This is a genomic window from Acinetobacter sp. YH12112 (assembly GCF_013418945.1).
Lineage (GTDB): Bacteria > Pseudomonadota > Gammaproteobacteria > Pseudomonadales > Moraxellaceae > Acinetobacter > Acinetobacter indicus.
This window is the reverse complement of the sequence record NZ_VPBA01000027.1, coordinates 1-50,551: the sequence shown is the minus strand read 5'-3', so window position 1 is coordinate 50,551 and position 50,551 is coordinate 1. Positions and strand designations below refer to the sequence as shown.

General features: G+C 47.0%; 49 protein-coding genes and 1 rRNA gene. 7 read left to right on the top strand and 43 right to left on the bottom strand.

Going from position 1 to position 50,551, the window contains the following annotated elements:
* From FTU50_RS10890 to FTU50_RS10870, 5 genes are all read right to left on the bottom strand, one after another.
* On the bottom strand, positions 1-376 hold a 376-nt coding region (locus FTU50_RS10890; protein WP_257223328.1), incomplete at its 3' end, for a GTP-binding protein.
* Positions 377-470: 94 nt separating this feature from the next.
* Entirely contained in the window at positions 471-2,606 is a 2,136-nt protein-coding gene (gene fusA / locus FTU50_RS10885) for an elongation factor G (protein ID WP_104490194.1), read from the bottom strand.
* Between the two features lie 132 nt (positions 2,607-2,738).
* On the bottom strand, positions 2,739-3,209 hold the full coding sequence (gene rpsG, locus FTU50_RS10880; protein ID WP_005179845.1) for a 30S ribosomal protein S7: 471 nt from the start codon (positions 3,207-3,209) through the stop codon (positions 2,739-2,741).
* Between the two features lie 179 nt (positions 3,210-3,388).
* Positions 3,389-3,763: a 30S ribosomal protein S12 gene (gene rpsL, locus FTU50_RS10875; protein WP_002050319.1), complete on the bottom strand. Its 375-nt coding sequence runs from the start codon at positions 3,761-3,763 to the stop codon at positions 3,389-3,391.
* A 163-nt stretch (positions 3,764-3,926) separates the two neighbouring features.
* A complete protein-coding gene (locus tag FTU50_RS10870) occupies positions 3,927-5,375 on the bottom strand; it encodes an EcsC family protein (RefSeq protein ID WP_180046955.1) in 1,449 nt (482 codons plus the stop codon).
* Between the two features lie 276 nt (positions 5,376-5,651).
* Here FTU50_RS10870 and FTU50_RS10865 point away from each other — a divergent pair, with 276 nt between their 5' ends.
* Positions 5,652-6,881 carry a beta-ketoacyl synthase N-terminal-like domain-containing protein gene (locus FTU50_RS10865; RefSeq protein ID WP_005179853.1) on the top strand — a complete coding sequence of 410 codons (1,230 nt, stop codon included), beginning with the start codon at positions 5,652-5,654 and terminating at the stop codon, positions 6,879-6,881.
* A gap of 19 nt (positions 6,882-6,900) precedes the next feature.
* Positions 6,901-7,353, top strand: a complete 453-nt coding sequence (locus tag FTU50_RS10860) for a CopD family protein (RefSeq protein WP_005179856.1) — start codon at positions 6,901-6,903, stop codon at positions 7,351-7,353.
* Between the two features lie 55 nt (positions 7,354-7,408).
* Here FTU50_RS10860 and FTU50_RS10855 read toward each other — a convergent pair whose 3' ends face one another.
* The 4 genes from FTU50_RS10855 to FTU50_RS10840 all read right to left on the bottom strand — a co-directional run bounded on the left by FTU50_RS10855 (position 7,409) and on the right by FTU50_RS10840 (position 11,796).
* On the bottom strand, positions 7,409-8,872 hold the full coding sequence (locus tag FTU50_RS10855; protein ID WP_045795523.1) for an amino acid permease: 1,464 nt from the start codon (positions 8,870-8,872) through the stop codon (positions 7,409-7,411).
* A gap of 148 nt (positions 8,873-9,020) precedes the next feature.
* Entirely contained in the window at positions 9,021-9,383 is a 363-nt protein-coding gene (locus FTU50_RS10850) for a RidA family protein (RefSeq protein ID WP_005179861.1), read from the bottom strand.
* Positions 9,384-9,407: 24 nt separating this feature from the next.
* A complete protein-coding gene (gene alr / locus FTU50_RS10845) occupies positions 9,408-10,520 on the bottom strand; it encodes an alanine racemase (RefSeq protein WP_180046953.1) in 1,113 nt (370 codons plus the stop codon).
* Between the two features lie 22 nt (positions 10,521-10,542).
* Positions 10,543-11,796 carry a D-amino acid dehydrogenase gene (locus FTU50_RS10840; protein ID WP_180046951.1) on the bottom strand — a complete coding sequence of 418 codons (1,254 nt, stop codon included), beginning with the start codon at positions 11,794-11,796 and terminating at the stop codon, positions 10,543-10,545.
* Positions 11,797-11,935: 139 nt separating this feature from the next.
* On the opposite strand from FTU50_RS10840, the gene FTU50_RS10835 reads away from it, so the two are divergent.
* The gene (locus FTU50_RS10835) at positions 11,936-12,403 is read left to right on the top strand and encodes an Lrp/AsnC ligand binding domain-containing protein (protein ID WP_005179867.1); all 468 of its coding nucleotides are present in this window, start codon (positions 11,936-11,938) and stop codon (positions 12,401-12,403) included.
* Between the two features lie 99 nt (positions 12,404-12,502).
* Here the strand turns inward: FTU50_RS10835 and FTU50_RS10830 are convergent, their stop codons facing one another.
* The gene (locus tag FTU50_RS10830; protein ID WP_045795528.1) at positions 12,503-13,183 is read right to left on the bottom strand and encodes an HAD-IA family hydrolase; all 681 of its coding nucleotides are present in this window, start codon (positions 13,181-13,183) and stop codon (positions 12,503-12,505) included.
* A gap of 92 nt (positions 13,184-13,275) precedes the next feature.
* On the opposite strand from FTU50_RS10830, the gene FTU50_RS10825 reads away from it, so the two are divergent.
* Positions 13,276-14,043: a hydroxymethylpyrimidine/phosphomethylpyrimidine kinase gene (locus FTU50_RS10825; RefSeq protein WP_016659477.1), complete on the top strand. Its 768-nt coding sequence runs from the start codon at positions 13,276-13,278 to the stop codon at positions 14,041-14,043.
* A 62-nt stretch (positions 14,044-14,105) separates the two neighbouring features.
* On the opposite strand, the gene FTU50_RS10820 is transcribed toward FTU50_RS10825, so the two are convergent.
* The 8 genes from FTU50_RS10820 to rpe form a co-directional block, all read right to left on the bottom strand.
* The gene (locus FTU50_RS10820; RefSeq protein ID WP_005179873.1) at positions 14,106-15,200 is read right to left on the bottom strand and encodes a catalase family protein; all 1,095 of its coding nucleotides are present in this window, start codon (positions 15,198-15,200) and stop codon (positions 14,106-14,108) included.
* 153 nt (positions 15,201-15,353) lie between these two features.
* A complete protein-coding gene (locus FTU50_RS10815; RefSeq protein WP_180046949.1) occupies positions 15,354-16,010 on the bottom strand; it encodes a nuclease-related domain-containing protein in 657 nt (218 codons plus the stop codon).
* A 229-nt stretch (positions 16,011-16,239) separates the two neighbouring features.
* The gene (locus FTU50_RS10810; RefSeq protein ID WP_168383797.1) at positions 16,240-16,725 is read right to left on the bottom strand and encodes a methylated-DNA--[protein]-cysteine S-methyltransferase; all 486 of its coding nucleotides are present in this window, start codon (positions 16,723-16,725) and stop codon (positions 16,240-16,242) included.
* A 33-nt stretch (positions 16,726-16,758) separates the two neighbouring features.
* Entirely contained in the window at positions 16,759-17,076 is a 318-nt protein-coding gene (gene sugE, locus FTU50_RS10805) for a quaternary ammonium compound efflux SMR transporter SugE (protein ID WP_005179881.1), read from the bottom strand.
* A 303-nt stretch (positions 17,077-17,379) separates the two neighbouring features.
* Positions 17,380-18,084 (bottom strand): copper resistance protein B, encoded by a 705-nt coding sequence (locus FTU50_RS10800; RefSeq protein WP_168384745.1) that lies wholly within the window; start codon positions 18,082-18,084, stop codon positions 17,380-17,382.
* A gap of 247 nt (positions 18,085-18,331) precedes the next feature.
* Complete coding sequence (locus FTU50_RS10795; protein WP_180046945.1) at positions 18,332-20,146, bottom strand: copper resistance system multicopper oxidase; 1,815 nt, start codon at positions 20,144-20,146, stop codon at positions 18,332-18,334.
* Between the two features lie 41 nt (positions 20,147-20,187).
* Positions 20,188-20,583 (bottom strand): hypothetical protein, encoded by a 396-nt coding sequence (locus FTU50_RS10790; protein ID WP_160241790.1) that lies wholly within the window; start codon positions 20,581-20,583, stop codon positions 20,188-20,190.
* Between the two features lie 479 nt (positions 20,584-21,062).
* Positions 21,063-21,749, bottom strand: a complete 687-nt coding sequence (rpe, locus tag FTU50_RS10785; protein ID WP_075175405.1) for a ribulose-phosphate 3-epimerase — start codon at positions 21,747-21,749, stop codon at positions 21,063-21,065.
* A 178-nt stretch (positions 21,750-21,927) separates the two neighbouring features.
* Between rpe and FTU50_RS10780 the strand changes: the two genes are divergently transcribed.
* Positions 21,928-22,212 (top strand): DUF2218 domain-containing protein, encoded by a 285-nt coding sequence (locus tag FTU50_RS10780; protein WP_104472524.1) that lies wholly within the window; start codon positions 21,928-21,930, stop codon positions 22,210-22,212.
* Between the two features lie 16 nt (positions 22,213-22,228).
* Here FTU50_RS10780 and FTU50_RS10775 read toward each other — a convergent pair whose 3' ends face one another.
* The 9 genes from FTU50_RS10775 to FTU50_RS10735 all read right to left on the bottom strand — a co-directional run bounded on the left by FTU50_RS10775 (position 22,229) and on the right by FTU50_RS10735 (position 30,468).
* Positions 22,229-23,266 carry a M48 family metallopeptidase gene (locus FTU50_RS10775; protein ID WP_104503993.1) on the bottom strand — a complete coding sequence of 346 codons (1,038 nt, stop codon included), beginning with the start codon at positions 23,264-23,266 and terminating at the stop codon, positions 22,229-22,231.
* An 11-nt stretch (positions 23,267-23,277) separates the two neighbouring features.
* Positions 23,278-24,381, bottom strand: coding sequence for a YjgN family protein (locus tag FTU50_RS10770; protein ID WP_180046943.1), 1,104 nt, complete (start codon positions 24,379-24,381; stop codon positions 23,278-23,280).
* A gap of 119 nt (positions 24,382-24,500) precedes the next feature.
* On the bottom strand, positions 24,501-25,337 hold the full coding sequence (gene fghA, locus FTU50_RS10765; RefSeq protein WP_005179891.1) for an S-formylglutathione hydrolase: 837 nt from the start codon (positions 25,335-25,337) through the stop codon (positions 24,501-24,503).
* A 14-nt stretch (positions 25,338-25,351) separates the two neighbouring features.
* Positions 25,352-26,758, bottom strand: a complete 1,407-nt coding sequence (locus tag FTU50_RS10760) for a C13 family peptidase (RefSeq protein WP_180006995.1) — start codon at positions 26,756-26,758, stop codon at positions 25,352-25,354.
* Positions 26,759-26,871: 113 nt separating this feature from the next.
* A complete protein-coding gene (locus tag FTU50_RS10755) occupies positions 26,872-27,699 on the bottom strand; it encodes a class I SAM-dependent methyltransferase (RefSeq protein WP_180046941.1) in 828 nt (275 codons plus the stop codon).
* Positions 27,693-28,517: an undecaprenyl-diphosphate phosphatase gene (locus FTU50_RS10750; RefSeq protein WP_163141281.1), complete on the bottom strand. Its 825-nt coding sequence runs from the start codon at positions 28,515-28,517 to the stop codon at positions 27,693-27,695. The genes FTU50_RS10755 and FTU50_RS10750 overlap by 7 nt, the downstream gene beginning before the upstream one ends.
* 12 nt (positions 28,518-28,529) lie before the next feature.
* Positions 28,530-29,195, bottom strand: a complete 666-nt coding sequence (gene tsaB, locus FTU50_RS10745; protein ID WP_127801888.1) for a tRNA (adenosine(37)-N6)-threonylcarbamoyltransferase complex dimerization subunit type 1 TsaB — start codon at positions 29,193-29,195, stop codon at positions 28,530-28,532.
* Between the two features lie 124 nt (positions 29,196-29,319).
* A complete protein-coding gene (locus FTU50_RS10740) occupies positions 29,320-29,847 on the bottom strand; it encodes a gamma carbonic anhydrase family protein (protein ID WP_163143421.1) in 528 nt (175 codons plus the stop codon).
* Between the two features lie 12 nt (positions 29,848-29,859).
* Positions 29,860-30,468 (bottom strand): CoA pyrophosphatase, encoded by a 609-nt coding sequence (locus FTU50_RS10735; RefSeq protein WP_005179902.1) that lies wholly within the window; start codon positions 30,466-30,468, stop codon positions 29,860-29,862.
* A gap of 122 nt (positions 30,469-30,590) precedes the next feature.
* On the opposite strand from FTU50_RS10735, the gene FTU50_RS10730 reads away from it, so the two are divergent.
* Positions 30,591-31,139: an NUDIX hydrolase gene (locus FTU50_RS10730; RefSeq protein WP_104470910.1), complete on the top strand. Its 549-nt coding sequence runs from the start codon at positions 30,591-30,593 to the stop codon at positions 31,137-31,139.
* A gap of 70 nt (positions 31,140-31,209) precedes the next feature.
* Here FTU50_RS10730 and FTU50_RS10725 read toward each other — a convergent pair whose 3' ends face one another.
* The 6 genes from FTU50_RS10725 to FTU50_RS10700 all read right to left on the bottom strand — a co-directional run bounded on the left by FTU50_RS10725 (position 31,210) and on the right by FTU50_RS10700 (position 39,290).
* Positions 31,210-33,138 carry a flagellar protein FilF gene (locus FTU50_RS10725; RefSeq protein WP_180046940.1) on the bottom strand — a complete coding sequence of 643 codons (1,929 nt, stop codon included), beginning with the start codon at positions 33,136-33,138 and terminating at the stop codon, positions 31,210-31,212.
* Between the two features lie 18 nt (positions 33,139-33,156).
* Positions 33,157-34,404, bottom strand: coding sequence for a putative pilus assembly protein FilE (gene filE, locus FTU50_RS10720; RefSeq protein WP_180046938.1), 1,248 nt, complete (start codon positions 34,402-34,404; stop codon positions 33,157-33,159).
* Entirely contained in the window at positions 34,398-36,062 is a 1,665-nt protein-coding gene (locus FTU50_RS10715; protein ID WP_016659496.1) for an OmpP1/FadL family transporter, read from the bottom strand. The genes filE and FTU50_RS10715 overlap by 7 nt, the downstream gene beginning before the upstream one ends.
* Before the next feature lie 12 nt (positions 36,063-36,074).
* Entirely contained in the window at positions 36,075-37,244 is a 1,170-nt protein-coding gene (locus FTU50_RS10710; protein ID WP_180046936.1) for a hypothetical protein, read from the bottom strand.
* Positions 37,245-37,292: 48 nt separating this feature from the next.
* Positions 37,293-38,126: a C39 family peptidase gene (locus tag FTU50_RS10705; protein WP_180046935.1), complete on the bottom strand. Its 834-nt coding sequence runs from the start codon at positions 38,124-38,126 to the stop codon at positions 37,293-37,295.
* Positions 38,127-38,321: 195 nt separating this feature from the next.
* Positions 38,322-39,290 (bottom strand): DUF6160 family protein, encoded by a 969-nt coding sequence (locus FTU50_RS10700; protein WP_180046933.1) that lies wholly within the window; start codon positions 39,288-39,290, stop codon positions 38,322-38,324.
* Positions 39,291-39,539: 249 nt separating this feature from the next.
* Between FTU50_RS10700 and FTU50_RS10695 the strand changes: the two genes are divergently transcribed.
* On the top strand, positions 39,540-40,877 hold the full coding sequence (locus tag FTU50_RS10695; RefSeq protein WP_180062697.1) for an anthranilate synthase component I family protein: 1,338 nt from the start codon (positions 39,540-39,542) through the stop codon (positions 40,875-40,877).
* A 123-nt stretch (positions 40,878-41,000) separates the two neighbouring features.
* Here the strand turns inward: FTU50_RS10695 and hisC are convergent, their stop codons facing one another.
* The 10 genes from hisC to rrf form a co-directional block, all read right to left on the bottom strand.
* Entirely contained in the window at positions 41,001-42,089 is a 1,089-nt protein-coding gene (gene hisC / locus FTU50_RS10690; RefSeq protein WP_005179917.1) for a histidinol-phosphate transaminase, read from the bottom strand.
* 99 nt (positions 42,090-42,188) lie between these two features.
* Positions 42,189-43,490: a histidinol dehydrogenase gene (gene hisD, locus FTU50_RS10685; protein WP_168370025.1), complete on the bottom strand. Its 1,302-nt coding sequence runs from the start codon at positions 43,488-43,490 to the stop codon at positions 42,189-42,191.
* Positions 43,491-43,674: 184 nt separating this feature from the next.
* Positions 43,675-44,376 carry an ATP phosphoribosyltransferase gene (gene hisG / locus FTU50_RS10680; protein ID WP_005179926.1) on the bottom strand — a complete coding sequence of 234 codons (702 nt, stop codon included), beginning with the start codon at positions 44,374-44,376 and terminating at the stop codon, positions 43,675-43,677.
* Positions 44,376-45,632 (bottom strand): UDP-N-acetylglucosamine 1-carboxyvinyltransferase, encoded by a 1,257-nt coding sequence (gene murA / locus FTU50_RS10675; RefSeq protein WP_005179929.1) that lies wholly within the window; start codon positions 45,630-45,632, stop codon positions 44,376-44,378. Before murA ends, hisG begins: the two co-directional genes overlap by 1 nt.
* Before the next feature lie 7 nt (positions 45,633-45,639).
* A complete protein-coding gene (gene ibaG, locus FTU50_RS10670) occupies positions 45,640-45,891 on the bottom strand; it encodes a BolA family iron metabolism protein IbaG (protein ID WP_005179933.1) in 252 nt (83 codons plus the stop codon).
* 134 nt (positions 45,892-46,025) lie between these two features.
* Entirely contained in the window at positions 46,026-46,358 is a 333-nt protein-coding gene (hpf, locus tag FTU50_RS10665) for a ribosome hibernation-promoting factor, HPF/YfiA family (protein ID WP_005179935.1), read from the bottom strand.
* 175 nt (positions 46,359-46,533) lie between these two features.
* Positions 46,534-47,985: an RNA polymerase factor sigma-54 gene (locus FTU50_RS10660; protein WP_016659503.1), complete on the bottom strand. Its 1,452-nt coding sequence runs from the start codon at positions 47,983-47,985 to the stop codon at positions 46,534-46,536.
* 145 nt (positions 47,986-48,130) lie between these two features.
* The gene (locus FTU50_RS10655) at positions 48,131-49,381 is read right to left on the bottom strand and encodes an esterase-like activity of phytase family protein (RefSeq protein ID WP_257222831.1); all 1,251 of its coding nucleotides are present in this window, start codon (positions 49,379-49,381) and stop codon (positions 48,131-48,133) included.
* A 150-nt stretch (positions 49,382-49,531) separates the two neighbouring features.
* Positions 49,532-50,278 (bottom strand): IS5 family transposase, encoded by a 747-nt coding sequence (locus tag FTU50_RS10650; protein ID WP_180062695.1) that lies wholly within the window; start codon positions 50,276-50,278, stop codon positions 49,532-49,534.
* A 169-nt stretch (positions 50,279-50,447) separates the two neighbouring features.
* A 5S ribosomal RNA gene (rrf, locus tag FTU50_RS10645) occupies positions 50,448-50,551 on the bottom strand; the annotation flags it as partial.

Below are 50,551 nucleotides of genomic sequence, written 5' to 3'. Positions count from 1 at the left end.
CCTGACGAGAAAGAAGGATGTGTTCACGAGTTTGTGGCATTGGACCATCAGTCGCTGAACAAACAAGGATCGCACCGTCCATCTGAGCAGCACCAGTGATCATGTTTTTAACATAGTCGGCGTGACCTGGGCAGTCAACGTGAGCGTAGTGACGAGTTGGAGAATCGTATTCTACGTGAGAAGTGTTAATTGTAATACCACGTGCTTTTTCTTCTGGAGCAGAGTCGATTGCAGCGTAATCTTTCGCTTCACCACCGAATTTCTTCGCACATACAGTTGCAATTGCAGCTGTTAAAGTTGTTTTACCATGGTCAACGTGACCGATTGTGCCCACGTTAACGTGTGGCTTATTACGTTCAAACTTAGCCTTAGCCATGTTCATCTTCCTTTGTAGATTACTCATGCAGGATCACTGCATGAGCATTAGATTTTAACTATAAAATTAGTTAGGCAATATAGTAATCGAAAGATTACTCGTCGTCACCTTTTTTACCGCCAGACTGGAATTTAGCGATGATGCCTTCCGCCACGTTACGTGGAGTTTCAGCGTATTTAGCAAATTCCATAGAGTAAGTCGCACGACCTTGAGACATAGAACGCATTTGAGTCGCGTAACCGAACATCTCAGCCAGTGGAACTTCAGCACGGATTGCTTTAGTACCGCCAGGTAAATCGTCCATACCTTGAACCATACCACGACGACGGTTTAAGTCACCCATGATATCGCCCATGTAGTCTTCTGGAGTTTCTACTTCAACTTTCATGATTGGTTCAAGAAGAACAGGATCTGCTTTCATGAAACCGTCACGGAATGCGTAAGAACCCGCCATTTTGAACGATAATTCGTCAGAGTCGACATCGTGGTAAGAACCGTCGAACAATGTCGCTTTGATGCCAACGACTGGATAACCAGCAAGGACACCATTCTTCATACGTTCTTGGATACCTTTGTCAACCGCACCGAAGAATTCTTTAGGTACTACACCACCAACAACTTCTTCAGCGAACTCGTAGTCTTTACCAGTTTCAGGATCAAGCGGTTCTAAACGTACGTATACGTGACCGAATTTACCTTTACCACCAGTTTGACGAACGAATTTACCTTCTTGTTCGATTGATTTCTTGATCGTTTCACGGTAAGCAACCATTGGTTTACCAATGTTCGCTTCAACGTTGAATTCACGCTTCATACGGTCAACGATGATGTCAAGGTGAAGCTCACCCATACCAGCGATGATAGTCTGACCAGATTCTTCGTCTGTGAATACGCGGAACGATGGATCTTCTTTCGCTAAACGGCCAAGCGCAACTGACATTTTTTCTTGGTCAGCTTTGGTCTTAGGTTCAACAGCCAATTGAATTACTGGCTCTGGGAATTCCATACGCTCAAGTGTGATTACGTTGTTTTCGTCACACAGTGTATCACCCGTAGTCGTGTCTTTAAGACCTACACACGCCGCGATGTCACCCGCACGAATTTCTTCGATGTCGTGACGGTCGTTTGCGTGCATCTGTACGATACGGCCAATACGTTCACGTTTCATTTTCACTGGGTTGTAAACAGGGCTACCTGCTTTCAGAACACCTGAGTAAACACGTACGAACGTTAAGTTACCTACGAATTTGTCGTTCATGATTTTGAACGCAAGCGCAGAGAACGGAGCATCGTCAGACGCTTCACGAGAACCTTCGGTTTCGTCTTTGTCGTCTAGGATACCTTTGATCGCTTCTACGTCTGTAGGCGCTGGAAGGAATTCAATCACTGCGTCCAACATACGTTGAACACCTTTGTTTTTGAATGCAGAACCACACATTGCAGGTTGAATTTCACCCGCTAATGTACGTTGACGTAAACCAGCTACGATTTCTTCTTTAGAAAGGTCGCCTTCTTCCAGGTATTTGTCCATGAGTTCTTCTGATGCTTCAGCAGCAGCTTCAACCATGTTTGTACGCCATTCTTCAGCTGTATCTTGCAGATCAGCAGGAATGTCGCCGTATTCAAACTTCATACCTTGAGACGCTTCGTCCCAGATGATTGACTTCATTTCGATTAAGTCAACAACACCTGTGAATGTGTCTTCTGCGCCCACTGGAACAACGATAGGCACTGGGTTAGCACCCAAACGTGTCTTCATTTGTTCAACTACGCGGAAGAAGTTTGCACCAGTACGGTCCATTTTGTTAACGAACGCTAAACGAGGTACTTTATATTTGTTTGCTTGACGCCATACAGTTTCAGACTGAGGTTGTACACCACCTACAGCACAGTAAACCATACATGCACCGTCAAGAACACGCATAGAACGCTCAACTTCAATTGTGAAGTCAACGTGTCCTGGGGTGTCAATTACGTTAATACGGTGTTGGTCGAACTGGTTAGCCATACCTTTCCAGAAGCATGTTACAGCTGCTGAAGTAATGGTAATACCACGTTCCTGCTCTTGTTCCATCCAGTCAGTTGTTGCTGAACCTTCGTGAGTTTCACCTAGTTTGTGGCTCTCACCTGTGTAGAACAAAATACGTTCAGAAGTGGTTGTTTTACCTGCGTCAATGTGCGCAGAGATACCAATGTTACGGTAACGAGAAATTGGGGTTTGACGTGCCATGATTTCTAGCATTCCTAAATTTTGTTGTTTAAAACAGGACGCTTTAAGCTGCATAGCAACTTAAAGCGCTTTGATGACAAACTAGTGACAACTAAATTCATCACCCTCCTGATTAGGTCCTGTTTTATCCGCTTAGAAACGGTAGTGAGAGAAGGCTTTGTTGGCTTCAGCCATACGGTGCACATCTTCACGTTTTTTAACCGCTGCGCCTTTACCTTCAGCTGCATCAAGCAACTCACCAGCAAGACGTAAAGCCATAGTTTTTTCAGAACGCTTAGCAGCAGCATCTACTAACCAACGCATCGCTAGAGCAGTACGACGGGATGGGCGCACTTCCATAGGAACTTGATAAGTAGCACCACCAACACGGCGTGCTTTTACTTCAACCATAGGACGAACTTTTTCAAGCGTAGCTTCAAAAAATTCAACTGGGTCTACTTTGTTTTTTTCTTGAACGCGGTCTAAAGCACCGTAAACGATACTTTCAGCAATAGATTTTTTACCATCTTGCATTACGTGGTTCATGAATTTAGCGATTGTTTGGCTGCTGAACTTAGGATCCGGAAGGATTTCACGAGCAGCGACTACGCGACGTCTTGGCATTTTAAAACTACCTATAAATATGACACTTCAGGTTAATCCAGCAGTAGCATAAAGTGTCGTATGCATTCGCTGGCCTTACTATACGTCGCTTGAATATTCACAAAATAAATGCAGAAATCAGACAAGCGAGACGATAAAGGATTGCAGTTCTAACGAACTAAGAGCTTAATCTCGAAAGATTATTTCTTAGGACGTTTAGTACCGTATTTAGAACGTGACTGGTTACGATCTTTCACGCCAGCACAGTCTAAAGAACCACGAACGGTATGGTAACGTACACCTGGTAAGTCTTTAACACGACCACCACGGATCAGAACAACACTGTGCTCTTGCAGGTTATGGCCTTCACCACCGATATAGCTAGAAACTTCGAAACCTGAAGTTAAGCGAACACGGCAAACTTTACGCATTGCTGAGTTAGGTTTTTTAGGTGTAGTTGTGTAAACACGTGTACAAACACCACGACGTTGTGGACAAGCCTTCAACGCAGGAACTTTAGATTTTTCAACTAAAGTCGTACGACCCTTACGGATCAACTGATTTGTTGTTGCCATGTGGCAATTCTCCCGTTAATAAAAAGCCCCAAAAACATACTACTTTTTGAGGGCATGCAATTGTAAGTCAAGATACTAAAATGGTCAATATTCGACAGACCGGCAAATATTGACCATTCCCGCATTAAAGGCTAATTTTACTGCTTTTTAAGGTATTAGGACCTTATTGCGCTTTTTGCTTTTTTGTAACCTTCTTCACTACCGGCTTCTCAGCGTCTGCTTTTTGCGGTTCTGCATCTGTTTCTGGCGGCTCTTCCACTACCGGTGGTGTGTCGTCAAAGTCTTCATTCTCTTCAGGTTCCGGCTCAATCGATTCCGGTGGAATTGCCGGTTTTTGCGGCTCTACCGCAGCATTCGGCTCAACCATTTTATCGGCCAGCTGCTCTAGGCCCTGCTGGATATCCTGATCGATCTGTTCCGGCTCCGGCTTTTCCTCTGCCGATTTTTTCTGGATTTTCACCTTGGAGATGGTGCTGTTTTGCTGCAGCTCAATATCCTGATCCAGCTTCAGCTCATCGACGGCCGGTGTAGCCGCAGCTGGCTGTTCCAGTAATTTTGGTGCGGCCTGTGCCAGTAAGGCTGCGGCTTTTTCATAGGCATCGACCGGGGACAGCTGACTGCCCTTATGCTGGATGAGATATTCACGGGCATGCGAGAACACTTCCTGCGCTTTCTGGTGCACATGCTCGACCAGCTTCCAGCTGTAGGCGGCACTGACCGAGGCTGTCGCTACCGGGGTTAATTTGCTTAACAGCGAGAACTTCGGCATTGAGTTCATCCATTGCCACTTCATTTCGCCCTGCTCATTGACCAGATATTTGCGTAGCGCTTCCATGTCATTGCTGGAACCAACCAGCTGCTGCAGCTGATGCACATCATGGGTTTGCAGCATGTTCAGCACGCTTTTAATGCCCAGCAAGACCGCCTGCTTTTCGGCAATCAGGCCCAGATCGACCTGTTTGAAAATATATTGCACAATGGCCTGGCCTTCTTCTTTATTCAGCTCAAAGCCATACGAACGCCCAACCTGATAGATGGTACGTAACGACATGATCATCGAAACCGGCACATCTACCGCGGTTCCAATCACGCCGGTAGCCCCGGTGATCGCGCCCTGAATCGAGGCCAGCCATTTATTCTGCTCTGCCAGCGCCTGGCTGATGCGTTTGGAACGGTTCACATCCTGGGTCAGTTCCTCTAAGTCACGTACTCCGGCTTCATCTAAAACTGCATCGACCGAACTGATATTGGAGGTGAAGGTATTTAGCTGGTGAAAGAAGTAATCCGACACCTTGTCAGAAAACTGAGGCGCCACAAAATGGGCAAGATTATTGACCTTATTATAATGACGACCTAGCAATTGACGTGAGACCTGCGGCAAATGTGCCTTCAGTACCTGCTGCGGATTGTCATAACGCGATGAATGGCGGCCGAATACCGGGCTGGCACTGCCTTCCACCACCCGCCCCTGACTGCTACCCGCCTCTTCTTTACTGGTCGAACCGGGCGCCACATGCTGAACCAGGTCAATGCCGGTATGACTGAGCTTTTTAGCCACTCCAAACGCACTCGAGAGGAATCCGCCTGATTGCTTATTATTAGAATCTGTCATTCTTGCTCCTCATTTTCTTTCTTAAGATTTATTGCTAAATACTAGGTATAGTCTGCGTTTATCTCAACCTTATTGTGTTTCTTTTGGTTATGTTCACGTAGTCTGCTCCCCAAATCTGGTCATTCCCAAAGAGGCATAGGATTTGCCATAAGAATTCAAAATTCTTTCTGTTATTATGAATCCAATTGAAAAACTTGGGAAATGCACTGGACACCGGCATTTGCGCCGACAGTCTCCAGGGTTGGACCCGATAATATCACCATAAGGGAACTGTAGATGAAACGTGTTGTAATCACTGGCATGGGCATTAATTCGTGCATTGGTAATACATTAGAAGATGTAACCCACTCTTTGCAAAATGGTATTTCAGGCACACGTTTTAACCAGACTTATGCTGAACTGAATTTTAAGAGCCATGTCAGTGCAGCTGCAGAACAGAATTTTGACAATATCGACCGTCGTTTAAAACGCTTCATGGGCGTGTGTGCAATGTATGCCTATAACGCAGCGGCAGCAGCCATTGAACATGCCGGCCTGAAAGTTGAAGATTTAGCTGGTAACCCGCGTTACGGTATTGCCGGTGGTTCAGGCGGCAACTCGACTGCATCTGTGGTTGAAATGGTGGAATTACTGGAAGAAAAAGGCGCGCGTAAAATTGGCCCATTCTTTGTACCACGTAACATGTCAAACACCATTACGGCCAACCTGGGCGTTGCCTTTAAACTGCAAGGCGTTGCGCACTCGATTACCAGCGCATGTGCAACTTCTGCCGATGCGATTGGTTATGCCTACAACCTGATTCAACTGGGTAAACAGGATCTTATGCTGGCTGGCGGTGGTGAAGAAGATCACTGGTCACAAAGCCTGCTGTTTGATGCGATGGGTGCGCTGTGTGCCAAATACAATGACACCCCAGAAACTGCTTCTCGTCCATATTCAGCAGACCGTGATGGTTTCGTGATTGCCGGCGGCGGTGGCTTCCTGGTACTGGAATCGCTGGAACATGCACAAGCACGTGGTGCCAACATTCTGGCAGAAGTGGTCGCGTATGCAGCCAACTCGGATGGTGCTGACATGGTTGCGCCAAGCGGTGAAGGTGCAACACGCTGTATCCTGATGGCGCTGGATGAAGCCAAACAGCATGGTGTTGAATCGATTGACTATGTGAACACACACGGTACATCTACCCCTGCAGGTGACGTGACTGAACTGAAAGCCATGGAACGTGCCTTTGGTGAAGGCCAGGTACCAGCCCTGAGCTCGACCAAATCTATGACCGGTCACAGCCTGGGTGCTGCCGGTGTACAGGAAGCGATCTACTCTGTCCTGATGATGCAAAACGACTTTATTGCGCCAAACATCAACGTGACCGAGCTGGATGAAGGCGCGAAAGGCTTTGATATCGTACTTGAAAAACGTGACGCAAAATTGAATACTGTGATGAGTAACAGTTTTGGTTTTGGCGGCGTAAACGCTTGTCTGATTTTCAAGAAATGGGATGCATAATCCCTAAATAGGATTTTCGATGGATGCACCTTCTGATGCTTTTTTATGGGTAAAAGCATTACATATTATTGCCGTGGTGTGCTGGTTCGCTGCACTGTTCTATCTGCCACGGTTATATGTTTACCATGCCATGAGTGAAGATGCGGTCAGTCATCAGCGTTTTGAAGTCATGGAACGCAAGTTGTACCGTGGAATTATGTGGCCTTCCATGATTGCCACCCTAATTACCGCCCACTTTCTGGTAGATTGGGGTGATGCCACCCGGAACTACCACGATGCCTTGTGGTTTTACCTGAAAGTGGCACTGGTCGGATTATTGGTGATTTACCATCTGGTTTGCGGTTATTACCGTCTGAAACTGATTGGCAATGCCCATTACAAGTCACACAAGTTCTGGCGCTTTTTCAATGAAATGCCGACAGTGCTGTTATTTGCAATTGTGATTCTGGTGGTGGTGAAACCTGTGTTCTAGCTCCATCGAAGAACAGATAAAAAAAGCCTCGTTTGATACGAGGCTTTTTTGTGGGCTAGCGAAGGGTTTCTGACTTGGCATATTGCTCGGTCTGGGCATATTGCTGGTATTTACGCAGCCGCGGTTTATATAGACCATAGTAAGTCACGGTTAAAATCACCAGCCACAACGGACTGACCAGCAGTGCTTTCAGCGTATCCGGCTCCAGACTGAGAATCACCAGTGCAAACAGCAGGAAGGCCAACACCACATAGCTCATCAGCACCCCGCCCGGCATTTTAAAGCGTGAAGCAGCGTGTAACTGCGGCTGCAGTTTACGATAGCGCAGGTAACACACCATAATAATGCCCCAGATGCTAATAAACAGAATCACGCACAGCGAGCTGGCCAAGGTAAAGGCTTCAACGGTATTCGGCACAAAATACTGCAAGGCTGCACCGGCCATAATAAACAGACAGGAGAACAGCAGACCTTTGGCCGGTACTGCCCGTTTTGACAAGGTCGCCAACGCCTGTGGCGCCTGCCGGCCACGCGCCAGGCCAAACAGCATGCGGCTGGTCGAAAACACACCGCTGTTCATGGAAGACATCACCGAAGATAACACCACCAGATTCATAATAATCGCAGAGGTGGGAATACCGGCATGTAAAAACAACGACACAAACGGACTACGGTCTGCCGGAATCTGGTTCCACGGCGTCACCGACATCACCACAAATAAAGACAGCACATAAAACAGGATAATCCGGGTCGGAATTGCATTGACTGCTTTGGGTAAATTCTTTTCCGGATCTTTGGTTTCAGCCGCCATGGTGCCCAGCAGCTCCACCCCGACAAAGGCAAACAGCGCAATCTGGAAACCGGCCAGAAAACCGTTACCGCCTTGTGGAAACATACCACCATGTGACCAGACATGCTGAAAACTGGCAGTGGTGCCATCTGGCGCGGCAAACTGGTTAAAGACCATATAGCCACCAATACCAATCAGGCCTAAGATGGCCAGAATCTTGATCAGGGCAAACCAGAACTCGATTTCACCAAACAGCTTGACCGTCAGTAAATTCAGTCCCAGTACAAACAGCACACAACCAACACTGATCAGCGCCTGCCCCATGGGAGTAAACGTGGTATCTGGTGGCAGCCAGAAACCGAGATAATTGATGATGGCTGCCAGATCGGCAATTCCAACCAGAATCCAGCCCAGCCAGTAGGACCAGCCAATATAGTAGCCCGCACCCGGCCCGATCAGGTCATGCGCCATATCAATAAAGGATTTATAGTGCAGATTGGACAGCAGGATTTCCCCCAATGCACGCATCAGGAAGAAAAACATCAGGCCAATAATCATATAAATAAACAGGATGGACGGGCCGGCCAAGGCAATGGTTTTGCCGGAGCCCATAAACAGTCCGGTGCCGATGGCGCCACCAATGGCAATTAACTGCAGATGCCGGTTGGAGAGTTTGCGTTGTAATTCATGTGGCGACGAATGAACGTCATCGTGACGAGAGGAAGTCATGTTCAATATCCTTATTGTGCCCTGACCCTGCCATCAGCGCAGGCTGTGCATACGTCATCCTGCAATGATGGTCCTGTACATCCCAACAAATCCTATCTTGGGCTGTACGCAGCGTCAGTGGCTGGGAGAGAAAACCAAACCAGATGGCTTATTTCTGTGCAGCGGTCACTGCAATTTCAATCAGCCAGTCCGGGTTGACCAGTTCCGCCTGAATGGTGGCGCGTGCCGGTGTGGCATGGCCCTGCAACCATTCAATCCAGAGCGCATTCACGGTCTGGAAATCGGACAGATTCTTTAAAAAGAGTTGCGCAGATAAAATCCGGCTTTTATCGCTATTGGTTTCGGCCAGCAGCGTATCAATGGTCTGCAGCACTTCTTGCGTTTGCGCAGTGATGTCCTGCCCGGCAGTGGTTTTCGGAATCTGACCCGACAGATAGACCACCTGATTAAATACCGTTGCCGCACTCATCACTTCAGTGCTGTGAATACGTTGAATATCTTGAGAACTCATGTTGTGATCCTGTTGAATAAAATTTTATGCCTGCACCACAAACGGCACCCGGGCGGTGATGGCGCACATCAGCTCATAGCCGACGGTACCGGCTACCTGACTGACCTCATCGACTGGCAAAATGGCGCCACTGCTGGAATAGCCCCATAGCACCACTTCAGCGCCAATATCGGCGTCAGGAAGATGACTGAGATCGACCGCCAGCATATCCATACTGACCCGGCCCAGCGTCTGGCTGCACTGCGAATTGACCAGCACTGGCGTACCGCTTGGAGAAATTCGCTGATAGCCATCGGCATAGCCACAAGCCACTACGCCAATCCGCATGGCTTGTTCGGCAACAAAGCTGGAGCCATAGCCAATACTTTCTCCAGCCTTCAGCTGCTGGACAGCAATAATTTCACTGCGCAGGCTCATGCTCGGTTTCAGGTTCCAGTCCTGAATCGTATGCTGTGGAAAATCGGGCGAACTGCCATACAACATGATGCCGCTACGCATCACATCACTATGCAGGGCCGGCGCATGACGCAGCAGCGCCGCGCTATTACAGAGCGAACGCTTGCCAGGCAGGCCGGCAATGGTCTGTTCAAAACACTGCTGCTGATAGTCAATGCCCGGCGCGCCAAAACGTTCGCCGTCGGCATCGGAGAAATGCATCATGTGGGTAATAGAGGCGACAATTTCCAATGCCTGTAACTGGGCAAAGGCGTCCCGGTAAGCGGCGGGGGCAAAACCCAGACGGTTCATGCCACTGTTCATTTTCAGATAGACATGAAAACGAGCCTCTGGCTGCTGACGCTGGAACTGCTGTAACCAGTCAATTTGATGGGCACTGTGAATGCTAAAGCTTAAGTGATGTTGCTGACAGACTGATAAATCTTCCAGACAAAAAATGCCTTCTAGCAACAGAATATCACCCTGCCAGCCCAGCTGGCGTAATCTCAGTGCCTCGGCCAGATCCAGCAAGGCAAAGCCATCGGCGGACTGAAAAGCCGGATAGACCCGCTCGATGCCATGACCATAGGCATTAGCCTTGACCACGGCATAAACTTGACTATCCCCAGCATACTGCCGGGCAATCTGCAGGTTATGGCGCAGTGCATCGAGATGCACCACCGCCTGAATTGGTCTGGACATCGTTCTCCCTTGAATCAATACCTTAAGCAGCGTAACGTTGTAACGACAAGCCTTCAGTGCTAATTTCCGGTTGCTGCTGCATCACCAGATCACTGATTAACTTGCCCGAACCACAGGCCATGGTCCAGCCTAAAGTCCCGTGACCGGTATTCAGGAACAGGTTTTTATAGCGGGTGCCACCAATAATCGGGGTGCTGTCTGGCGTCATTGGACGTAAACCGGTCCAGAAGCTGGCCTGCGGTAAATCACCACCCGGGAATAAATCTTTGGTGACCATTTCCAGCGTGGCACGACGATCCTGATTCAGACCGAGGTTAAAGCCGCTTAATTCAGCCATACCACCGACACGAATCCGCTGGTCAAAACGGGTAATCGCAATCTTGTAAGTTTCATCCAGAACTGTTGATTGTGGCGCCATGGCTGGATCGACAATTGGCACAGTCAGCGAGTAACCTTTCACCGGATAGACCGGCAGGTCCAGATGCAGCGGTTTCAGGAATTCACGTGAATAACTGCCAAAGGCTAATACATAACGGTCTGCGGTCAGCACTTTGCCATTGACCAGCACGCCTTTAATCTCGTCGCCTTCAACCAGCAGTTTTTCTACATTCTGGTTAAACTGGAAATCGACACCCATCTCCTGTGCCAGTTTGGCCAGCGCATTGGTAAACAGATAGCAATCACCGGTTTCATCATTAGGCAAGTGCAAGCCACCAACCAGTTTATCTTTGGCCGCAGCCAAAGCCGGTTCAACCCGGGCCAGACCATCACGGTCTAACAGCTCATATTCCACACCGCTTTCTTTTAATACTTCAATGTCACGCTGTACGGCATCGAGCTGGGCATCTTTACGGAACAGCTGCAGCGTGCCTTTAGAGCGGTTTTCATAGCTGATTCCGGTGTCTTGGCGTAACTCTCTCAGGCAATCGCGGCTATATTCGGCTACCCGCACCATCCGCTCTTTATTAATAGCATAGTGCTGCGCATTACAGTTTTTCAGCATTTGCGCCATCCACTGTAACTGCCACATACTGCCATCCAAATTCACGGCCAAAGGTGCATGATGCTGGAACATCCACTTCACGGCTTTAAATGGAATCCCCGGCGCTGCCCACGGCGTTGAATAGCCCGGTGAAACCTGTCCGGCATTCCCGAAGCTGGTTTCTTCCGCCGGCCCGGTTTGACGATCAAGCACCGTCACACTTGCACCCTGCTGCGCCAGATAATATGCGCTGGTCACCCCAATGACACCGCTTCCCAACACAATTACACGCATAGACTTGACCTCAAATACATTCCAGTTTATTTAACTAGTATATTTTCGAATCAATAGTGAATTTTGCTATTTTTAGTGGGTATTTTCAGATAATCCGCCCATTTTTTCAGGATATTTTTTGGAATAAAGGAATTTTTAGATGCGTAAATTAGACCGGATTGATCGCATGATTTTGGACATCCTGCAAAACAATGGCCGGATTGCGATTAGTGAGCTGGCGGCCAAGGTCAATTTATCCACCACGCCCTGCTCGGAACGGGTTAAACGGCTGGAACGCGATGGCATTATTATGGGCTATTATGCCCGCCTGAATCCTGAACTGGTGGACAAGAAACTGCTGGTATTTCTGGAGATTAAACTGTCGGCCAAATCGGGCGATGTGTTTGATCAGGTGGCGCGAGATCTGGTGGATATTCCGGAAGTGCTCGAGTGTCATCTGATTTCCGGCGAGTTTGATTATCTGGTTAAAGCACGGCTCAAAGAAATGAGCGCCTACCGGCGTTTACTTGGCGATTTACTGAAAAAACTGCCAGCCTCAGCCTCTTCGCACAGTTATGTGGTGATGGAAGAAGTCAAAGAAAGCCTGTATTTAAATATTGAAGGCTGATGTTTTCGTGAATTACCCGAACCCATCGATGTGATCAGGCACACGGGAAATTCATCCACCGACTGATGAATACAGCATCAGCCGAATGGATTTTTTATGTTAAGCCTGACAGGATGCCAATGCACTATTTAAGTCAGCCACCACATTCGGCAACTGGGAAAACTGCTGAATACGGGCTTTTGGTGCAGCATGATCCAGCTCTTGCATCGTGCCATAACCATATTCGACCGCGACCGCTTCAATCCCGTTATGTCGCGCCCCCAGCACATCATATTCCCGGTCGCCGACCATAAGACATTGGCTGGCCTGCAGCTGTTCCTGCTCCAGAATATAGGCAATTAATTCATCTTTATGGGTCCGATCACCATTCAGCTCGCTGCCATAAATGCCGGTAAAATACTGTTCCAGCTCAAAATGCTCCAGAATCTGCCGTGCATAAATAGTCGGTTTAGCAGTCGCCAAAAATAGCTGATAGCCCTGGAGTTTCAAGGTTTGCAAGGTTTCCGCCACAGTTGGATAAACCTTGTTTTCATATAAACCGGTCACGGCAAAACGCTCGCGATAACCCATCAGCGCCTGTTCCGCCAGCACATCATTCGGTTCGACCTGTAAAATTTTTGCCAGTGAAGCTTTCAGTGGCGGACCAATAATCCAGTCAATATTTTCAGATTCTGGTAGTGGATGACCAATTTTTGCCAGTCCATAACGCGCCGAGGTGGTAATACCCACTTTTGGATCGGTCAGGGTGCCATCCAAATCAATCAGCAGATGTTTAATCATGAATTTTTCTCCCCCTTCGACCGTGAAATACACTCGAGACTTGATTCAAAGTTGCCTATACTAACGTAAATTCATGATTGAAGGATATGGATGTGCGTCCAACGGTACTTTGCTTTTCTGGTTTAGATCCCTCTGGGGGCGCGGGCTTACAGGCTGATATTGAAGCGATTGGTCAAAGTGGCGCACATGCGGCCATTGCCTGTACCGCCCTCACGGTGCAAAACTCGCAGCAGGTGTTTGGCTTTGAAGCCACTTCCAAAGCATTGCTACTGGCCCAGGCCAATGCCGTGGTGAACGATCTGCCAATTCGCTGTGTTAAATCGGGAATGCTCGGCACCACCGACAATATTGCAGCGCTGGCAGATTTCTTGAGAGAACATCCGGACTATTACTATGTGCTGGACCCGGTTCTGGTCGCCAACAGCGGTGGCTCTCTGGGTGATCAGGCGACTTTGGTCAAGGCCTTTGTCGAGCTGATTCCACTGGCAACCTTACTGACCCCGAATACGGTAGAACTGCGTGCCCTGACCGGTGAAGATGATCTGGAACTGGCCACCCAGAAACTGTTTGCGATGGGTGCCAAGGCGGTTTTGGTTAAAGGCGGCCATGAAGATACCCCAGATCACATCCGCAATGCTTTATATATAGATGGTGAACTGATTTCAGAAACCCGTTGCCCGCGTTTAGAAGGCGAATACCACGGTTCGGGCTGCTCGCTGGCCAGCTTTATTGCCGGCCGTTTAGCACTAGGTGATGAACTGCAAGCCGCTGTGAATTATGCTGAAACCTGGCTGTTTGGGGTACTAAAACAGGCAGAAAGTCCGGTACCGAATGGTCAGAAGATTCCAAAACGCTTTTAATCCTTAATATAAAAAACACCTGCCCCATGGCAGGTATTTTTTCGACCTGAATCTGAAGCCCTTTAATCCGGCATATCATCCAGCTGCTGCGGTTCGGCTCGCGGCTGGGTATTCATCCGGTGCCGGAACGAGGCGGAACGTTCATAAGCCTGTTTACGTACCCGCATAATTGAACCCAAAGGTTGATGCGCCTGCACGCCATGCCATGGGTTAAACGACAACACATCATCGGCATAAACCCGCCGCTCCGGACTATAGCTGTCCTGTTTGGGAAAATGTAAGGTACCAATGGTCTGATGCGCAGATTCTTCTTCCGGCCATAACACCGAGGCATCTTCAATGGGCATACGCTCCAGGCTGGTACACAATTGCGCACGCAATACATAATCGGCGCTATGGTGCTTAAAGAAATCGCGGACCAGATCGCGGATGCTGGAGTCATGGCTAATCTGCATTGGAATATTGGTCAGCTGGCGTACCGAGGTCGATTCCGGCGCCACACTGAGTTTTGCCATATAGTCGCCATAACGCAGCGCGGCCATGGTGTGATAGGTCTCGCCCAGAATATGGTTCTGACTGCGCGCCCAGCCTTTTAAAGTCACCGGCACTTCTAAACCGGCTTTATCTACCAGTGCATTTAAACTGCGCGCCATACTGCGCATGCCTTTTAACATCGGATCGGGCGCCTGTTCCGCGCGTGTCACCAGGGGCAGCATCTGCTGGTATTTACGCAGCGTGCCAAAGGCCAGCACCGGAATATTCACCATCAGAATATCCTGGTTTTTACCATCACTCGGATCATCGGCCAGTAAGCGTGCGCCCGGCACATTCAGGATTTTTAAGGCAAAGCCATGCGGTACTGGCACCTGGTCACTGCGTAAATCTCCCGGCGCAGCCGATAAACGCACCATCACATCATAATGTCCTGGCTCGGCAAAAATTCCCTGCGCCAAATGCGGCGGCAACACCGGCACGGTCAAAATACCTTTCAGAAATGCATGTGATTTGGCATGCGCATCGCGGACTGCATGGCGATGCTTGTCAAACACCTGTTGTCGGGCTTGAGCCATATGCTCGATAATATCTTCAATCAAGCGGCTTTCATTCGGCTGTTCCTGTTCAACCTGCGGGGTATACAGTAGATACGGCTCTGACATCGTGAACGCTCCTGTTCCGGCCTGAACATCTGGCAAAAATTGGCTAATATCCACCAATCTAGCAAGCTCAGAGCCAGAAAAATATAGTGCTTATTCAACAGTTCAGGAGAGTTTGGTAAGCGTAGACGACTCAGCTCAACATGATACTTGGGTTCAGTCTTGATGATGTCTGGATTTAAGCTGCGCCACATGCGCGCGCCGGGTTTGCCAGGACGGGTCCAGTACTTCTTTTTCCAGTCGTAATTGCAAACGTTTTAAGCGCATGGCGGAGATGACTTCGGTCTGGAACTCCTGTACGTAATTTACCCAGCCTGCCCCTTGAAATACCTGCTTTGGCATCTCTGTTTTAAATTCGCAGCCCGGCATAAATACCACTAGCGAATGTAAATGCTCCGGCTCCAGCAGATCAGCCAGCAGATGACTCAACACCTGAGTATGTTTGTAATTCTGATGCAAGGGATTCTGGAATTTATAACTCTTTTTATAAATTTTCTGGGTCCACATTTTTTGCCGCGCACTGCCAAAAATCCAGCCCTTATAGTTTTTGCTTTCTATCACAAAGACGCCAAAAGGACTTAATAGCACATGATCAATTTGTGTGGTGCCACCATCCTGATCGGGCAAGGTCAAATCATTAAGTAAAATATAACGCTCATCCAGATGTTGCTTGGCCTGTCGCTGAACAGCCCACTCCCCGATTTTGCCTTTTAAGTCCGGCAGGAACACCCGCAGCAGGCTCAAGCCCAGCAGAACCAGCAACAGCCACCACAGCTGTGAAATCAACATACGCAAAATATTTACATCATGCATTGCGGTTTTATTTTAATGGTGATGATCTTGACCCGACTCTAGCATAAAACGGTGTTTCATTCAGGAATGATAATGCTGGTTTAATTTTCGTTATCAGGTGGATACAGAAAGATTCTATCTACCTGAAGATGTTCAATCTGGTGATCTATTTTTTAATCAACGGATGCTTACTGATTTAAGCTGTTTATTGGCCTGCTGTGGGCGATGCAACACCACAGATTATCCGTATTTATTTTTGCTGTTGTTCCAGTTTTAACAGAATCTCTTTATTGTCTAGTCCACCGGCAAAACCAACCAGTTTACCGCCGCTGCCAATCACCCGATGACAGGGTGCAATAATTGAAATTGGATTTTGGCCATTGGCCGCACCGACAGCCCGTACCGCTTTGGGACTGCCGACCTGCTCAGCAATTTGCCGATAACTGCGGGTTTCGCCAAAAGGAATATTCAGCAGTGCCTGCCAGACTTTTTTCTGAAACTCTGTGCCTTCAAAATCTAAAGGCAGTTCAAAGCTTTGACGCTGGCCTTGAAAATATTCATTCAGCTGTTGTTGCGCATCCAGCAAAATCGGATGATCCAGTTGCTCTACCAGCTCGGCCTGCCGGACCCGTTTGGGATTTTCATTGTCCCAGATCACGGCGACCAGCGCGCTGTCTGTAGCCACCAGTTTTAAACGCCCGACCGGAGAAGGCATATACATAAATGCAAGTTTCATCTCCTTCTCCTGTTCAGTTTTAGTCTAGCTTGATTATGCCGATGAAAGTTTCATCAGCACAAGACCAGAAATAATTAACACTGCCGCCAGCATACGCATGGCCGATGCCGGCTCGCCCAGTACAAAAATACCCACCAGAAAAGAACCGACCGCGCCAATCCCGGTCCAGATGGTATAGGCCGTGCCCAGCGGCAGACTGCGCATGGCATAGGCCAGCAGGCCAAAACTGAGCACCATAAAGAAAATGGTCAGAATGCTCGGGGTAAGTTTGGTAAAACCATCTGAAAGCTTCATAAAATAAGCCCAGACAATTTCAAAAATACCGGCAAAAATTAATACGATCCAGGCCATCACGCCCTCCTCCATTATTCAGATAGAGTCAGGCCGTCCTGACGATTTTTCTTAAAGACAACGTCTTTAAGGGAGGTCGTTCCTCCAGAATTACGGTATCAGTATAGCAAAAATCCACCGCCTGCCAGTAGAACACCGTTGGAGGGGAATAAGCTTCAGCTCAAGAGGGACTGAAAATCACAACCCAGATAAGGCGATTCAAACTTATTCACTTGAGTGAATAAATTGCTTACTGGAGCATAGGTCGTTTCTCCAGCAAGCAAAAGGATGAACCAAAGCCCATCCAGTGTATGGATAAATGCTTTAAAACTTCAACCGTAATCCGGCACCATATTGCCAGCCCTGTTCCGACTCCGTCGCATCCCGCTCAGCTGTCTGGGCCAGCCCTTTATGATAGCCATAGGCCACATCTACAAACGGCATGACTTTTTTGCTGATTTCATAACGCATCTGAAGCCCGGTCTGCAGCTGGTTTAAACCAGTTTTCTGCGCCTGTTCCGATTCATCTGAAAGTACCAGCTTGGCCTGCAAATAAGGCGCCAGAATCAGTTTCTGGGTCAGCAAAAAATCCCGCTCAGTATCCAGACTCAGCTGCACCTGCTGATCTTCGGCAAGGGACAGATAGGCCTCGGTTTCAAAGAAATACGGCGCCAGCCCATGCAGGCCAACCACACCACGCCATTGCTGTGCCGAAGTCTGATCCTCCTGCTGGTAGGCTACACCAGCCTGGATATCCCAAAAATCAGAAATCATCCGGCTATATAAAACCTGTGCCTCATATTCAGCTTGTTGCGACTCGGCCTGCTCGGTATGCAGTTTGAAAAACAGCTTGTTCTCATCAGTTCCGATCCGGCTTTCCAGCTCGGACTGCCATACTCCGCGTCCACCCGCATGCTGCATCCATTTCGATTCCAGCATACTGGACTGATACCACTGCCCGCCATGCTCCTGCCGGTGATCATGCGTTGTTGCCGTTGCAGCCTTCTCCACCGGATGAAGCATGTTCATGGGCTGATGTTGCTGATGTTGCTGATGTTGCTGATGTTGCTGATGTTGCTGATGTTGCTGATGTTGCTGATGTTGCTGATGTTCAGCCTGCATCATCTGCTCGTGTTGTGCATGCATATCGACAGATTTTACTGACGTCTGCGGTACAACTTCATGTTCTGCAGCGTGAGAAGATGGGTGCTGTGTCTGCGCCGATAACATCGGTGTCGCAAACAGCATGGCTCCCAACAAATTGAAACGGGCAAAATTAGTGATGTGCATGTGCATCTCCCGAAGACTGAACAGCAGCTGGCAGCGCAGATGGAGCTGCGGGTAATGAAGCCGTCTGCTCTGGCATCACCTGTGCCACCACTAACTTATTCATCATGCCCGAACTCATGTGATACAGCAGATGACAATGGATTGCCCATTCCCCCAGCTCATCGGCGGTCAATAACGCGCTCACGGTTTTTCCAGGCGGTACAATCAGGGTATGTTTATTTGGCAGGTCGGCAGCGGCCTGGCCATTTTCCAGCTGCATAAACATGCCATGCAAATGCATCGGATGCGCCATCATGCTGTCATTGATAAATTTCAGCCGAATCCGTTCGCCATAGGCCACCTGCAACGGTTCAGCCTCGCTAAATTTCTTGCCATTGATGGTCCAGATATAACGTTCCATCGTGCCGCCCAAACGAATCACCAGCTCTTGCACCGGCGCGCGCGTATCCGGCTGCGGCTTTAAGGCTTTTAAGTCCGCATAGCGAAGTGCTTTATGTCCGGCGGGTGTTGAGGCATTGGCCCAACCTTGAGGGACCGAACTGGCCGAAGATTTTGACTGCGCCTGCGTTGCATGCGATGAATGCACTGCAGGATGATCTTCGGCTACCGTTAAAAATTCAGTCTCTTTAATGGCAGCATGCGTCATCGATGGATGCTGCAGGGTCGAAGATGTGGATGACGCACTATGTACCGCATGTGGCGCAGTACTTTCTGCACCATGAGCAGCATGTCCCATATCTTCCATGGTCAATACCGCACGTGGTCGTGCGGTTGGCATGTGCAGTGGCGGTGGTTGCATGCCCTGTTGCAATAAACTACCAATGGCAAAGCCTGAACGGTCAATTGATTCTGCTTCAATCTGGTAATGGCCGGCTTTTGGTTCCACCAGTACATCATAGGTTTCAGCCGTCCCGATTCGGAACTCATCTACAGGCACCGGCTGGACCGGCTGGCCATCAGCGCTGATGACGGTCATTTTGAGCTGCGGAATGCGTACATCAAAAAACGACATGGCCGAGGCATTAATAAAACGTAAACGCACTTTTTCATTCGGTCGGAACAGCCCGGTCCAGGCCTGTTCCGGTGTTTTGCCATTGATTAAAAACTGATAACCGGTGACATCCGACAAATCGGTTCTAAGCATACGCATCTGGTTCCACATGGAACGTTGCTGCCAGGTCTGTTTCAGGCCCTGCTGTTTCACCTGCTGCAACACATCGGCCAGGGTTTCACGCTGGTTCTGATAATACTCGGCCGACTTTTTCAGATTATTTAAAATCGTGTCGCTGGAAGATGCGTGAAAATCGGACAGCATCACCACATAATCCCGCTCGGCCTGCTCATGCGCAGCCACAGGCTGTTTGCCTTTGGGGTAAATGACTAGCGGGCCATACAGCCCATCCTGTTCCTGACCTTTGGAATGCGCGTGATACCAGTAGGTGCCCTGCTGCCGTAGCTGAAAGCGATAAGTAAAATGTCCCTTCGGCGCAATGCCCTGAAAGCCGTTAAAGCCCGGCACGCCATCCATTACACCCGGCAATAACAGACCATGCCAGTGAATGGAAGAATCGCGATTTTGAAGCTGGTTATGCACATGAATCACCGCTTCATCACCTTCCTCAAATTCAAGCAAGGGGGCTGTGAATTGGCCATTCACACTTATTTTTTTGACAGTTTTTCCGGTCAGCTTGACCGGCTGCTCATCAATATACAGATGATATTCCCGGACTGCGGCCATCGCCCAGGACGATGCGCACAGACATAAGCCAAGCACGATGGCCTGACGCAATTGAATTGACATGATTTATCCTTAAAACAATAAAAAAAGAAAAGTTTTTAAAGTCAGGATAAGGTTTTCGGTGGACGCAGGATTTCCTGCCAGTAGCCGGGTAAATGCTGGGCATGATAGAGATGAAAGTGCGGCTCAGACTCAAAGGTCGGGCTTGCCTGTTCCAGCACAGGGAGCGCAATCTTGAGATAGCTCAGACCCGGCTGGCAATGTAGGGGTGGACAATCCTGACAGTTTAAATGCTGCTCTGGATGATGTACCTGCTCGCAGTCGGGTAACTGTGCAGATGGACTGGTGCTATGATGGCTTGGGTGATGTTGTTCTACAGGAGAATCTGCCTTTTCAGCATGACAAGGTGTAGGTGATGAAAGGGATGATTTCGCACTGGTGATCGCGGCAGAGTTAGACAGTTGCATGGCCGCATGCGCTGGTTGTACAACCGCTAGCACAAGACTGCTCCATCCCATGACAAATGCCATCAGATAGCTGAACCACACCGGTTGTCTGCGCTGTGTATGCAACAGGATTTCCTCCCCCCATAAGACCAAACCCCAGCGTTGAAGCTGCTTAAAACAGCTGAACGCCTGTGCAAACCAGCATAGAGAAATTCACAGTTATACACAATACTTTAAATTTTAAATTGCTGCTGCCGGGAAGATTGTTTTGCATATCAATAAAATAATAAAGTTATTTATTGTGCAGTATAACTCTTAAGCAGAGCTGAATAAAAAGGCAGGAATTTTAGGGCTTTTGCTCAAATAAAAAGGACTCATTTGAGTACTTTTTATACATTTTATGTCTAATTGGCAAACGATTGATGCACAACTGTTTATAAATTAATCCGGTTATCCATACTGTTATCAACATAGATATCCATAGAGTTAATCACAAAGTTATCCACAGGATGCAGATAACTTATCCAGTTTTATTAGGTATTCACTGCACCGACTTTGGCCAGCTCGGCACGCATCTCATCAATCACAGCTTTATAATCCGGTTTGCCAAAAATCGCTGAACCAGCCACAAACATATCGGCACCGGCTTCGGCAATTTCACGGATATTGGCCGGGCCAACACCACCATCAACCTCAAGGCGAATATCACGGCCTGAGGCATCAATGATCTGACGCGCCTGACGTAATTTTTCCAGGGTCATAGGAATAAATTTCTGGCCACCAAAGCCCGGGTTCACACTCATCAATAAAATCTGGTCGACTTTATCCAGCACATAATCCAGATAATGCAGCGGCGTTGCCGGGTTAAAAACTAGACCCGCCTTGGCACCGCCCGATTTGATCAGTTGCAGCGAACGGTCAATATGGTCCGAAGCTTCCGGGTGGAAGGTAATAATATCGGCACCGGCTTCCAAGAAGTCGCCAATCATGCGATCCACCGGAGAGACCATTAAATGCACATCAATTGGCGCCTGAATCCCATAATTTTTCAGGGCCTTACATACGCCTGCACCAAAGGTGAGGTTGGGTACATAGTGATTGTCCATGACATCAAAGTGGACAACATCAGCACCGGCTTCAAGCACTTTTTCTACCTCTTCCCCTAAACGGGCAAAGTCTGCAGAAAGAATAGAAGGCGCAATTAAATATGGCTTGGACATGGGAGACCCTGGCTAAGTATTTGAGTGACTGCGCCATTATAACAAATTGTCCCCGGCTCTGGGGCGGCAGATGGCCACCTGCGGCAAGATTGCAAATCTACAACGCTGTGTTGCAACACGCGGCTTTGTCTGGGCGCTCTTTTCTCTTAGGCTTAAGGCTTACTGAACAGGATTTTTCATGAAACGTTATAGTCATATTGCCACCACACAAGCGGCCCGTCTGGCCAAACGCCTGGGTAACCACTGGAAACACAAATTTGAAGTACAGGAAACAGCACAGGAACTGCGTATTTTGATGCCAAGCGCGACCATTGTGTTACAGCCACAATCTGATGCGCTCTATACCGAAATTATTGCTTTAGATGAACACACCGACCTGAACCGGCTGGAACAGGTGGTGCTGGATCATCTGCAACGCATGGGACAGGAACAGTTAAGTGCTGACTGGCAGCAGGCCGATTAAACCTACTTAGATCTGCTCATTTTACTTCGGCAGATTGCTTGGCTTCAAAGGCCTTGACTGCTTCAATACGCTCCTGCGTGGCCGGATGGCTTTGCAGAAAATCCCAGACCGACTTACCCTGCTCGCTTTCGCCGCTTTCATCTGCCAGCCGTTGTAACAGGTTGGCATAATGGATGGTTGGCACCTGCTTGTGCTGCATGGTGGTTAAGGCATAATGATCGGCTTCGGCTTCAAAATTACGCGAATAACTGGCACCCACCAAAGCCAGAGGCAGGCTGGTCATTAAATCGGAGCCATCACCGGTAATCGCAATCAGGATGACCCCAAAACCTAAACTGGCCAGCGCCTGTTGCAGACTATGCCGCTCGACCAGATGACCCTGCTCATGTGCCAGCACCCCCAGAATTTCCCGGTCATCCTGTGCCAGCTCAACCAGTTCATCGGTCAGAATAATAGTATTGTTGGGAATCGCCACCGCATTGGCACCCAACCGATTCCCTTCTCGAAACAGCAGTTTCGCCGGCCGGTCTTCTGCCACCAATGCCTGATACTGCTGTAAAATTGCCTGCTGGCGCGCCGCACTTAAACGGCTTGGACCCGTCATCTCCAGCACATAGTGTTCTGCTTCATTGCCGACACTGTTCAGGGTGGTTTCCGGTAACTGATTGGCCACCACATGCGAGGCCCACGGAATGCCCCACTTCACCGTGGCAAAGGCCAGCGCCACAATAAAAATGGTGCTAAACAGAATCAGGCTGGGGGTACGCTCCAGCTTCCAGATCGACTGATAAATATTCTTTTGCTGCAGCTGAAACCAGTCCGGTAAAGGCTGCTGAAACTCCAGACGTGCATCATCCTGGAGTTCAATTACCGGCTGGATACGGCCCAATGCGCCTATCAGCAGCATGTCCTGATAACGATAACGGCGCTGCAAGGCAAAGTTTTCACCATACTGAACCCAGATACTGTCTGCATCGGCTGCCAACACCTGAGCAGTATAAGGCTTGGCACTCTGACCATCATAAAACACGGCTTCAACCGTCATCTGTTGCATCAGTGCTTTCCTTATAAAGACACATCAATATCAAAGATATCGCTAATTTCTTCCGCAATCGCGCTTGGATCACCCTGTAACTGGTTCATCAGCAGGTCCGGATCATTGTTTAAATGCAGGCTTAAAGACTCCACCTGATAGCGATATAAACGGATTGCCGCCCACGGCGTCATAAGGCCGAGGGTTAAAATTTTCACCATCCAGTTGCTGAGCACAATCCAGGCATAGCGCCACTGGTTGCAACTGGTCTGAAACTGGCTACGACTGATGGTGGTATTGTTCCAGCTGGTCATAAAAATCCGCGCCAGCATTAATGGCCAGATGAATAAAGCCGCCAGCAAATAGATGCCCATAAAAATCCAGACATACTGCACCGCACTCAGACTGGAAAAATCGGCCAGCAAGGCCAGTACTAGTGCTGCCGCTCCCAACATGCCGATAAACAGAAACAGCGGCACATACATGGCGCGCATATAGGCCGGCCAGTCGGCCTGTAATTTAAACTGTAGCTGTCCCGCATAAAGATGATCGAGGCAATAACGCTTATACAGCCAGATCAGCACCGGGAAAAATATGCCCAGGGTCAAGATATACACCAGAATCCCTTTCAAAAATTCGATATAGGCTTTTTTGCTGGTGCCAGAAAAGAAAAAGCGGCTGTTACCAAATTTACTGTTACGTGCATTAAAGCGGATGGTAGCCCGAATCAGCCAGGGTACCGCCAGATACAGAATCAGCACCCCAATCAGGGTAGCACGCACCGAGTAGTTGGATAACAGCGAAATGGCCAGATAGAGGCCAATCGCAATCAGCCGCCCGATTAAAATCTTGCTCGGCACACCGGTAAAGTCAAAACGGCGCTGGATAAATTCGGTATTGCCATAAAAATAGCGCAAGCGGCGTACTTTGGCCCACGGCGCATACAGTCCCAGCGTGACAATAATCAATAGAATATTGACAATCCAGATGCCGAAATATTCCATGGCAGTGCCATAAAAATGAAAAGGGTGGCGCTGTCCAAGCAGCTGCGGTTCAGGTGAATCAACGACAAGCGCTGGCGGCAGCTGGGTCTGTTCCTCTGCGGTAAAAGTCGGATGTATATCTTGGTTTTGCATATCAGGCCTTATAATTATTTTTTAAAATAAAGACACGGTTAAAAATTAAAAAACAAAAAATCACAGACCGCCTTCACCCTGCAACAGGTCAAAAGCGGTGTTCTGCGTGATGGATTATATTAGGATTGTAATTGGACTGCATGAAATTGCAGATGATCATCGATAAAACTTTGAATAAAGTAATAACCATGATCATAGCCGGCATGTTCACGTAAGCTCAGCGGCTGTCCGGCCTGCGCACAAGCGGCCTGGAACAGCGCCGGATTCAACTGGCTATAGAACTGATCCTGCAAGCCCTGATCAATTAAAATATCGGCAAATTGCTTGCCTTTTTGCTGGACCAGTGCGGTGGCATCATGTGCTTGCCAGCCTTGACGATCCTCACCTAAATAGGCACTAAAGGCTTTCTCGCCCCACGGGCATTGGCTTGGCGCACAAATCGGCGCAAAGGCAGAAACTGATTTAAATTTTTCCGGATATTTAAAAGCTAGCGTTAACGCACCATGGCCGCCCATACTGTGGCCAAAAATACCAATGCTGTCGGTTTGCACCGCAAACTGTTCACACACCAGCTTATACAGCTCTTCTGCAACAAACTGTTCCATCTGGTAATGCGCTGCCCAGGGTGCCTGGGTTGCATTAATATAAAAACCTGCACCCTGCCCGATATCCCAGTGATCGCCCTGCGCCACCTGCTCACCGCGAGGTGAAGTGTCCGGGCTAATCAGGATAAAGCCCAACTGTGCCGCCAGACGCTGGGCATGCGCTTTAATTGCAAAAGTTTCTTCGGTACAGGTTAAACCCGCCAGGTAAAAAAGCGCCGGACAGTCCTGACCGGCCAAGGCTTGTGCCGGCAGAAAAATACCAAAACGGCTTTCCCCGTTTAAGCTGCTGGAATTAAAACGGTAAATTCGCTGTTCGCCATCAAAGCATCGATTGTTCTGTATTAATTCCATCGTCTTATCCTGTTTTAAGGGCTGTCTAAAGTTAAAGGCATTTCATTTGGCTGCGCGACCACGGCTTGTGGGAATAAACGCTGCTCCAGTTGCGGCAACATCAGCTGCATGTTCTTGCCCATCGACCATTGCGGTTCAGATGGTTCAAAACCTTGTGCCTGCTCCCATTTTGCCACGGTCAGCTTGGCCTGTGCAAAAGCCTCGGCAAAGCTGTTATTTTCACGCATGGCCTGATCAAAGAAAGCCCGGCCAAAATAGGTATAATCGGCTTCGTTGGAACAGCCGAATGAAGCGCGATCTGCGGCCGATGCGGTAATTACCAAAGTATTGTCATTTTGCAGGGCCGAAACAAAACTGCCCGAATAACAGGCCGAGATCACAATTACGCGCCAGCGGATACCGGATTTATCCAGCGCATCGCGCAGCCATTTTGGATCAACCTGTTGCAGTTCCAGCGGGGCATTTTCCATTTCAAACTGGTTCGGCAAGCCATGTGAAGTCATGTATAAAAACAGCACATCGCTTTCCGGATTCATCTGCTTACCTATACGGCGTAGCGCCAGTTCCATACTGGTGCGTGAGGCAATCGGGGTGACATTGCGCGTCATCGGGTTATTGACCAGAATCATCGAGCGGCCAAAAGTGCCAAAGCGGGTATCGAACTGTTCCCGAATCCGCTCGACTTCGGACATAAACACATCCTGATAACTGGCTCCGGCCACCCCCAGAAAATACCAGTGTGATTGCGCAAATTCACCATACTGAATCTTCTCCAGCGCCTGATTCAGTACCTTGCTTTGTGCATAAAAGGCTTCTTCACTAAACGTCGGCGGGACCTCTTCCACTTTCCAGATTGGCTGGCTCTTGACCGACATCTGCCACACCACTAGGGTAAACAGCGTGGCCAGAACAATCAGCGCACGTTCCCACCACGGCCATTTCAGCTCACGGGAAAATACCCAGACCACCGCCAGACTCTGCCAGACAAACAGCACCATGAAAATCAGTGGCAGATAGTCATAGAACACATAAGGCAACACATCAATCATGCCCAGATATTGGATCAGGCTTTGCAATAAGGCGATGTGGGTGTCTAACACCAGCCACAGTAAAGCCGGTACCAGCATGAGGCGTGGATTATTAACGCGCTGGGACAGGAAAATCCCGACAATTAAGGCAATAAACGGCCACAAGGCATAACTGACCAGACCTTGCGGGTTAAAATCACCGGTTTCACCGGCGCTGAGCCAGCTAAATAAAGTATTGGCCAGACCACCTAAAATGCCCCAGAAAATCAGTTGCAGAATGGAAGGACGGACAATCTGTAAAGATCGGCGCGAACCAAAAAATAACCACATCCCCGCTGTTTGGTTGCTTTTAAAATCATGCCAAAAATTGATGGAGGGTTTAAAGTCGATCATAAGATTGTCGTTAGCAGTGGCTCGCTTTGTGCAGACTTAGTTTATGCCTGATGTCATAATTATCAATGCTCTTTTTTAACTATATAACAAATCTTTGCCCAGTTTTGAAGCGATTACCTGTTTACTTTGGTCGCGTCCTGCTGGAAGTAGGCATCGAAGCGGCAGGCATCTCCGGTCCATTGATGATCCGGTGTTTGCCCGGCCAGATACACCGCCAGACGTGGTCGCTTGACCACCACACGTTTGGCGATTTTTTGCGCCAGCGGTAGCAAGGCATCGCCCAAATCCATTTCGCCATGTTCCGGCAATAACAAATGCAGCAGCTGCATCTGCTTTTTGACCTGCGCCTGTTTTTTTACCGCCTGCTGGTTCTGGTCACGCTGTGGAAACATCGGGTCCAGATACACCACATCAACAGCCTGCCCTGCTTCTGCCTGCGCTTTTAAGTAATCAGCCGAATCGGAAAAAACCAGCTGGATGCGTGCGGCAACCTTGCTTAAAAACGGGTCCTGTAGGGCGCGCTGGTAGCTATCTTCCAATAAACTAAACAGAATCGGATGCCGTTCCACCAGCGTCACCTCAGCACCCAGATGCGCCATCAGCAAACTGTCATGGCCCAGACCTGCAGTTGCATCAATCAGCTGCGGTTTTTCCGCCAGGTTACAGGCACGGGCCAGCATTTCTGACTTTAATGACGCGCGTTTTAAACGCGGAATTTCAGCCTGCCAGTCTGGCTGCATTTTCATGCCCAGCGCACATAGCCACAGGCCATCGGCATCAACGCACAGCGCCATGTCTGGATGCAGTCTTAAAAAACGTGCATTCAGTTTGTCGATGACATCAATTTGAAGGGTAACCCCACGTGAAGAAAGCACAGCCTGATAGTGCTGTGCTTTCTCAAAAAATGCGGGTTCGGTATAGCAGCGAAGTTCGCTTACCATAAGGTCCAGCCTGTATATGCAAAGAGTAAAATCAGAAGGCCTGACACAATACGATACCAGGCAAAAATCATAAAGTCGCGTTTGGCCACATACGCCACCAGCGCGCGAATTAAGATTAATGCGGAGATAAAGGAAACAATAATCCCGACGCTCAGTACGGTCCAGTCCTGCGTGGTCTGGAAGACATCATAACTTTGATATAAATCCAGCAAGCCTGCGCCAATAATCACCGGAATTCCCAGAAAGAACGAGAATTCTGTCGCCGCTTTACGTGATACGCCCAGGAACATCGCCCCAATAATGGTCGCACCCGAACGTGAAGTGCCCGGAATTAAAGACAGTACCTGAATCAGACCAATCCAGATTGCATCTTTATAGGTCAGGTCTTCAACTTCCTGTGCCCGTACTTGAGGTGGATGCTTCTCAATCCAGATAATGATCAGACCACCAATAATCAGACCAATGGCCACGGCGATATCATTAAACAACATCGCTTTCACGGTTTGCCCGAAAGCCAAACCAATCAGAATAATCGGCAGCGAGGCCAGAATCAGGCCAAAGCCCAGACGGCGTCCGGTTTCTTCGCCGGTGAACATGCCGGTGGCTGCGCCCCAAAGCCGGGTCCAGTATTCATAAATCACTGCTGCAATTGCCCCCATTTGAATGGCAATTACAAAAACATCACTTTTTTCTTTGGTCCAGAAGTTCATCAGTTCTGAAGCCAAAATTAAATGGCCGGTACTGGAAATTGGTAAGAATTCTGTGATTCCTTCAACAATTCCCATAATTGCCGCTTTCAGCAGCAGTAAAAAATCCATAGAAAATCCTAGTTATGATTTGCCTTGTTCTGGAATTTTTTTCCAAGCATTATCCCGCAAATACACCGGTAATGCGTATTCCGCACTGACCCATGCTTCACGTTGGGCCAATACGCGTGCAATGGTAGCAATATCTTGCGCCGTTGCACTTAAGTCTTTGTATTGTGTTTGTTCTTGTTGCAATAAGGTTGAACCTGAGCCTACCAATGGGTACTGCGCTACGGCCGCCGCATTACTATAGCCCAATAACTGTTCTTCGCTCACCGGCTGCATAATGCCTTCTGCATCTAACTGGAAACTGGCGATATAGACTTCATTCATCCGCGCATCCAGCACTGCTGTTACCGCGCTTAAACCTGCTAGCCGATAAGCCGCTTGTGCCAGTGCCTGCAAGGTCGATACCGGAATGACCGGAAGATCATGTGACCAGGCCAGTGCCTGTGCCACCGCGGCATTAATCCGCACGCCACTGAACGAGCCCGGGCCACGGCTAAAGGCCACTGCGGTTAAATCGGCAGTGGCCGTTTCGGTCTGAGCAAAACCTTGCTCAATCATCGGGAGAATGGTTTGGGTTTGTGCCTTGGCGCGCTCATCCAACTGAAAAAACAGTTCCTGCGTGTCATTTACAATCGAAACGGAACACTGCTCATTGGCAGTTTCCAATGCCAGTAACTTCATGCACAACCTTAAAATTAAATTTTAAAAACTGGCCGCTATCATACTCCACTCCTAGACACTAGGCGAGAACTTCACCGGCTTTCACACAGAAAAAAAGCCAGTTTCAAACTGGCCTTTAGGTATCTTAAAGTTCGACTTTTTCCAGTTGCTGGAAATGCTTGAAGTGCTCGGCATAATGTAAGGCACTCAGTTTCAGGCGGGCTGCCCCTGCTTCATCCAGGGTTTTTACAATCTTGCCGGGAGAACCCATCACCACCGAATTATCCGGGATGACTTTGCCTTCCGGAATCAGCGCATTGGCGCCAATAATACAGTTTTTCCCAATCACGGCATGATTCAGCACCACCGCGTTAATACCAATCAGGCTGTTATCGCCGATGGTACAGCCATGCAACATGGCCTGATGACCGATAGTGACATAGTTACCAATCTGCATCTCAATACCCGCATCGGTATGCAGCACCGCATTTTCCTGGACATTACTAAAATCTCCAAGACGAATCAGGCTGTTATCGCCACGCACCACCGCGCCAAACCAGATACTCACCTGCCGGCCCAGCTCGACCTGACCAATGACCGTTGCGGTTTCGGCGACCCAACCATCCCATGGTTGATGTAATGCTTTTGGGGCAATGCCCTGAAATTTATACAACATTAAAATTCCCTATTTAGATGATTTAAATCGAAACGTCGGTGAATTCAGTAAAAATGGCCATTCTTTTTGATAATCCAGCCCATACTGAAATAAAGCCACCAGCATCCGTGCAGTTAATCCCCAGACAATCTCATTTTCAACGCGCATGCTGGGAAAATATAAGGACTGATGGGCATAGCGCACCTCATATGGCACCGGCGGCGCTTCCATCAGATTTTTTAAAGAGGCGAAAAAAATACGGTCAATTTCGGTCGGTTGCGCTGACAGCTGCACCTCCGGTGGAATCAGGCCGACAATGGGTTTGACCAGCATGCCATTACGCGATTTTTGCATTGGCAAATCGCCAATCAGTTCCACATCAAAAGGATTCAGCGCGGTTTCTTCCTGTGCTTCGCGCAGTGCCACCACAATATTACTGGTATCCTGCGGATCGCGCTTGCCGCCCGGGAAAGACACCTCACCGGCATGGCTGTTTAAATAGGCCGAGCGGCGGGTCAGCAGGACTTTCGGCTGAGCTTCATCGGTAATGGCAATCAACACGGCCGCATGCGCCTCACGCATACTTCGCGAGAAGCGTAAGCGCTGTTGCAATTCCTGTGTCAATGAATGCTCTACCATCTTTTATTATCCTGATTGCCTGACTTTCATCATAGCTGAAATTCTGGGCAAAAGGATAGAAATGATGCCAAAGTTCATTTTTTCAGTTATGCTGATCAGCAACTTTATCGTTGATGCTGAATATGAACTTTTGCGGAACGTGTGGACATAAAACAACGGAAAAAATTCCTTTAGGCGATCATCAGTTACGCCGTGTTTGCAGCCATTGTGGTAGTATTCATTATGTGAATCCGAAAGTGATTTGCGGTGCTTTGGTGCTGTGGGAAGATCAGGTGTTATTATGCCGCCGTGCCATTGAACCGCGTTATGGACTCTGGACCCTACCTGCCGGTTATATGGAACTGTTTGAAACCATGGAACAAGGCGCGGCACGTGAAACCCGTGAAGAAGCAGAAGCGGAAATCGAAATTGAGCAGCTGTACTGTATGTACAACATTCCACGGATTGGCCAGATTTATGTGCTGTTTAAAGCGCAGCTGATTGAAGGTCAATTTGGGGCGGGTGAAGAAACCATTGAATCGCGCCTGTTTAGCGAAGATGAAATTCCATGGGCAGAACTGGCCTTCCCAAGCGTGGAACACACCTTAAGACATTATTTTGAAGATCGCAAAAACCAGCATTTCCCGACTCATCTGGAAACCTTGGGTACGCGTTTGGATCATACTGGTTAACAATAAATATCCCCGCCAAGAAAAAGCCCATCCGTAGATGGGCTTTTGTATTTTAATGAATATATTGCTGTTACTGGATACGCACCTGTTCCGGGTTATAACAGTCCGCCACTTCGATGCTCACGGTTCCACCGGTGAGTTTAGCCAGTTCTTTATCGGCATCCGTAGCATTGTTGCTATCCTGATTGGTAAAAGTCTTGAGCTGCAAGGTATACAGGTTACTCCATGACACCGTGTTGTTGCCGGAGAAGTCACTCAGGCTAATCCGGGTCGAGGTATGATTGACCAGATTGCCCATATTCAGTCGCGCACCACCCACCACCATGGCCTGCTCGCCCTGGGTATTGTCAACCCGGGTATTCAGGCCAATTACCGCACCATTCAGCTGATTAAAAACCGGATTCGCCAGAATCATCCGCAGGGTAATCGCCTGATTGCTCAGATCAGTTGCTCCCAGCACACCAATACGATATTGCGTGACATTATTACTATCCACAATCTCTGGCGTACTGCTATCTGTAGCGACTGCACAGCTTCCCGACAGATCGGTTGCGGTCGGATTTGGGCTAATATCGGTACGGATATTGCCCTGCTCATCCAGCACAATCCCGAGTTTCATTGCTGGCGCGGCATTATTGGCAAAATTGAAATTCAGGGTGGCATATAACGGGAAAATATAACGCTCACCCAAGGCCACATTTTTCGCCGAAGTAAAGATCCGGTTATCCAGGAAGTTCACCTGGAAATATTTATAGATATCCAGTGAGCCCTTGAACTGATCCGTACCAATGGTCTGGGTCCAGCGGCCATATTCTTCCGGTTTTCCTGTCGGGAACTTGGTCAGGGTTTTATAAATACCTTCGGTGCCGGCAATCATATAATCGTTATACAGTTTCCCTTGGGTCACGGTAAAATCTTCAGTCCGGTTACTGTTGATGCTAAAACGATAAGGCCCCTGGATCGTTTCATTCAGTGGATTAATCCAGTTATTTTGCGCCGCTGCGGTCATCAGTTCCGGGCGGACACGTTTTAAGAAATCGGCCGTAATGGTCAATAACGGGTTTTCATTGCTGGTCGACATGGTTCCGCGCCACTGCATACCATAACCAAAAGTATAACCCGAGCGATCGGTCATCAACTGGAACTGGCCAATCAGGTGTCTTAAGGTATTCGAGTTCTGTTTGCAATCATCCTGATTACAGCCATATAAACCTTGTGGTAAGGTCGAACCCTCCACAGCCAGTACCGGATAATTGGCCTGATAAGAGGCAGAGTTGGTCATATAAACCAGGGTTTTCAGCGCGTCAAAGGCCTGCGCATCACTGACGGTGCTCAAGTCAACCCAAGGACTTAACTTGCTGACATAGGCACCGGAACGGTAATCCTCCAGCGTCACCGAACCCAAAATATCATCCAGCTGTTCTTTTTTTAGCGCAGAAATATAAAGTGGCTGCACATCACCGGCAATGGTTGGCCGCTCCTGGTTCTTGGAACTTTCAATTGATAAAGCCTGTAAAATACGTGTAATTGCCTGTGCCACTTGAACAGTTGAATCCGATGGGGTCAGTTCGGTTGCGGCCTGTCCGGTTAAGCCACGGGCAATATCCAGCAGGGTTAAACGCGGCAAGCTGGCACTGACCGAATTGGCCAGACCAATATCAGCTAGGCTTACTGTCCCCAGATTAATTGATTTTTCTGTTTTTTCCTGAATAAAGAAATGGACTTTATCACCGGCACTACATTTACCTGTGGCGGCATTGGTGGTTGGCGCAATCAGGGTAATATAGGTTTTGCTTGGATCACTGCTACAGGTGAAATTCAGGCCATCCACCGGATAATCCAGGGCAAACTCCACACAGTTTTGCCCGCTAACACAACTGCCATTAATTTCCGACACAATATTCGGCTCTGGAATGACATTGGCACTTTCACCACCACAGCCACTGAATGCCATCATCAAGGCGGTACTGCCCAAGGCTAAAATATTTGATTTCTTCATCCTGATGTCTCATGTTTTTTATTGATCTAAGGCAATAATTTTCAATTGGCCCTGATTACTTAACTGGCGGTTTTCCATATCGATTGCCGATGCCAGCGGGGTTAAAAGAAGATAACGGGTTTGAGCCGGCAATTGAATCACCCCTTCCACCTGCTCATGTTGCAATAAGGTGGATTGAGTATCCTGGCTCTTGTAGCCGCCTGCACCTTCAATCACACAGCCTTGCGCATCCAGAAAAACGGCAAAAGGCCAGTAAAATGTAGGTTGCCGGGTTTTAGAAGCGTATGAATTCACCTGAAGATGGCGTAAATCTCCCTCCAGCTTCACCACCTCATAATCAAATTCATCTGTTAATGGTGCACGTGGCCAGAGATTGACGTCTTTCTGTACGGCCAGGGTCTTGGCATGTTTAATTTTTTTATTGTTAAAACAGGACTGGCCTAAACTGCTGATGGCATCGGCCTGTGCAATACGATAATAAGTCGATGACAGCACCATTGGCTTGACACTTTCTGGCTGGCGTTTCTTGAACAGGCGATCCAGCACCGATTGTCCGACTCCTTTTTCACGTTCTACCACCTGCACCCGGGTCGCACCACCGCCCAATTTACTGTCAACTACGCCTTCCGGCATCATATAAAAACGCTTTTTCCCCTCCAGGTTAAATTCACTGTGTTCCAGGTATTCATTATTGACGTACTGCTCCCCTTCCATTTCGGTAAAACCGGAAGATGAAGTACGGTCTGGTTGATCAGCTTGCACAGTCTTCAATACTTTCTGAGATTCAGTTTGCGGGATGACAGATGTAATCGTTGGAGATGATGAAGCTGATACCGGTTTTGTGGTTGCCGATACAACTGGTGTGACGACAGGCTGTTCCACAACTGCTGTATCTGGTGTTTTTTGTGGGATACTTTCTGTGAGTTTTACCGTAGTGACTGGTTGAGTCGGTACAGTACTAACTGTGGGTACGACTGCAACAGCAGGAGCTCTGACAGGTTCAGAAACGGGAATTTGCGCTTGCGGCTGCGCCGGATTCAAAGCAGACGATGCTCTACTTTGTGCCTGCGTTTTGTTTACCGGCACAGCTTCTTTTTTCGCGGCCGGCCGGGTTTCGGCCTTACGCTGTACCACCATCGGCCGGCCATCCGGGCCAATAATGGTATAAAACTCATTGGCATAACTTACACTGGCCGAGCCCAAAGACAGCGCCAAGAGTGAAGACAGGCAAATCAAGCCAGATAAACGCTTTGTCACTTTTACCATCGTGTTCTATAGCTCAGACCTAAAATTGTAATGTTGCTAGCGGTTTTGACATTCAGTCCCGCATACGGGTTGAGTAATAAGTTATTCACCCCTTCTTTGTTGGCTAGGCTACTGGTATTGGCTGGAATTTTGTCCCGGCTTTGCAGAAAGCCGATCGATAAATCCAGGTCAGTATCGGCATCAAAACGATAGCCCACACCTAAACCAAACAGACGTGCATTATTAATGGGTACCATGGTATTACGCTTGTCATCTGGAATCGCACTGGTTCGTGGTTCATAACCGGCACGCAGCTTTAAACGGTCGGTAGCAGAATATTCAATCCCGATGCCCCAACTCCATGGTGACTGGAAGCCCATCGGCAAGGCCAGCGAGCTGTCAGAGACATGTTCAGACAATAATTTGGCAATTTTCAGGGCAGAAATCTGGCGGTCAAATTCAAACTTGAACTTGTCCCAAGCAGCATAATCGGTCCAGCCGACATCAAAGTTCACCTGTAAATCTGGCATTACCTTGTATTTAATCCCGGCCTGGAAATGCGCTGGATATTCAAAATCCATCGCCACCAGCCCTGACTCACTGGCCGGAATATAGTTCGGGAAGCCTAAAATTGCCGCCAAAATTTGCCCGGTTGGGGAAGACATCAAGCCTTTAATCAGCTCACTCGGCGCCTTGGCATTATCAATATGATATTTACCTTTGAGCCGCATTTTGGCGGAGCTTTGATAGACCATACCAAAGCTGAAATCTTCACGTGGCTCCCATAACACCCCGAGGTTATAGCTTGGGCTCAGACTTTGCTCGACGGCCAGATCCATTTGTCCAAAACGACCAAACGGATTCATGCCTTCCTGTGCGTTACAAATCCCCAGCAACAGAATATCGGTAATAATATCGGAGTTTTCTTTAAACGGGGTACAGACGACTTCATCAATCATCCGCAGCATCCCGATCAGGTCATTCGGGAAACGCAAGTCGGTATTCATGGCAATGGCCTGGTAGGACATCCCCACCGATGCCCCGACCGATAGCTCATCATTGACCTGATAGGCAATTGACGGTGATAGATAGGTAATCCGTTCCAGTGCCACCTGCTGCCCCATGAAGTTACCTGGGTTGCCATCTTCAGCACCAAAACCGGCAATTAACGGCGCATACATCGCAGTAGCAAAGGTGGTTTTAGACCCCGGCGGATTGTAGGCAATCCCTGCTGTTGGTGCGGCCAGTGGCATGCCTTCACCCAGATCAACAAACTTTTTCAGTACCGGCACATACAGCGATGCATATTCCACATCACCCGATACTTCACCTTTAAAGTCGGTACAAAAGTCAGCCAGAATTTCCGGTCCATCATGACAGACCAGTGGATCATCGGAATAACCAAATACGTTATAGTCGGCTGGCGCAGAAAACTCACGCTGTACATCAAAGTGCGCCAGCACCCCTTGTACATCGGTTTGCAAGCCTTCAATTTTAGTTAAGGCTGCCGGGTTAAAATGAATGGCACTAATGCCCGGTGGATCTGCCGTGACCGCGTTGCCCATGGTCAAGGAACGGATATCGACAGACAGGTTTTGTCCCAATTGTGCAAAAGCAGCACTCGAACAGCCCGATAAGATCAGCGCAGACACTAACGGGCGAAGTCGAATTATTTTCATACGACCAGCCTCTTAGCGAAGTTTCTTACCAAAGCCCAGAATATCGAGTGGGAAAGACAGACCTAAAGACACATCCGGTGCATCTTCTGTCAAACCAATACCAACAGTACCATTGACAATCGTTTCAGGAGAAACGCGCACCCCTAAAGAAATGGCCAGGGTAGAACTGGTCTGATCGGCCGGAGAATAAGACTCTCCTCCATCATACATAAATTCAGCACCAGTATTAAAACTCTGCTGATACGACATGGTCATTGAAACATCGTAGTTAAAGGAATAGGCAAAACCAAAGGCGAAACCACCACTAATGCCCGGCTCAAATTCCTCAATAATACGTGGGCCACGAACTTGGTTTAAGCCCGACTCTTTAAAACCATAATTGGCGGAGACCGAAGCGAATAACACCACTGGGTCGATATATTTACGCGTACTGGCTCCAATCCCTGCAGAATAATAGCCCTTACCGGTCGCAAGTTCGGTAGTGCTATTAATTTCATACGGGCTATCACCGGTTTTGGTCGAAAGATTTCCGAATAAAATTAGTGGCAAACGGCCGGCTTTTAAAGGGAAAGGTTCCCAGCGTGCGCCTAAAGAAATATCTCCCAGACCCGCGGTATTCGCATCTTTTAATTGATCGGTCTTGGCCACCAAAGGTAAAGAGGCGGTTAAGGTCAGGTTATCCAATAATCCATATTGAACGGTGAAAGTATTGGTCAATGCATGCGATGCATTTTCCTGAACACGTAACTGATAGATTTGGCCTTGCGCCATTTCCATATCAATCTGCGTATCACGATAATAGGTATAATCAATATCGTAATAAGATGAGATATTGCCTTTTTTGATTAAGGAATATTGGCGTTCATTGGAGGTAAAGACTTCTTCCAGATTGGCTTCTTTGGTAGCATCCCCTTCCTGCCGCTGTAACGCAGTTGATGCAGCCTGCTCAGCACTCGGTGCAGTCGCTGTTGCTGTTTCAATATTGGCCTCAGCAACTGCTTCAGTGCTAACTTCTTCAGGGCTTGAGTTTTCTGCTGGAGCTGTGGCTTCTGACGCAAGCTGCTGCTCTTCTACTGCTTCATATTGTCCTAATTGTGGCTCTTCTGCAGCATAAGCAGCTGCGCCCCAGACCATTTGGATACTGATGGCCAATACGGTTTTATTCATCCATTTAGATTTCATCTTCTTCCCTTCCAATTTTTAATTTTTTTTCGTTTTTAAAGTAAATATTTACTTACTTTTATAATAGAGTCTTAAAAAGTTGTACTGATGTTCGCCGAAATTCTCTGACTCAGGATTTATGTTTCGTTCTAAACGAATGGTCGAGGCTTTATCGGCAATTTTGTCCATATAGAATTGTGGATATTGAATATTGACAAAGGCATGATGGTTAACAGTGGCATCTTCAACATGGCGCATATCACTATCCTGTAAAGCCAAGAAGTCTTTACGATATTCAGGCGCCACATTAATCAGGAACAAGGTATTGTTTTCCCACACCTCTTTAAAACGCTGCTCATCAAAACTGATATTCCCCAGTGCCGGGTCGGCCACATAGACCCGGCCATCCTTATAGGCCTTATACACCACAAAATGCTTAAAACCGGCATAGGAAATCGGCACAATTGCGGGCTGGCCCTGCTTGACCAGATCTGAAAATTCCCCACGATAGCCGCCACTTTCCATGCCCAATGCAGCAACAAAACGTTTCATATCCAGCAAAGAGAAACTACGCCGTTCAATAATGCGCTCATATTCCCCATAACGTAGCAAACCACTCATGGTCTGCTGCTCTGTCAATCGGGTTCCGACATAACCATTTAACAGCGTGGTTAAAGCGGCCGATCCACAGCTATAGTCATAAGCCTGACGTACAATGCCCCGGAATTGATCTTGTAAAGCAGGTTGAATACGTACAGGCTCACGATGCATACGGGTAAAAGAAGAATTGCGGGAATCCAGTGTCTCCGTATAGCGTACGGTTTCCGGATGTTGTTCCTTTAAGTCGAAGGCTTGTGTGGCAGCGTAATACATCAATGCCGAGCCTAATGCGATCTCTAACATAATTTTTTACTTTTCAAGTTCCAGGCAGCTCTGCCAGTTCATTTTTTATTTTTAGAGTAAGAACTCTACTTCCATGTATTTAGCAAGATACCTTTTTTTTAGAAAAAAAACAGTATTTTTTTATATTTTTGCCAACTTTTACAGTTTTTGTGTAAAAAAAAGCGCGTGAAAACACGCGCTTTTTCAATAGAAGACTTAGTGACCACGAATAGTGATAACCGCCCCCGGAAGATATTGACCAGCCGCTGGGCTGAAATAGGTTTGCATACCTTGAATTTCAACATCACCGATAGATGCAGCATCTCGGCTACCTAAATGAACACCTTGTACATAGTGATCTTTAGCACCACCATGGCTAATCATCTGGATATAACCTTTGTCATCCGGGTTGCTGACACTTGCACCCATAACACGCACATCTTGTGTAATGGTTAAGTCATTCTTATCTGCATCGGCAATTTTAATACTTTCAATAAAGATCTCACCTGCTGCACGCTCAGCACTTGCCGTTGAGTTATCCAGAATACCCAAATTATTAATTTCAAGACCACCCTTCATCGTAGTATTCAGTTTAATCATCGCCCCTTGTGGCGCAGCACCTAACTGGATATTGGCTGTCATTGGGCCTGTCTTAAGCGATAAACCTGAAATAATCGCATTGTAGTTATTGTCGTCACCACCACGGCGAAGTGCTGAGGTTGAGCTTGCGCTGCCTTGCACACCCGAAGCAGTTACACCAATCTCACCAATTTTAATATCCAGACCAGACACATCAGCTGCGATGTTAATAAAGGCTGTGTTACCACCACCTGCACCGGCATCAGAGTCAATTTTTAAATCTGCCAAGTTACGAGAGTCAAGTAGATAAACACCTCCATCATCATAGTTAGCACCAACGACGATACCAAAGTTTTCATTCGCATCACCAGCAATGCCATTCCCTTGAATAACAATCGCACCAGCATTATCAATGGTACCATTTAAACCATCATTATCATGGATAAAGAGCTTTTCAATTTCAATTTTTGAAATACCGATACCAATCGATAAACCATCTTGACCTGTGGTTGCGCTAAGTGCTGAATCATCCATTGCCTGCATTGCAAATGCATTTGCACTTAATGCCATTGAAGATACTAAAGCTAGTTTAGTAAATGTTTTCATATTTACTCTCCCAAGAGTATTATTTTTTTGATTGTTACCACTCTTGTGCAGCGGGTTGATTATTTGTTTTTAGCAACCTGCTACGTATTTCCTTGAGCGGCTGGATAGCACTAACAAAGTTATCCCCCTGTCAATTTTTGTTCAACTGCTATTGATCATATTTTTCAGCTTGCCGATAAACGGTCATAAGCATTTTCTTGGCGCAGAATCAGGTAAAATAGATATTTATTGTTGATTTTCTCCAAATTTATGGCCACCTCATCTTTCTACAAACAAGTACTTTGTGAATCCTCCTATACCCCAGCAGAAATTTTAAAGGCGCTGGGTTCACTCTCACATCTTGTTTATTTAGAAAATAATGGCCAACCGATTATTGGCTTATCGGCAAAACATTACTACCTTATTCAACAAAATAAATGGCAGTATTTTAAGCAACACAGTTTTAATCATTATCTTGAAGAAACAGCAGCGCCTTCTTTAGATGACTTTTTGCAGGCAACTGGTTGTATTGGCGACAGTTATTTTAAAGGTGGGCTGATCGGTTTTATCAGCTACGATTATGCCGCCCAACAGCACATTCATACTCAAAGCAAAGCTCAACCGTGTTTATTTCTAGGACAATTTCACAGTTTTCTAACTCTGGAAAATGGGCACTGGTATTTCACCAGCGATGAGCAGCAAGCCGAATTTTTATTGACTTATATTCAAAATTTGTTGGCTCAAAAACAGGAGAATTCATTTAAATTAACTCAGGCCTGTACCGCACGCTGGAATAAAACTGAATATCAACAGGCCTTTAATCAAGTCCAGGATTATATTGTTGCAGGTGATTGTTATCAGATTAATTTAACCCAGGAATTTAAAGGTTCTGCGGAAGGATTATTATTAAATACCGCTGCAGATTTTTGGGCGCTAACCCATGCTCCTTATGCTGGTTATTTAAAAATAAATGACTTTGAATTACTTAGCTGTTCACCTGAATTATTTATTGATTTTCTGCCTCATCGGCAACTCCTCACCAAACCGATTAAAGGCACCATGCCACGCTATACAGATCCACGATTAGATGAACAATCTAAACAGACCTTAAAAAATTCTGAAAAAGATCAAGCTGAAAATGTGATGATCGTCGATTTACTGCGTAATGATCTGAGTGTCTATGCCGAAACCGGTTCAGTAAAAACGCCGAAGTTATTCAATATTGAATCATTTAAACAAGTACATCATATGGTGAGTGAAATCACCGCGACGTTAAAAGCAGAGATCAATCCACTAGATGTATTGCTGTCTGCACTTCCGGGCGGCTCGATTACTGGCGCCCCTAAAATTCGCGCCATGCAGATTATTGAAGAGCTGGAAGGCACACCACGCGGGGCCTATTGCGGATCAATGGGTTATTTTAATTTTGATGGTACCGGTTCCTGGAATATTCTGATTCGCTCGATTCAAAAATATCAACACGAAGTTTCGTTATGGGCCGGTGGTGGTATTACCATTGCCTCTGATTGTGATGCAGAATATCAGGAATGTTTTGATAAGGTTTCGGCGATGCTGGATTTACTCAATACCTGGTACACACCTGAATAAATAAAAAAGCGACTCAATTGAGTCGCTTTTTTATGAATCCCTCCCCTTGAGAACCATTGTTTCTCACCTTTTCTAGAGGGAAGAGTTCCCTCCTTTATCAAAGGAGGGTTAGGGTGGATTCACTTAAGCCAAAATCTCGTTTTTCAAAGTATCCACTAAACGCTGGTTTTGTTCATCGGTACCGATGGTGATCCGAAGGAATTGGTTAATCCGTGGCTTGTTAAAATAACGCACAATGATGCCACGTTCACGCAATTCAGCTGCCAATTCACCCGCGTCTTTACTTGGCAGTGAAGCAAAAATAAAGTTGGCACTCGATGGCAATACCTTAAAACCCAGCTCAGCCAGCTGAGCTACCAGTGTTTCGCGACTCGCAATCACTTTCTGGTTCTGCGCTTCAAAGTATTCCTGATCTTCAAACGATGCGACAGCTGCTGCAATCGCGAAACGATCCATTGGATAAGAGTTAAAGCTGTTTTTCACCGCTTCCAGCGCAGCAATTAAATGTGGCTGGGCAATCGCAAAACCGACCCGTAAACCAGCCAAAGAACGCGATTTAGATGTGGTTTGACATACCACTAAATTCTCGTATTTTTCCACCAGGCTGACCGCAGATTCGGCACCAAAGTCTACATAGGCCTCATCAATCACCACAACTGAGTTTGGATTGGCTTGAAGCACTTCCTCAATGGCAGCCAGGCCCATATCAATACTGGTTGGTGCATTCGGATTGGTAATAATAATGCCGCCATTTGGCTGCTTATAATCATCCACCACAATTTCAAAATTGTCATTTAGAGGGATGACCTGGGTATTAACCCCAAAAAACTGGCTATAGACCGGGTAGAAACTATAGGTAATATCCGGATACAACAGCGGCAGATCCTGAACAAAGAAGGCTTTAAAGATATGTGCCAGCACTTCATCAGAACCATTGCCGACAAAAACCTGCTCAACCGGTACCTGCTGCTGTTTGGCAATGGCCTGTTTTAACTCGGAAGCATCCGGGTCTGGATACAAACGTAACGCATCCGCCGAGTTTGCCAGTACCTTCTGCACCGCTTCCACCACTTTTGGCGATGGCGGATACGGGTTTTCATTGGTATTCAATTTGAGTAAATTCTGGATTTTCGGTTGTTCGCCCGGTACGTACGGTTCTAATTCACGTACTGCCGGACTCCAGAAGCGCATTTGTTCGGTGGTGATATTCATTTTTAAATTCTCAAAGTTCCCTCTCCTGAGCAAGTTTTAAAGCACAGCTTTAAAATGAAGCGCAAGTGAGGGCTAGGGAGAGGTTTTCTATTTCTTTAATTACTGATAACGATAACGTGCTGATCTCGCATGTGCATCCAGGTTCTCTTGCTGCGCCAATACATCCGCAGTTTTGGCCAGAGTTTTCACCCCTTCTTGCGAACACATGATCAGGCTAGAACGTTTCTGGAAATCATACACACCCAGCGGTGAGGAGAAACGCGCAGTACCTGAGGTTGGCAGCACGTGGTTTGGACCAGCACAGTAATCCCCAATCGCTTCAGGGGTATAACGTCCCATAAAGATTGCCCCGGCATGACGAATATCTTCTGCCATCACTTGCGGATCATCCATGCATAATTCCAGGTGTTCAGGTGCCACCTGATTAATTAACTCAATCGCTTCCTGACGATCCTTCACCAATACCAATGCACCACGGTTTTCAATCGAGGTACGAGCGATCTCTGCTTTTGGCAATGCTTCTAGGTGCTTTTCAATCCAGCCATCAACAGCATTCAATAATTCTTCATCTGGTGTAATGAATACTGCTTGCGCGACGGTGTCGTGCTCGGCTTGTGACAATAAATCCATCGCCAACCACTCTGCATTATTCTCGCCTTCGGCATAAACTAAAATTTCCGAAGGTCCGGCGATCATATCAATACCGACTTGACCAAATACCGCACGTTTTGCTGCTGCGACAAAACGGTTACCTGGACCGGTAATTTTGTCGACCGATGGAATGGTTTCTGTACCATAGGCCAGCGCCGCGACCGCTTGTGCACCACCAATGGTAAACAGACGTGTCACGCCCGCTAAATAGGCCGCCGCCAGAACCAGTGGATTCAACTCACCATTCGGCGCCGGAACCACCATGATAATTTCAGGCACACCCGCGACATGCGCAGGAACAGCATTCATGAGTACTGAAGATGGATAAGACGCCAGACCACCCGGCACGTAAATGCCCACGCGGTCCAGTGGCGTGACTTTCTGACCCAAGGTATTGCCCAAGGCATCAACATAGGTCCAGCCATCCTGCTTTTGCGCCTGGTGGAATTCACGGATACGTGCTGCAGCCAGCTCCAGTGCCTCACGCACTTCAGTGTTTAATGCGTCAAAGGCAGCTTTAAGCTGTTCCTGGGTCAGTTCTAGATCTGAAAATTGATGCGCGGGATGTCGATCGAACTGCTGAGTTAATTTAAGAACATGAGCATCACCATGCTGACGGACATCAGCAATGATTTGGTCTACGGTTTTTAACAGTTCTGGATCACTCACTGTTTCAAAAGCCAACAAGTCAGCAAACACCTGCTTGAAGTTCTGATCTTGAGTCGATAAACGTCGCATCAATTTACCCACAAGGTTGATATGGAAAAGATTAGTTTACCTGTTTTCAAGGCTTTTGTGGGTATCAATCGCGCATTGGGCCACGGACTTTTATGGAAAATTACTTTTGCTCAAATTGAAGAAAAGTATTAACAGGACTGTTCTCATAGACCGCCATAAAAAACCGCTCTCAAGAGCGGTCTTTTATTTGAACAACTTACGCCTGTTTGGCCTGTTCACGATCAGCCACAGCCTGTTCTAGCTGGGCAATAATCGGATTTAACAACGCCTGTTTACGTTTAAAACTGGCTTTGTTGACGATTAAACGGGAAGATACTTTACAGATTTCTTCCAGTGGTTCTAAACCATTGGCACGTAACGTATTTCCGGTATCGACCACATCGACAATGTAATCACCCAGGCCGACCAGCGGTGCCAGTTCCATCGAACCGTAAAGCTTGATCACATCAACCTGTTCACCCAGGCTGGCATAGTATTGACGGGTCAGGTTCACATATTTGGTCGCAATTTTTAAGCGGCCTTTTGGACGAACCATACCGACTTTACCCGCTGTCATCAGTTTACAGTTGGCAATTTTTAAATCTAATGGTTCATAGACATTTTGTGCGCCATGTTCCATCAAGACATCTTTACCTGCCACACCTAAATCTGCTGCGCCATTTTCCACATAGGTCGGCACATCAGAAGCACGTAAAATCAGAATACGCACCTGTTTATGGGTGGTTGGAAAAATTAACTTACGGGATTTTTCAGGATCTTCCAGCAAGTTAATGCCCGCTGTTTCCAGCAGCGGCAGTGTCTCTTTTAAAATACGTCCCTTACTTAATGCTAAAGTTAAACCATGATCAAAATTGCCCATTACGTCAAAGTTTGGATCATCGTTTCTCATATCGCTCATTAACTTACTCGCTTAATTTGGGCACCTAAACCTTGTAACTTCGCTTCGACATTTTCATAACCGCGATCAATATGATAAATACGGTCAATCAGTGTTTCCCCTTCAGCCGCCAGAGCTGCTAACACTAAAGAGAACGAAGCACGTAAATCTGTAGCCATGACAGGTGCTGCAGATAATTTTTCTACACCGGTTACCACAGCATCATTGCCTTCAACCTGAATATTGGCGCCCATACGTGCCAATTCAGGAACATGCATAAAACGGTTTTCAAAAATCGTTTCAGAGATGGTGGCAAAACCACGACCAACGGCATTCACCGCCATCAACTGGGCCTGCATATCGGTCGGGAAATCTGGATGTGGCAAAGTACGGAAGCTGACCGCTTTCGGACGTTTACCCATCATATCCAGTTCAATCCAGTCATCCCCACGGGTGACTTCTGCGCCCATCTCTTCAAATTTGTCTAGCACCGATTCCAGCAGGGCCGGATCGGTATGCGTGGTTTTAATCTTGCCACCAGTAATGGCTGCCGCCGCCAGATAGGAACCGGTTTCAATCCGGTCCGCCACTACCGCATATTCACAGCCGTGCAGACTTTCTACACCAGTTACCACCAAAGTATCGGTATCCAGGCCTTCGATTTTGGCACCCATCTTAATCAGCATTTGTGCCAGATCGGTGATTTCCGGTTCACGCGCAGCATTCCGGATGGTGGTGACACCATCCGCCAGCACGGCAGCCATCAAGATATTTTCAGTGCCGCCTACGGTTACCATATCAAAAACCACTTCGCCGCCTTTTAAGCGGCCATCGACTTTGGCATGTACATAGCCATTTTCGACCTGGATTTCTGCACCTAAAGCTTCTAAAGCTTTTAAATGCTGATCGACCGGACGCGAACCAATCGCACAGCCGCCCGGGAGTGATACTTGTGCACTGCCATAGCGCGCCAATAGCGGTCCAAGCACCAAAATAGACGCACGCATGGTTTTAACGAGCTCATACGGTGCAAACTGGTTGTTCAGGGTTGAGGTATCGGCCACCACAGTATCGCCTTCATAAGACATGGTGATACCGAGGCCCGCAATGAGTTTAACCAGTGTGTTTACATCTTTCAGATTAGGCACATTGGTCAGGGTAATAGGTGAGTCGGCCAGAATCATGGCAGCCAGTAATGGCAATGCTGCATTCTTTGCACCAGAAATGCGCACTTCACCTTCGAGCTTAATACCGCCCTGAATTAAAAATTTATCCATTAATTTATTAAGCTCCGAATAAGCTTGCTTTACGCCATTCTTCTTTGGTCATTGCTTTAATTGTTACCGCATGAACTTCACCGCTGGCGATCAAGGCATTAATCGGCGCATACACTGCCTGTTGGCGTGCAACAAGACGTTTGCCTTCAAACTGATCATCGACAATACGAAGATCAAATTTACCACCCTGCCCACTAACGACTACATCTGCCTCTGGAAAAGCAGCTTTTAAAATTTCAGCGAGCTGTTCATTATTCATCACAAGACCTCTTATAGGACCAACGGTGTAAAACCGGTCATTTTACTATAAATGAAAAAAATAATTCATTAGTCACATACATTATATATAAAAAAAGAGGTTTTTTAAAAACCTCTTTTTGCCGATTGTTTCAGCTAAATCGCGACAGGCTGATAAACCAGCTGCATTTTGCGATGCTTGTCTAATTGGCGTTTTAATTTTTCTGACATTTTCTTAATCGATGTATACATATCATCAGCACAGGCCTGGGCAAACAGCTCCGTTCCAGGTAAACGGATAATCGCTTCTGCGATATGGTTGGCACTGCCTTTTTTAGAATGCTTATCGATCTGATGATCTTTACTGAGCTTCACCTGCATACTATTGACCTGATCCAGATGTTTGGTCATTTGCGCGAACTTTGCTTTTATATTTTCTTCAATTGCAGGTGTAATTGATAAATGATGGCCACGAATTGTTATTTGCATAATTCTATCCCTCACCTTCGTTAGGATTAGACGAGTCATCATCAAAATGATTCACGTACAGGACCAGAACTGCTGCTCAGTGATACCTTCATGCAATCATTTTGACTCATCCTCATAGAAAAAAAGATTCATTATGTTGTCATAATGAATCTCTAGAATAGGCAGATTTTCAAAACTAGATCAAGACTTTTCTTTCAGAAGAAGATGGAATATGTAAAGATTCGCGATATTTTGCAACCGTACGTCGCGCCACATCAATTCCCTCTTCTTTTAAAATATTGGCAATTGCGTTATCAGACAAAGGCTTACGCAGGTTCTCTTCAGCAATCAGTTTTTTGATCTTGGCACGAATCGCAGTTGACGATGCTTCACCGCCCGATGTAGTGCCAACATGACTTGAAAAGAAATATTTCAACTCAAACAGGCCACGCGGGGTCAGCATATATTTATTGGTGGTCACGCGGGATACCGTAGATTCATGCAGCTCGACCTCTTCGGCAATATCGCGTAGCACCAAAGGTTTCATGCCTTCTGCGCCAATTTCCAGAAAAGTACGCTGATGCTCAACAATACAGGTTGCCACTTTCAGTAAGGTTTTATGCCGCTCATCAATACTCTTGATAAAGTTTTTGGCTTCCAGCATCTGATTGCGTAAATACTGATTGTCATCACTCTGATCGGCACGACGAATCATATTGGCATAAAACGAGTTAACCCGGAGCTTTGGCATGACATCCGGATTCAGCTGTACCTGCCAGCTGTCATTTTTTTTCATCACCACCACATCTGGAATCTGATAATCCGACTCTTTATCTTCAAACTCCATACCCGGATGCGGTTTCAAAGTTTTCAGCAACTCGACCGCACATCTCAGCTGATCGGTATTTAAACCAGTCTGCTTGAGTAGTTTTGGAATTTCATTGCTGATTAATAACTCATAATGGGTCATCAACTGCATAGCATCCTGACGACATGGGGTATTTGTCGGCAGACTTTCCAGCTGAATCAACAGACATTCCGCCAGATGACGCGAACCAACCCCCACCGGCTCCAGCCGTTGAATATGTTTCAATACCACCAGCACTTCATCGTCTTCGATGCTGTCTTCATACTCCATCGAATCGAGCAGATGCTGGACTGAAGCAGTAATCTCGCTGATATCGCTTTCCAGAAAACCCTTATCATCCAGAGAATCAATAATGCAGTAAGCAATCAGCTGGTCAATTTTAGAAAAATGCAGCAGGTTAATCTGCTCCAGCATATGCTCTTTTAAACCCAGTACACCCTGACGGTTATCTTCACGCTCTTCATATTCTGGCGTACCCAAACTGGTCGGCTGATGGGTATAGACATCATCCCAGTCGGTATCGACCGGTAAATCATCTGGCAGATGATCGGCATTTAATTCATTGGTTAAATCTTTTTGATCACGATCTGTATCTGCCGCTGACAGACTCTCAACATCGGCCTGTTCTTCAACTTTCTCTAATAATGGATTACTATCGAGCTGTAATTGAATTTCTTGCTCAAGTTCTAAACTTGATAATTGAAGTAAACGAATGGCCTGTTGCAACTGGGGTGTCAATGACAGGGAGTTGGCAACTTTTAATCCCACTGATAACTTCATACTACCCACCTTTTTTAATACCGCGTTTTATAAGCAATTTTTATGCCTGTTTTAATTTTTATAGCATGCTTTTATTAAAAAATATACAAAAAAATTTTCATAAAGAAAGGCCACCCGAGGTGACCTTCTGTAATTGCTGATAAATTTAGAACAATGCTTTTGGCAAACGGATCTGAATAATTTCATTATCATCGGCCAAATTGGCATTTCGTCCGCTTGAACCCGGGAAGTTATTATCATTCAGTACAGTAATCAGGTCTGGGCCTTCAATGACAATATCTTCAATGGTCTGAAACGGAAAACCAAAACGCTCACCGGTCGCAATATCGCCCGCTCGCGCAGTGCCATAAAGTAAATCCGGATTGGCAATATCCATCAAATTGACCAGATCTTCTCTCTGCATATTCTGACCAGCGGTGCTGAGCGTGACTTTAATCAGCTTTTTATAGCCCAGCAGATCGTTTTCACTATCATCCCGTTCAATAATAATTCCTTCAGTCGGGCTATACAGTTGAAAATCACCAATCGCGGTGGCGCTAGTATGCAATGGAAAATAATAATATTTGCCTGTATAGACTTTTTTTGCCAAATCAAATTCAGACACGATTAAACGATTAGAACTATCGTTCAGTAATGGCTTTTCCAACAGCGGATACAGATATTTTCCATCTTGAGAGATCGCCATACCCTCAAAGCCACCACTACGCTGTACCAGCGGTTCAACAAAATTCAGCTGTTCTTTATTGAACTGATTCTGAGGTGAACGCAGCTCTTGCGCCGGATTCAGTGGATTCGGTAATGGAATTGGTGGACTCAGCAATATACCGTCGGCAGAAAAATGCAGTAAATAGGGTCCAAACTCATCTCCAATCCAGATCTCGCCATTCGGTGCGCGTTGCATCGATTCCGGATCAAAATCGGCACCAGTTAATAAACGTTCGACCGTGTCTTGATGGACGATAGAAAAGGGAATCAGTTTATTCGGATCACGCAGCTGCACATAACTTAAATGCTTTACTTCAGCATTAGCTGCTGTTTTTGCTCTAAAGGTCGGTTGAATCACATGCAAACGCAGCAGATAGTCAGCCGAGTTATCTTGCGTGCCAAAACCATTGTCAGACATCACCAGATAAGTCCCATCATTATTTTTTAAAGCAGCCGAAAAACCTTGCACAGGCTGCCCTGGAAATGGCGGCAAAATTCCGTTTGCACCGGTCACATATGCACCGGAATCTGGCCCTTCTGCATAGGTGGCCACATCCAGTTTTGCAAAAGCCACCAAAGTTGGCTCATTGATCAAGGGTGTAGGCGTCACCTGCGTCTTTTCATCAGAATCATTACATCCGTTCAAGCCCAACACAACGGCCATAAAAAGGCCAATAGATCTTTTTTTCATAAAGTTTAAAAATAGCAATTGGGGAAACCATTCAAACAAGAAAAAATGACAGTGTTGGGATGATTCAGTGACAATTTAAAGACCGGTTTTTGCGACCGAATACTTGTCTTTCTATTTATTTGATCATGATGCTTAGGATCTGTTGACATTTCATAATGGTAGCCAAATAAAGATACAAGCTAAGGCAACAGAATTTTCATAGCTTTGCTTTAGCTTGTCATAACGTGTGGCAATTCCTCTAAATTGCTTTAATCTAGCAAAGGCATTCTCAACTAAATGCCTGATTTTATAAAAATACCAATCCACATGATCATTATTTGAAAGCGTATTGGATTTCTTGGGAATATTAGCTTGAGTTCCCGTTTTTTCTATCTGTTCTCTCAAGGATTCAGAGTCATAACCCTTATCGGCACAGAGAATTTCTGTCTCGTGCAGGTCTATATTGTTAACTAATTTCGGTGCCACTTTTACATCATGGGTCGTACCATCCTCTATCAAAAACTGAACAGGGTTCCCATGAGAATCAACTGCCAAATGAATTTTAGAACTATTTCCACCGATACTTTTTGAGATAGCCTGATCCTTGATTCCTGTAGCATGCTGATGAGCCCTCACATGGCTAGTATCAATAAATACCCACTCTAGATCAGCATCAGATGAAATTAACTTAAATATTTTTAATAACTTATTATCTTTCGACCACCGGGAAAATTTCTTGAATATGGAGTTTGGCTTTCCGAAGGCAGCAGGTAAATCCCGCCACGGGCAGCCTGTACGGATTCTATAAAGAATAGCTTCAATAAAATTTCGAAGATTTTGTTTGAGATAAATACGAAAATTACGGAAAATGTTTTCTAACTTAGACCAGTGTTGATCAGTCAACATTGTACGAGGCATAGCGAGGAGTAGATTTGGTTTGGCGATTAAATTCTACTTTCTCGCTATTTTTTTTGCACAGTAAATGTCAACAGACCCTAGATACTTTTCTGGGACTTATAATTCTTTAGCTTTATTAAAAGCATAAAAAAATCCCCCAAGCTTTTGCTCGGGGGATTTTGAATTAATGAGCTGGCGATGACTTACTCTCACATGGGTAACCCCACACTACCATCAGCGCTAAGAGGTTTCACTTCTGAGTTCGGGAAGGGATCAGGTGGTTCACTCTTGCTA

Bases quoted from the DNA above. Each gene is read 5' to 3' on its own strand.
- fusA (WP_104490194.1), bottom strand. From the start codon at position 2,606: ATGGCACGTCAAACCCCAATTTCTCGTTACCGTAACATTGGTATCTCT.
- rpsG (WP_005179845.1), bottom strand. From the start codon at position 3,209: ATGCCAAGACGTCGCGTAGTCGCTGCTCGTGAAATCCTTCCGGATCCT.
- rpsL (WP_002050319.1), bottom strand. From the start codon at position 3,763: ATGGCAACAACAAATCAGTTGATCCGTAAGGGTCGTACGACTTTAGTT.
- FTU50_RS10870 (WP_180046955.1), bottom strand. From the start codon at position 5,375: ATGACAGATTCTAATAATAAGCAATCAGGCGGATTCCTCTCGAGTGCG.
- FTU50_RS10865 (WP_005179853.1), top strand. From the start codon at position 5,652: ATGAAACGTGTTGTAATCACTGGCATGGGCATTAATTCGTGCATTGGT.
- FTU50_RS10860 (WP_005179856.1), top strand. From the start codon at position 6,901: ATGGATGCACCTTCTGATGCTTTTTTATGGGTAAAAGCATTACATATT.
- FTU50_RS10855 (WP_045795523.1), bottom strand. From the start codon at position 8,872: ATGACTTCCTCTCGTCACGATGACGTTCATTCGTCGCCACATGAATTA.
- FTU50_RS10850 (WP_005179861.1), bottom strand. From the start codon at position 9,383: ATGAGTTCTCAAGATATTCAACGTATTCACAGCACTGAAGTGATGAGT.
- alr (WP_180046953.1), bottom strand. From the start codon at position 10,520: ATGTCCAGACCAATTCAGGCGGTGGTGCATCTCGATGCACTGCGCCAT.
- FTU50_RS10840 (WP_180046951.1), bottom strand. From the start codon at position 11,796: ATGCGTGTAATTGTGTTGGGAAGCGGTGTCATTGGGGTGACCAGCGCA.
- FTU50_RS10835 (WP_005179867.1), top strand. From the start codon at position 11,936: ATGCGTAAATTAGACCGGATTGATCGCATGATTTTGGACATCCTGCAA.
- FTU50_RS10830 (WP_045795528.1), bottom strand. From the start codon at position 13,183: ATGATTAAACATCTGCTGATTGATTTGGATGGCACCCTGACCGATCCA.
- FTU50_RS10820 (WP_005179873.1), bottom strand. From the start codon at position 15,200: ATGTCAGAGCCGTATCTACTGTATACCCCGCAGGTTGAACAGGAACAG.
- FTU50_RS10815 (WP_180046949.1), bottom strand. From the start codon at position 16,010: ATGCATGATGTAAATATTTTGCGTATGTTGATTTCACAGCTGTGGTGG.
- FTU50_RS10810 (WP_168383797.1), bottom strand. From the start codon at position 16,725: ATGAAACTTGCATTTATGTATATGCCTTCTCCGGTCGGGCGTTTAAAA.
- sugE (WP_005179881.1), bottom strand. From the start codon at position 17,076: ATGGCCTGGATCGTATTAATTTTTGCCGGTATTTTTGAAATTGTCTGG.
- FTU50_RS10800 (WP_168384745.1), bottom strand. From the start codon at position 18,084: ATGAACATGCTTCATCCGGTGGAGAAGGCTGCAACGGCAACAACGCAT.
- FTU50_RS10795 (WP_180046945.1), bottom strand. From the start codon at position 20,146: ATGTCAATTCAATTGCGTCAGGCCATCGTGCTTGGCTTATGTCTGTGC.
- rpe (WP_075175405.1), bottom strand. From the start codon at position 21,749: ATGTCCAAGCCATATTTAATTGCGCCTTCTATTCTTTCTGCAGACTTT.
- FTU50_RS10780 (WP_104472524.1), top strand. From the start codon at position 21,928: ATGAAACGTTATAGTCATATTGCCACCACACAAGCGGCCCGTCTGGCC.
- FTU50_RS10775 (WP_104503993.1), bottom strand. From the start codon at position 23,266: ATGCAACAGATGACGGTTGAAGCCGTGTTTTATGATGGTCAGAGTGCC.
- FTU50_RS10770 (WP_180046943.1), bottom strand. From the start codon at position 24,381: ATGCAAAACCAAGATATACATCCGACTTTTACCGCAGAGGAACAGACC.
- fghA (WP_005179891.1), bottom strand. From the start codon at position 25,337: ATGGAATTAATACAGAACAATCGATGCTTTGATGGCGAACAGCGAATT.
- FTU50_RS10760 (WP_180006995.1), bottom strand. From the start codon at position 26,758: ATGATCGACTTTAAACCCTCCATCAATTTTTGGCATGATTTTAAAAGC.
- FTU50_RS10755 (WP_180046941.1), bottom strand. From the start codon at position 27,699: ATGGTAAGCGAACTTCGCTGCTATACCGAACCCGCATTTTTTGAGAAA.
- FTU50_RS10750 (WP_163141281.1), bottom strand. From the start codon at position 28,517: ATGGATTTTTTACTGCTGCTGAAAGCGGCAATTATGGGAATTGTTGAA.
- tsaB (WP_127801888.1), bottom strand. From the start codon at position 29,195: ATGAAGTTACTGGCATTGGAAACTGCCAATGAGCAGTGTTCCGTTTCG.
- FTU50_RS10735 (WP_005179902.1), bottom strand. From the start codon at position 30,468: ATGGTAGAGCATTCATTGACACAGGAATTGCAACAGCGCTTACGCTTC.
- FTU50_RS10730 (WP_104470910.1), top strand. From the start codon at position 30,591: ATGAACTTTTGCGGAACGTGTGGACATAAAACAACGGAAAAAATTCCT.
- FTU50_RS10725 (WP_180046940.1), bottom strand. From the start codon at position 33,138: ATGAAGAAATCAAATATTTTAGCCTTGGGCAGTACCGCCTTGATGATG.
- filE (WP_180046938.1), bottom strand. From the start codon at position 34,404: ATGGTAAAAGTGACAAAGCGTTTATCTGGCTTGATTTGCCTGTCTTCA.
- FTU50_RS10715 (WP_016659496.1), bottom strand. From the start codon at position 36,062: ATGAAAATAATTCGACTTCGCCCGTTAGTGTCTGCGCTGATCTTATCG.
- FTU50_RS10710 (WP_180046936.1), bottom strand. From the start codon at position 37,244: ATGAAATCTAAATGGATGAATAAAACCGTATTGGCCATCAGTATCCAA.
- FTU50_RS10705 (WP_180046935.1), bottom strand. From the start codon at position 38,126: ATGTTAGAGATCGCATTAGGCTCGGCATTGATGTATTACGCTGCCACA.
- FTU50_RS10700 (WP_180046933.1), bottom strand. From the start codon at position 39,290: ATGAAAACATTTACTAAACTAGCTTTAGTATCTTCAATGGCATTAAGT.
- FTU50_RS10695 (WP_180062697.1), top strand. From the start codon at position 39,540: ATGGCCACCTCATCTTTCTACAAACAAGTACTTTGTGAATCCTCCTAT.
- hisC (WP_005179917.1), bottom strand. From the start codon at position 42,089: ATGAATATCACCACCGAACAAATGCGCTTCTGGAGTCCGGCAGTACGT.
- hisG (WP_005179926.1), bottom strand. From the start codon at position 44,376: ATGAGCGATATGAGAAACGATGATCCAAACTTTGACGTAATGGGCAAT.
- murA (WP_005179929.1), bottom strand. From the start codon at position 45,632: ATGGATAAATTTTTAATTCAGGGCGGTATTAAGCTCGAAGGTGAAGTG.
- ibaG (WP_005179933.1), bottom strand. From the start codon at position 45,891: ATGAATAATGAACAGCTCGCTGAAATTTTAAAAGCTGCTTTTCCAGAG.
- hpf (WP_005179935.1), bottom strand. From the start codon at position 46,358: ATGCAAATAACAATTCGTGGCCATCATTTATCAATTACACCTGCAATT.
- FTU50_RS10660 (WP_016659503.1), bottom strand. From the start codon at position 47,985: ATGAAGTTATCAGTGGGATTAAAAGTTGCCAACTCCCTGTCATTGACA.
- FTU50_RS10655 (WP_257222831.1), bottom strand. From the start codon at position 49,381: ATGAAAAAAAGATCTATTGGCCTTTTTATGGCCGTTGTGTTGGGCTTG.
- FTU50_RS10650 (WP_180062695.1), bottom strand. From the start codon at position 50,278: ATGCCTCGTACAATGTTGACTGATCAACACTGGTCTAAGTTAGAAAAC.